Here is a 57,671-nt window from a genome sequence, read left to right as displayed (position 1 = left end):
CAATCCAGGTTGATGATACCTGCTCAGTTACAGGATCAACGCCAAACTGTTCTGTTACAAATTGCGGAAAAAACAATGTCACGATATTTGCACTAAAAATTGTATTACTGAAATCATAGAGTGCCCAGCTAAAAATAGGTAACGACAATAATAGTTTAAGATCTTTCTTCATTAGTTGCTCCTTATGATATGTAATACTCATAGTTTAGCGATTGTTTTATGCAAATACCATAAATTTTCTGTTTCATTATTGTAAAGAAAAAGAAGTGAAGCAATATATTAAACCCTTCATTTAACTTTAAAATCCTGTAAATCCATTAATGCATAATGAATTTGATGATACCTCTCTAGTGGCTTTAAATCAATAAGTGAATGGTTAGTACCTCGTTCAAAGTATTTCGCGCAATTTTCAAAAGCAAGTAAATATTGTCCCATCATTTCATTATCTATTACAAACTGAGCGTCATCTTTGATAACACGCTGTAAAGAAAAATTAATTTGTTCTAATAAGTGAATGGCTGGATAATAATGTAGCACCTGTTGTTTATTATTAGAAATTTCACCATATGCATTTGTATAAGTCATTCTGACATTCGCGACATTTAAATAAAGTTTAAACATATCTTGATAACGATCTCGTATTGCATAATGATTCTGTGAAAAAAGATAATGGAAAGTTGCTGCCTCTACGTGAATTAAATCTGCAATGAACTTCGGAAGCTTCTCACTTGCAGTTGTTCTACCAAGAGTTAGCACACCAAGAACTGCAATGATGACCCCTATAACAACATCTATTATCCTTAAATATGCAAAAGAATATGAAATATGCCCAGCTGCGATACCTGACATAAGCAACACTTGTGTTGTAATTGAAATCATTGCGAGTGCATAGTTTGATCCAACAAAAACTTCATTGATACCTCCAGCTATAGCAATAATAATCGCTACAATAAGTAAATCAGGATTTATACTGATAATTATAGCTGCCACTATGATCCCTAAGAGTGTGCCGATAAATCTGGCACCAGCGCGTTGCAGACTTGTGACAGTTGTATTACCGATTAGTATTGAATGTACAGTCAAAGCCACCCAGTACGGGCGATCGATATGAAATAATAATGCTATGAATATGGCTAAACCCATTATCACAGCATATTTTATTGTCATCATGAATACACTTGATTCTGGTGTGATATTTGATAATAATCTACGCATGAAATATGGGCGACTATTCTCACTTTTATAGTTAATCTGTTCGACCGGTGCAAAAAGAATTTCTTCTACTTTATACAAATTGTTTTCCAAATTTCTAAATTCTTCTGAAAGTTTAACTGCTTTATTCCAACTTGGTTTGGTCGTCTTATCGTCTGTTACCATATCAACGATATAATTCATCATTTCTATTAAAATACCTGGGATAGGACGAATATTCTTTAAATGTAAATCTAATATTTCTGAATAAATCCCCTCAGCCAAGTGATGTAATAATAAAGTACGTTCATATTCTCCACCATCTTTACTGAAAGCAGGACGCGCTGCATAAAGCGCATCGTTTGAAGCCATTAAGGAGCGCACTGCTGTCTTATGTGCTTCATTAAAAGCAACGTTATCATAGAATGCTTTTAATAACTTTTGCAGCATAAGATAATCACTAATTACAATTTCACGTTCATAATTTCTATCAAATAACTTACTATGTATTGAAATAACTACAATTGTAATTAGACCACCTATTACAACCAGCACCGCTCGATTTAAAAATAATTCTGGTGCATGTGGCATAATTGACGATAGTCCATATGCCACTAAAAAGAAAGTAGAACTAGGACCTTTAATTTCGAGCGCATTACATACGTAATACGGTATTACTGTAAATCCAAATAATAAAAAACCGAATAAAACCATATTACCAGCCGTAATCGTACCGAGAGCCATTGCAAAAGCTAATGTTAAAGTGGCAATCGTTACTGTTTTTAATTTAGATTGTAAAGTTCCGCCAAATACATAGATATTAGATAATGTTCCAAGTGATATCAACAATCCTAATGGTAAATTATCAATGAAATAACCATATATCATAGGTATTAACATCAATATAAATTGAATGACGCCTTTCGAAACATTAATCTTATCGATATCAACATATATTAATGATTTGTAATAATGATACACTTATGCTCACCTGACTTAGTTTTATTTTTATACGATAACATTTTAACATGGAATATTTTTTTATAATGTTTATAACAATCATTTGAGTTCATATAAAGGTATAAAGATATAGGTATAATATAAACAGATAATAAGATAAAAAAATAAAAGACAAATAAAAAAATAACCACTATAAAGTGATTATTTCTGTTCTTTATACCACTCACTATTTTTATACTTCAGATGATACTTGGCATTTCTCATCATCAGATAAGCTTTACGCTTTACAGAACGATCTTTTGCATAAAATAATGGATTATAATATTGATGTTTGTGAATAAGTTGTTTAATTTCTTTACGTAATGATTTTTGTTTTACGTATTTTAATATAATATCTTTAGGTACTACCGTAAATAAATGTGTTGTATCTAAATATTTCACTGGATGGGATTGATTTAAAATTAAATCTTCTACATAACATCTCGCAATTGAATACCCTGTTTCTTTGACGTAAGAACTTGAACGGCCGGCACGTAAATTAACCTCGAAAAACTTGTATTTACCATCTCGATGATCATATTTTAAATCAAAGTTAGCAAATCCGGTATAATGCATACCTTCCATCATCTTAATCACTTTATCCATCAAATCTTTATCATATCTTGAAATGAGTGCTGTATAATTACCGATAGCTGTCATTGCAGGTTCTTGTAACAATACTTGTGCTAATGTAATCACTTGCGCTTTTCCATTTGAATCACCGTAATAAACGATATCCCACAAGTCCTGATCGCTTCCTTCAATAAATTCCTGAATAATAATATCCTCACGATAGCCATTATTATGAAGTAATTCAATCGTCTCATTAATTCCATCGTAATCATCAAGGACATAAATTTTCTGTTTCCCTTTAAACTTTAAATTAAAGTAAGCTGTGCCATCATCAACTTTAATAATTGCTGGGAATCTAATAGGTTCATTAAATGTTTCGATGGTAGCTAAATTAAAGTGGTATGTCGTAGGAATATCAATACCGTATGAAGCAACCGTCTCATAGAAATGTTTCTTATAATATAATTGGTTAAATAAATCTTGTGTCGGAAAATTAAAGGTAAAATCTTCTCTCAATTTTGCTTCATGTTTAATTAGCATCTTAACATATTCATCTGTCGTTGCGACAAGCAATAGTTTACGATTTTTCTTACGATATTTCTTTGCAATGCGCTCAAATGTTTCGATGAAAACTTTGTCATCATAAATCATTTTATCGATATAGTAATCGCTAATAAGACTAGAGAATTTTGTGAACGATAAATAGTCAGCTGCCACGATAACTGACTTTTTCTTATAATCTTTATGAAAACTTGCTGCTGCAGCATACGCATGTATGTTTGCACCCAAAATTATTGGGATAAAGTTAAATTTAGCCATGTTCATTATCCTTTATATAGTAGTTTTGTTCCAGACTTTCCAAGTTGCTTAATTCATTATATTTTTGTATGGTAATGAATGCAAGTATACATTCACCAAGTATTGTTAAAATACAAATATTTTCTTTAACATATTATAACATTATATTTTTAAAGCACATGACATTATTATTTGTTATCGTTCTAATAACCCTTTTCCCTGATAAATTTTCTCAGCATACTTTTCTATACGATTCCTTTTCGTCTCACTGCGTTTCGCTTTATTAATTTCAATGACGTACGCACGTTGGCGACCAGGTGTTAATTTATAAAACGCTTCTCTTAAACGTTCGTTCTCTTTAAATGCTTCTTCTAATTCGATAGGAATTTCTAATGGTCCATGTTCTTTTTTAGGAGGTTTTATCCCTGTTTTCTCAACTCGAATTGCTTCTTTAATATAAAAACGTATCATATCTGCTTTTTCTTCAATCTCTTCTACTGACGAAAAGCGTAGTTGACGATCAACTTGAACATGTTCCGTTTGTTGAATTAAAAGATTGTATTTATCTTCAAGCATTACTCCTTTATGAAATAATATAGCAACATATGATTTAAAGCCATGTATCAGTAACACATTTTTATCTTTCATTGTATAACAAGGATGCATCCATTTATAATCTTCTTCAAGATCAAATTCTCTTATAATCGATCTTAACAATTGATAAGCAACGTGCCATTGTGAAGTTTTATTAAAAAGTTTTTCAAGTTTTTGTTCTGTTGATAATTCCGTCATACGTTCTCCTCCAATACTTCTTTATTATAAACAATATCTATTTATATAGGGGAATTAAATTTAATGAATTTTCATTATTTAATTGTTCTTTGTTTTAAAAAAGAAGCAGCATCGCTACTCCTTTTCATTAATATCAAAACCATATTTTTGATACACTTTTTTACTTTGATTATTCTGTAAATACTGATAAAGTTCCTCAGTTTCTTTCTTATGTTTAGTGTCTTTTATTTTAGCAATTGGATATGTTATCGGCTCATGTAAATCATCTTGAATTTTGAGTGTATGCTTTATTTTATTTGTTGATTTGAGGTCTGATGTGTATACGATACCTGCTTCAGTATTATTGGTTTCTACATAGGTCAATACTTGACGTACGTCCTTCGTTAATACTAATTTTGATTTGACTTTTTGATATAGTTTTTTGTTTTCTAAGGTTTGTTTACCATATTCGCCTGCAGGTACTAATTCCGGATTGCCAAGTGCAATTTTTTTTATCTTTTCTTGTTGTAAATCATCAAGAGATGTTAGTTTCTCTTCTGTTATAAGCACGAGATGATTTTTCAGTAAAGACTTTGTATCCTCTTTATCTACAGCTTTATTTTTTACTAAATCATCAACTTTATCCTGTGCAGCTGAAAAGAATATGTCAACCGGAGCACCGGACATTATCTGTTGCGCTAATGCACCAGACGCACCATAATTAAATTTAATATCAACATGCTTGTGTTCGGCTTCATAAGATTTTTCGATATCATTTAATGCATTTTTTAAACTTGCTGCCGCTGAGACAGTAAGTATTACTTTTTCCTGTGACCTTCCTTGTTCTTTCTCTTGATTTACACAGCCACTAAGTAATATACAGACAATAAATATTAAAAATGTTTTCTTCATTATTTGCCTCCTAGAATTATTATGTATATTTTACCATATAAAAAAGACATACTACGTCATAACGTAATATGTCTTTTAACTTAAATCCGTCATTTAATTAATTTCTGATTAAATAATCAAACGCACTTAATGCTGCTGTTGCACCAGAACCCATAGAAATAATGATTTGTTTATATGTCTGATCTGTACAGTCCCCTGCCGCAAAAATACCTGGTACATTTGTAGCACCATTTTTATCAACGATAATTTCACCGCGGTTATTTCTAGCAACTAAGTCTCCAACAAATTCAGTGCTCGGTACTAAACCGATTTGAACAAATACGCCTTCCAGATCAAGCGTATGTTCTTCATTTGTATTGCGATCAACGTACGTCAACGCTTTTAACGTAGCATCTCCAGTTAATTCTTTTGTTGCAGCTGATTTAATAATCTCAGCATTATTTAATGATGCTAAACGATCTTGTAGTACTTTATCTGCACGTAATTCTTCACCAAACTCTAGTAATGTAACATGTTTAACAATACCTGCTAAATCAATTGCTGCTTCAACACCTGAGTTACCGCCGCCTACAACTGCAACGCGCTTACCTTCAAATAATGGACCATCACAGTGCGGACAATATGCCACACCTTTTGTTTGATATTCAGCTTCTCCTGGCACGTTCATGTTACGCCATTTTGCACCTGTTCCGATAATTAATGTTTTAGATGTTAGTTTACCGCCATTCTCTAAAGTAACATGTACTAACTCATCAATTTTTTCTAACTTTTCAACACGAACAGCATTCATTACATCGATATCATAACTGTTAATATGTTCTTTTAAGTTTTGCGAGAATTCTGGTCCAGTCGTTTCTTTTACTGTAATAAAGTTTTCAATACCAGCAGTATCATTAACTTGACCACCGATACGTTCAGCCACAATACCTGTACGTAAACCTTTACGTGCTGCATAAATTGCTGCACTACCACTCGCGGGTCCGCCACCGATTACTAATACATCAAATGTTTCTTTTGCATCAAATTCAGAAGCATCTGCTCCACCACCAAGTTTACCGATAATCTCTTCAACAGTCGCTTTACCGCTACTAAATTCTTCACCATCTAAGAACATTGTAGGAACAGCCATAATATCTTTAGATTCTTCTCTAAATGCTGCACCATCAATCATTGTATGTGTAATATTTGGATTTAATACCGCCATCATATTTAAAGCTTGTACAACATCTGGACATTTCGTACAAGTTAAGCTAATGAATGTCTCAAAGTTAAAAGGTCCTTCTAACTTTTTAATTTGATCAATAACAGATTGATCTGCTTTAGGTGCACGACCACTTACTTGTAATAAAGCTAAGACTAGAGAAGTGAATTCGTGTCCAAGTGGTACACCGGCAAATGTAATACGTGCTTCTTCACCAGGACGTGCTAATGTGAAGCTGGGTGTACGTTTCAAAGGTGCTTCTTTTAAAGTGATACGTGAAGACATCTCTTTGATTTGAGTGAGTAAGTCCATCATATCTTTACTTGTTTTATCATCTCCAGCACTCGCTGTAATTACAACGTCGCCCTCCATTAACTCTAAATATTGAGCTAATTGTTGCTTTAATGTATCGTTTAACATTACATTTCCTCCTTTAAAGGATAAATTTCTATATTTTATTACAATAGATACCACAACGCAAAAATTTGCGTTGTGGCAGTCTTTTAATATTTATTTATTGTTGATTAAATTAGATTTTACCAACTAAGTCTAAACCAGGTGTTAAAGTTTCTCCGCTTTCTTTCCATTTTGCAGGACAAACTTCACCATCATGGCTAGCTACATATTGAGCAGCTTTAACTTTGTCTACTAATACTGAAGCATCACGACCAATTCCATCATTGTTGATTTCCATTGTTTGAACAACACCATCTGGATCGATTAAGAATGTCGCACGTTGTGCAAGGCCTGCTTCTTCATCTAACACATCAAAGTTGTTAGCAATAACGTGAGATGGATCACCAATCATTGTATATTGAATTTTGCTGATAGCTTCTGAATGATCATGCCATGCTTTATGTGTAAAGTGCGTATCACATGATACAGAATATACGTTAACTCCTAAACCTTGTAACGTTTCATATTGATCTTGTAAATCTTCTAATTCAGTTGGACAAACGAAAGTGAAATCTGCTGGGTAGAAGCATACGATATTCCAGCTACCTTTCATTGATTCATTTGATACTTCAACAAACGCATCTGATTTTGGATCATAAGCATTCGCAGTAAATGGTAAGATTTCTTTGTTAATTAATGACATGTGTAATTCCTCCTGAGAATTTAAATAAGTTATTTTAGACAGCCCCTAGATTAGAATAATTCTAATCTCTACAAAACTTATTATTACATGATGCTCGTTTTAAGTCAACCAACTCAAACTTTAAAATTGTGAAAAATATTTGACGTATTATTTAATATTTTTTTGAATAAAAATAGTTACTGTATTTAAATGGCATAAAGATTACTTTTTTCAATATCAATTACAGTAACTTATTCTCATTTACTTGAGCATTAAAGTAACAAACACAGCCAGTATAACTAGCGGAATAACATAGCGCAGCAAGAATGCCCAAAGTTTAAATAGCCCTCGATATTTTTCATCCATTAATTCCTGCTTTGCAATTACAGCATCTAGTTTGTAACCCGCAAATAACGCATAACATAATGCTCCAATCGGTAACATAATATTCGAAACTAAATAATCCATATTATCAAAGAATGTTCCCGCTAAAAACTTCACCTGGCTTAAAGTACCATTCGATAATGCAGAAGGTATACATAAAATAAACAATAGTAATGCGATTACATACACATATTTTTTTCGTTTCTTTTCTTCATTTTTAATTGCATTTGAAACATTAATTTCAATTAAAGAGATAGATGAAGTAATAGTTGCAAAAAAGAATAGCGATAAAAATATAAGATAAAAGATACTGCCGAACGGCAACTGATCGAATACATACGGTAAAACGATAAACAATAAACCCGGACCTTGCGTATTATCAATACCTAGTGAGGCAGTCGCTGGAAATATTGCAAGTCCTGCTAGTATCGTAACCAGTATATTTAAACCTACAACAGAAAAGGCAGATTGGACAATGTCCGTCTTCTTATCTAAATACGATGCATATGTTAACATGCCACCAAACCCTACTGAAAGCGAAAAGAATGATTGACCTAAAGCAAAAAGTACGCCTTCTGCATTCAGTGAATTAAAATCAGGTTTCAGAAAATATACAACACCATCCATTGCATTTGGAAGCGTTAAAGAACGAATGATAATCACAATAAATGCAATAAACAACATAGGCATCATGATTTTTGAAGCTTTTTCAATCCCATCTTGAATACCACGGGAAACAATTATCGCAGTAAGAAAAATAAATAATGCAGCGCCAAGTATTGCATATATCGGGTTACTAATCAATTGACCAAATAATCCCTCGTAATTCTTCGTGTGTTGATTTGTAACTATTACATAAACAGTCCTCATCATATAGAGTAAAATCCATCCACCAATTACACTATAAAAACTAAGTAAGAAGAAAACACCAACATTACCGATATGACCGATTAGGTTAAAATATTTATTACCAGTAATTTTTCCGAATACCTCTGTGCTATACGTCTTTCCATGTTTACCTATTACAAATTCTGCTAGTAATAACGGCATACCTATAAATAATGTGAATATCATGAACAATACTAAAAATGCTGCACCACCATTATCAGCCATGACATACGGGAATTTCCACATCGCACCAAGTCCTATCGCCGAACCTGCACTTGCTAATATAAATCCAATTTTCGATCCCCAAACAGTTCTTTTTTCCATGTGTAATCCCTCACTTCATATAATTTTTTAAACAAAAAAGAGGCCAATGCACATGCATTGACCTCAAAAAAGAGACCTTATGCATACGCAACCGGCCTCAAGTAACGCGAATGAAGCCGCCATAGACACTTATATCTATGACGGGCATAAATATAAGTTATGACAGCTGCCACCACATATTTAATTTTGCACTGTTCTGTACAAAAGTCTTCATTCTAAATTACCTCACTTGTTTAAGATTACTGATAATTCTATCAGTATATTGTTTATGCGTCAAACAAATCTATTTAACGTACATCTGTTATATGCGTTATCGGAAAATACATTGCCAATAAATAAGCACTTACAACCATTATCAAAAAGACAGCTATCAATAAAATATCCCGATAGCTAAATGGCACATGGTAATAGTAAGTTCTAGTACCATTATGGAATCCTTTTTTCTCCATTGCAACAGACAGACGATGTGCACGTCTAATATTTTGACTTAATAGCGGGATAATCAAATGCTTTATGCGATTCAATCCTCTGTATTGGCTCGAATCTATAACGTGATAACGCATTTTCAATGCATTGCGTAATTGGAAGAATGACTCAAACATCATCGGCACCATACGGATTGCTGCCATAAAGGCATAGGCATATTTAGGTTTCACCTTTAAATGTTGCATCAAACTATAGAATACTTTTACAATTTCACTTGTAAACGCAATACTTAAACCAAAGAAACTGACTGTAATTGTTCTAAGTGATAAATGTATTCCTCTATATAAACTTTCTTCTGTAATATGCACGATGCCCCATTGAAATAGCGTAGTACTGCCGTCACCATAGAAAATCATAAATAATGACGAAGTGAAACTAAATAATATCATTACACTTACAAAAGCCGTAATAAGTTTCAAACGCACACCACTCAATCCAATCATAAAGATAAACATAATAATCGCTAGATATAGCATCCAGTCAAAATGATGAATGAATATGACAAGTGCAAATAGTAAGACTCCTAATATCAACTTAGTAATCACATTTACATGATCCATAAATGTATGATAAATCTTAAACTGTTCGTACATTATCACCCCTCCTCATTTCAGAAAGTATGCCATCCTGAATGCGTAACACGGTAGAAGGGTATCGCTTTATGATTTCGTCATCATGCGTCACCATAATAATCGTCTGACCGGATTGCACACGTGCTTTAAATAACTCAATTAGTTCGAACGTATTATGACTATCGAGACCAAATGTCGGTTCATCTAGTAACACAATATCAGCTTTTGTACTTAATGCCGTCGCAACACTCAATCTTCTCTTTTGTCCCATAGAAAGTTCAAAAGGATGACGATCTTTTAGATGGTACAGATTTAATTGCTTTAATAAATTTGATGTACGTTCCCCAGCTCGGCTTTTATCTAAAAATTGAAAGTTAAAGAAGATTTCATCGTATACACTACCTTGAATAAATTGCAGTTCAGGATTTTGATAGACGAGGTACATATTACGTGCTGCATCTTTTACTTTCTTCAAAGTTTTATCATCGTATTGCATCAAACCTTTATACGGGATAAGCTGCATCAAAGATTCTAATAACGTTGTTTTTCCTGTTCCGTTCTTTCCAGTAATCGCAATCCATTCATGACTGCTAACGACAAGTTTATCAATATGATACAACGTCTTTTCTTTACGTTTTACTGCCACATCTTTTAACACGAGTTCAAATTCATTTGACATATGCTCATAATGCAATGGTTTTGGTGCACACTTATATGCATTAGGATGCCATACACCATACTGGTTCAATAAATCTTCATGTTGCTCAAGAATAATTTGTGGTGTGCCTTGTGTAACCAACTTACCATCAGCATCCATCAGAATAATACGATCAACATATCGCCAGATATGCTCAACTTTATGTTCTACGATAAGTACTGTCTTATCCTGCCATAAATCGATCATCAATTCCCATAAATGCTTTGTTGCATCGCTATCGAGCATCGCTGTAGGTTCATCTAAAAACCACGTATCAGCATTCTGCAGCAATGACCCTGCGATTGCGAGTTTCTGTTTCATACCACCACTAAGTTGATTGATTGGTTGCGAAGGTTCAACATCCAGTCCTACTTTAATCAAAACATCATTAATTAATTGATTCATTTGCGATTTATCAACATTTTGATTTTCCAGAATAAAAGCTAGTTCTTCATATACTTTCGGCATACAAAATTGACTGTCTGGATCCTGAAATATAACACTAGCATTCATGTCGCGTTCTAACACATCATATTTCATCGGTAAATCGATCAACTCAGGGACGATGCCACTTAGTACGTTCAACAATGTGCTCTTTCCAGAACCTGAAGGTCCGAGCAATAATACTTTTTCTTTCTCTGCTATCGTAATATCGATACCGTCAAATATCTTTTCTGTTTCACCGGGATATTTCAATCTTAAATTTCTAAAAGATAACATCATCTATAAACTATCGTAATCTGATTGAGTTGATGTTCTGAATAGCTTCGTTACACCAGTCTGATCCAATGTTTTAACAATTAAATATGACAACACCCCGGTTACTAATGCGCCACTAATCAAACGCATTATAATATAAAGCAGCACGTTCCATCCTGCTACTTCAGACATATATCCATAGAAATACTCAACTGGCAGACTTATAATTGCAGCTGCAACACCCGCTAATATACACACCATCATGCTACGTGATTGATATTTGAATAACATAAATACAAATTCACATGCCAAACCTTGTAAAAATGCAAAAACAAACGTCGGAATATCAAATTTCCCCATTACAATTGTCTCTCCTGCACCTGCTGCAAACTCAGCCAGTAATGCAATTCCTGCTTTTGGAACAATTAAATACGCCACAACTGCAGCCATAAACCAAACACCATATATTAACTGTTCAAAATGTAGCCCCAGTGGTTTCATTGCCTCATAAGGTAACCAGACAAAATTGTACGCTACTGCAAATAATACTGCTACTAATACTGTCACTAAAATTTCTGACAAATTCAAACCCTGACTATTTCTGTTCATTTTCATTCCTCCATAAAAAATACGCATCCTTCTATAGAGAAGACTGCGTACGGAAAAATAGCCACACTTATACTGTGACTATACACTTCCCTACGCTAGTATCATCTAGATCAGGTTCAAAGGGTCTAAGGCTACAGCCTTATCTCAGTTTTTTATAAAACACCCCTAGTGCGCTTATTTGATTTGTTATGTTTACAGTACTCGCGAAACTAAATTTTGTCAACTCGAAATTTTATTTCAACGTCTAATCATGAATAAATTGCAAAGTGCTATTTTATTCATTTCAGTTCATAATATGTATAAATATTCAAAAAGAATGTGAGTGATTTCTGTGCCAAAGATAACTATTTTACCAATATCAGAACAAGATTTACAACCACTAATCTCCATCAGTAAAAAAACATTTGATGAAACTTTTAGACCAGATAATAAAGATGAAATCATCGATCATTACCTGTCAACATCTTTCACCGAAGAAAAAATGAAAGCGCAATTGGACAATCCGAATTCAGAATTCTTTTTTGCTTACTCTGATAAATACGTTGCAGGTTATTTAAAAATAAATATAAGCGATGCACAGACCGAATCGATGGCTGAAGATACACTTGAAATAGAGCGCATCTATGTCGATAACCGTTACCAGAAACAAGGCATCGGTAAACAGCTATATGACAAAGCAATTGAACGTGCAAAGAATCATAATATAAAAAGAATTTGGTTAGGTGTATGGGAACATAATCATAATGCTCTTGCATTCTATGACAAGATGGGATTTAAACATACAGATTCTCACGTTTTCCGAATGGGGGATGAAGCTCAAACAGACTTTATCATGACGCTGGATTTATGATATTGTTCACTATTTCACAATTTTACTCTATACACCTTTCTGAGTAACGGATATAATAATATTGTATTTAATGCATTCATATATTTTGTATAACAGGAGGGGTCACAATGCCCATAGAAATTCCAGCTAAAACTATCGAAGATACTTATGCTTCGAAAGGCAACATTGAAAACGTATTAAACCAAGTAGCAATGAAAGAAGTGATGGCAGATAAGACACCTGGGCGCTATATGTTAAAAGCGATTATGTCAGGTTTTTTACTAGCTATTATGGCAGTGCTTCAACTTGCAGCTAAGACACAATTTGCTTCAACTGAAAATGCAGGGCTTATCAATTTAGTAGGGGCAATTGCATTCAGTATCGCACTCGTAATGATCGTTCTTACTAATTCTGAATTATTAACAAGTAACTTTATGTTCTTTACAGTGGGTTATTATTTCAAAACAATCACAATGGGTAAAATCATAAAAATATTCACGTTATGTTTCCTGGGAAATATTATTGGTGGATTTATCTTATTTGGAATGATGACAGGCACTAAAGTTATGACACCTGAAATGGTAGCAGCATTAACGAAAACAGTAGATGCAAAAACAATAGCATCAAGTTGGCATGCAATTCTAATTAAAGGGATATTCGCTAACTTCTTTATAAATATCGGTATTTATATTTCATTACAATGTAAGGAAGTATTAGCTAAAGTATTCTTTATCGGTGTCGGTGTTGTAATCTTTGTATTTATGGCTTATGAACACGTTGTTTACAATGCAGGATTATTTGCCGGTATGATATTCTACAACATCGATGCATTATCATGGATAGATGTACTCAAAAATATCTTCTACGCATATATCGGTAACTATATCGGTGGTGGTTTATTTATCGGATTAGTTTATGCATACTTAAACGGTAGAAGAGACGATGTCATCAGAAACTAAATAACTTTTTATTTGCGTGAAGTGTAAACTTCACGCATTTTTTATATTTTTTTGATCATGCAATAAGCTGGATATCTTTCGCCTTCTATTTGATTACCTTGTTCAAATCCAAGTTTTAAATACATGTCGTGTGCAACCGAATTAGGGACATCCACAAGTAACGTTATATATTTTATATGCGGAAAATGACTCATAATGAATTCCGGTAAAGCAATTAATGCTTGTTTTGCATAACCTTTTCTTAAATGTCTATGATCCGTCGAGAAAGATCTTATATATATACTGTTATCCACTTTAAATTGACTTTCAAACTCACTATGTTCATGTAACACAAAAAATACAACTGCTTTACCTTCATCATTTAACCCAAAAATCGGTGTACGATTACTATCTTTCTTCGCAACACTGACATTTACTTCTGGGCTTTTAACAAACCTTAATTGTTCATCAGTCAATTCAAATTGCTCTAATAAATCTTTATTGTGGTGAGTATATTGAATGAGTTTCATGAAAACGTCCCCTCTATAATCATGCTATTTCTTAAAGATTATTATTAAACGATAACAAACACAAGTAATTGCTGTTTATCGATATATTTTCCAGGGAAAAAAATGAAAAAAGATATGGAGGGTTTCTATGGACATTAACCAATATAAAGTAACACCCAATACTAAATTTGATTTCAATAATTATAAATCATCAGAAAACGAAAAACAAAATAACGATAAAATAAAAGTCGATATCATGCCTGATTTAACAGAAAAACTTGAAAAGCTCCATCTAAAATTACATGCTGCTGAAAAAAATGGTATTATCGTTGTGCTGCAGGCGCTAGATGCTGCCGGAAAAGATGAAGTGATTAGTTATATCTTCTCTAACCTGAGCGCACAAGGTTTAAAGACAACTTCATTTGGTAAACCAAATGAAACTGAACTTAAACATGACTATTTATGGCGTTATCATGAAGGTTTGCCTGAGCGTGGACAAATTGGAATCTTTAATCGTTCATACTATGAAGATGTGCTTGCCCCAAGAATTCATGATTCTGTTGAAGAACACGAAACACCTAATAATGAAGTGGATGACACTATCTGGAAAACACGATTCCGTCAAATCAATGATTATGAACGTTATTTAACTGAAAATGGATTTGAAGTCATCAAATTTTTCTTTAACATGTCTAAAAATGAGCAACGTGATCGCTTACTTGAGCGAATGACTAATAAAGATAAGAACTGGGAGTTTTCATTCAATGACGTAAAAGAGCGTGAGTATTGGGATGACTACCAAAAAATATTCTCTGAAATGTTAGAAGCAACATCTACTGAACATAGCCCGTGGTTCATTTTACCTGCAGATGATGAATGGCATACAAGACGTATTGTTACAGAAGTTATGATAGATACGATAGAGCGATTAAAGCCTAAGTTTCCTGAAATTTCACCGGATAACCAAGAAAAGCTAGAAGAATATATCTATAAATTAAAGAATGATTAATATTGAGAGCGACAAGTTAAATCAAAAAAAGTTCATAAAATGTTAAACAAAGTATTATTCTTTGTATAAATACATTCCTTTCGTTAGAATTACTAAATTATTTGCGTTACGATGAGAGTAATACTATACGTAAAGGAATGTTCGTTATGAAAAATGAAAAATGGCATCAACGCTCTATCGATGACACACTTCATGCGTTTAACACCTCAATAAATAGCGGTTTGTCCCATGAACAAGTGGAAGCAAACCAGTCAACTTATGGTCTAAATGCACTTCCAGCAAAGCGAGAGAAGCCTAAAATCATTAAGTTTTTCGGCCACTTTAACGATATTTTAATATATGTATTACTAATTGCTGCAGCGATTACAGGATTTTTAGGACACTTTCTTGATATGTCGGTTATCATTCTTGTTGCAGTTATTAATGCAATCATTGGTTATGTACAGGAATCGCGTGCTGAAAAAGCATTAGAAAGTATTCGTAAAATGATGACGAGTGAGGCCGTAGTAATTCGTGATGATCGCAGTCAAACTATTCCAGGCGAACAATTGACAATCGGAGATATCGTTATTTTATCATCCGGTGAGAAGATACCTGCAGACTTACGATTAATAGAAGCGAATAATTTAAAGATTGAAGAGTCTGCTTTAACTGGTGAATCTGTCCCAGTCCAAAAAAATACACGTCAAATCTCAGAAGATGCTGTACTCGGTGATAGAAAAAATATGGCTTATTCAAGCTCATCTATTACTTCAGGTTCTGGAATCGGTGTAGTTGTTGCAATCGGCAAAGACACTGAACTTGGTAAGATTAATCAGGCAATGACTGACACAGAACAGATGACAACCCCATTGATGCAACAAACCGGTCAGTTCGGTAAATCAGTGAGTATTGGTATTGTTGTAATTTCTATCGCAATTTATTTATTTGGTTTGTTTTATCACAATTATCCAGCAGGCGAACTACTCTTATCTGTTATCGCGCTTGCAGTTGGTGCCATACCTGAAGGATTACCTGCTGTTATTTCAATTATTTTAGCACTTGGTGTTCAGTCGATGGCAAAGAATAATGCCATCGTAAAGAACTTACCTTCAGTGGAAACTTTAGGTTCAGTTTCCGTGATTTGCACCGATAAAACTGGTACGCTTACAAAAAACGAAATGACTGTAACTTCAATTGATTTAATGCATAATCGTTATGAAGTTACGGGCACAGGTTATGAACCAATCGGAGAAATTATACCCAAGCATACTGAAACACCAGAAGCAGAACAAGAATTATACCAGTTCCTAACATGCGTTAAAACAGTCAATGAAGCACGTCTCTCACAAGATGAAAATGGTCATTTTCAAATTACCGGTGAGCCCACTGAAGGCTGCTTAATGACACTCGTACATAAAACTAATTTAGAAATTCCAAACTTACAGGCAATCGATAAAATCCCATTTGATTCACTTTATAAATATATGGCATATCTCGTCGAAGATCAGGGCAAGAAACGTATTTATATCAAAGGAGCACCTGACAGAATATTTGATCGTGTATTTACCAATTCTGATGATAGGCAGGTCTGGGAAAATAAACTAAGTGTAATCGCTAAAGAAGGTAAACGATTAATTGCAGCAGGATATAAAGATGTGCCTAGTGACACAACCACACTCTCACATGACGATTTACAAAGTGGCATCACCTTGCTTGGGTTAGTAGGGATTATAGATCCTCCACGTGAATCTTCAATAAAAGCAGTAAAAGAATGTCAAAAAGCCGGAATTGCAGTAAAAATGATTACAGGTGACCATAAAGAAACTGCAATGGCAATTGGGAAACAACTCGGAATCGGTGATGGTACTAAGGCCATTGAAGGTCGCGAACTCGATAATATGAATGAAGAAACATTATACGAAGCCGCGATTGAATACGATGTGTTTGCTAGAACAAGTCCGGAGAATAAATTACAACTCGTAAAAGCATTGCAAAAACATGACGAAATAACATCAATGACCGGTGATGGTGTTAACGATGCACCAGCATTAAAACGTGCTGATATCGGTGTTGCAATGGGCATTAAAGGAACTGAAGTATCTAAAGATGCCGCGCGTATGATACTGGTTGACGATAACTTTGAAACAATTGTAGATGCGGTACGTGAAGGACGTCGTGTCTATGATAACCTGAAGAAAACAATACTATTCATTTTACCGACAAACGGTTCTCAAGGACTACTCATTTTAGCAGCGATTCTATTCGGCATATCCATACCACTTACTCCTATCCAGGTACTTTGGGTGAACATGGTAACAGCGATTACCATATCTTTTGCACTTGCATTTGAACCTCTCGAACCAGGTGCAATGAATAGAAAGCCAAGACATAAATCTACACCGTTACTAAGTCATTATTTCTTATTTAGAATACTACTCGTATCAGTCATTGTAGCTGGTGGAATACTTCTTGCAAATATGTATTTAAGTCATCTTGATTTACATAAAACTGTACTGAATACAATCACATTGCAATCACTAGTATTTTCTTTAATCTTCCATCTATTTAATTGCCGACACTTAAATCAATTTGCAATTAATCAAGATTTCTTTAAGAATAAAGTCGCATTTATCGTCTCTGGTTTACTCATCACACTACAATTACTCATTACGTATGTGCCATTTTTTAATACGATATTAAAAACTGCCCCACTAACATTTTCACAATGGATGATTCCAATAGGTATCGGAACTGCCGTTTTTATCCTGATTGAAATCGAGAAATGGATCACAAGAAACATATTTAAATATGAGGCATAATTAGAATAAGCGATGTACAAGTTTAATGTGCATCGCTTATTTATCAATGTAATTCTATCGTTATTTTTGTACCTTTATCTTTTTCACTGTTAATATCGATAGTAAAGTCATGTACATCTAATATCACTTTAACGATTGCCATGCCTAGACCATTTGAAGTGACATTATCTTCGTTCACATTTGACTTATAGAAACGCTCAAAAATCATTTTTCTCGTCACATCAGTCATCCCATAACCATGATCTTCAATAATGAATTGTTTATTATTCTGTTCTTCTTTCAGTTCAATATGAATTTCACTGTCATTCGGACTATATTTAATCGCATTCGATAATAAATTAGTAATCATTTGATAGCATAAATCTCTATTTCCCAGGACATATACATCTTCTAACGTGGTACTCAAAAATATATCTTTCTGATTAATAGTGTACATATTATCTCGGATAACTTCTTGAATAAGCATTTTAAAATTAAAGTTTTGTTTCGTTAATGATATTTTATTCTGCTCAATTGAGGCTAAAAGTAATAACTGCTTCGTCAGACCACTTAAACGTAATGATTGATGTTCAATCTGATTAAGTAAACTCAAATCTTGTGTTTCTTTCAATTTTTTTATTTGTCCGATTAAATTTGTAATTGGAGATTGTATTTCATGACTTACATTTGCCACAAAGCGCTGATTGATTTCCTCATGTTGCTTTATCTTCTTACTCATCTCATTCATTTCTTCAGCAAGGACACCTAATTCATCTTTACGATTAACCGATGTTTGATAACCACTCTGCTCACCAATACGTTGTGCAGCTTTTTTTAGTTCGATTACTGGATGCACAATAAACTTAGAAGAAATAAAGACGAGCAATATTGATATGACAATCGTTAAAAGCAGTAATGCCGCTAAAAATGTTCGGAATTCATGCATACTTTCACCAACATCCGGTCTTATAAATACTGTATATTGCTGATGATTGATCTGCATTTTCGTGCCTACTGTATTTCTTGATTCATTATCAAAAAATCCAGTGATAAATAGATTGAATGGGCGATTTTTAATACCGTGATAAACGCCATCTCGTTCCATTTTAATCGTATCTAATTTGAGGTTATCTAATCTAAATTTTGTTCCATAATTTTCTTTTAAATCATGGTTATTGATTGCCAGTACTTGAAAATTCAAATCCCCAAGTTGCGCAAAAAACGCTTGTGGTTTTATTTCAGGGTGTTTTTCAATATATTTTTTTTGAGATAATAATACTTGCGTCACCCTTGCATCATTTTGTTCTTTCAATATGACGTGATAATACATATTAGAAATTACAAAAGCAATTACTGCACTAATGAGCATGACATGAAGCGTTGTAACAATAAACCTTGTAGATAAATGTTTAAACATGATGCACCTTATACCCTACACCACGTACTGTTACGATTTCCATTTGCGTATCATAATTTTCTAATCGCTTCCGTATACGTTTAATATGAACATCCACGGTACGTTCATCTCCCTCAAAATCAAGCCCCCAAATTGCTTCAATTAATTGCTCACGCGTAGCGATATTAGGTTGATGTTTAACTAAATAATACAGTAGTTCAAATTCTTTACGTGGCAAATAAAGTGTGTCCTGATGTATATGGAGTTCATATGAATCCTGGTCTAGTTCCACATTTCCTATTTTAAATGATGTGATATCTAAGTTATAACGTTTCAAGATTGCATTCGCTCTAAAAAGTAATTCGTCAAATTCAAAAGGCTTTGTAACATAGTCATCACTACCCGCTTCAAATGCGATGCGTTTATCACCCAACGCATCACGTGCTGTAAGCATAATAACCGGCAGTTGATGACTCTCTTTTATCGTTTCACATAATTCAAATCCGTTCATTCCGGGCATCATAATATCAACTACACACAAATCTATCTTCTCATTTTCCAGAACTTTAAGGGCAGCCTCTCCACTACCTGCGCTATATACTTCATAATGATGTTTTATAAATCCTTCCACTACTTGATTTCTTATACTTTGTTCATCATCTACAATTAAAATTTTATTTTTCATCCAATATACTCCTTTGTTCATATTCTGTTCATATTGATTGTTTATGATAACACTATCAACAAAACGAGAAAGGTGATCATTATGAATTTAGCACTTAAAGAAGTTAAGTATTACAAAATGAAATATGTATTGATTGCAGCAATCATATTTCTATTAGCATTTCTGGTATTATTTGTTTCAAGTTTAGCACAAGGTTTAGGAAAAGATAATATTTCATTTATAGAACATATGGATGGTAAGTATTTTGTCGTTTCAGAAGATGCAGATAACAATTTGCTCAACGCACCACTTGATAAAGAAGATGTAAAAGTTTTAAAAGATTTTAATATTCCTTTAGTTCAGATGCAACCGATTAAAATTCAAAACAACGATAAGTTTTTACTGACTACCATTTCTAAATTACATGCATTGCCAAAAGATGGCGATGTCGCTCTAGATGTTCATCTTAACAAGTCGTATGACTTAAAAGATAAACTAAATATTGTAGATAGCAATGAAAGTTTACGTATTTCAGACTTTGAAAAATTTCAAATGTATTCGCACATGCCTGTAGGTCTTGTTAATCAAGCAACTTATAACAAAGTTGTACCACATGAAGCTATCAACACAGCAATCATTAATCAACATGTATTAGACAATGTTTCAATTAAAGAGTTAAAACAAGACTTAAAACATTCTAAAATCATAACACCTGAAGATGCGATGAAAGCTATCCCAAGTTATGAAGCTGAGCAAATGCCTTTAAACTTAATGGTATTTTTCTTATTTTTAATCTCGGCTATCGTCATCACGGTATTCTTCTATATCATTACGATTCAGAAGACAACTGAATACGGCATTTTAAAAGCGATTGGAACAAGTCATAAAAAACTTATATTTAAACTGATTCAGGAAGTATTTATTATAGTAATTTTTAGTGTGTCATTAGCTATCTTTATTATTACCGCTATCAATAACTTTATGCCGCCAGGCATGCCATTTTATCTAAATAATAATCTTATTATGATTCTAGCTGGACTGTTCTTATTTGTATCGTTTATTGGTGTAATGTTATCTATCATCAAGGTGCTTAAGATTGATCCAATAGAAGCAATAGGAGGAGAATAATATGATTCACGTGAAACATCTTACAAAATCATTTAAACAAGGTGATACTGAAGTAACAGTATTAAAAGATATCAATTTTGAAGTCGCACCAGGTGAAATCGTATGTCTATATGGTCCATCTGGTTCCGGGAAAAGTACACTACTCACGATTATTGGTGCATTACTTAAACCAACGCGTGGTGATGTACTGATTGAGAATAAATCAATAACTACATTGAAACAGCATGAACTTACACAACTTCGTTTAAGTGAAATAGGCTTTATCTTTCAAGCCTCACATCTTGTTCCATTCTTAAAAGTGAAAGAACAATTGATGCACGTAGCGCTTGAAAATAAAATGGATAAAAAAACAGCAAGTAAACGTGCTGATGAATTACTCAACACTTTCGGTCTTGGACATCGTACAAAACAATATCCTAAAAATTTATCGGGTGGAGAAAAACAACGTGTTGCCATTGCACGAGCCTTCATGAATGAACCTTCATTAATACTTGCTGACGAACCTACAGCAAGTCTTGACTTTGAACGTGCAACACAAGTCATTGAAGCGATTCGTGAACGTGTAAAAGCACAACAAAGTGCATGTATCATCATCACTCACGATGATCGTATTTTTAAATATGCCGATCATCTTTATCGTTTAGAAGGCGGAAAGATGGTAAAAGAAAGATAAATATAAACATAATAAACCAAAGACATATTAACGTCTTTGGTTTATTATTATGGGAGAATTTCTTATTTTTCTTTAATGTGTAACTTCTGAAGTTGCGATACCCGTCACTGACTTGACCTGAACTTCCTTAAATTTCTCTTCTGTATCTGCCTTACCTAAAAATGTACCTAGGAATGCTGCAATAAAACCTGCTGGAACAGAAATAATCGCAGGATTAGCAAGCGGGAAAATAGGATCCATATTTATAAAACCTGTTCCTGCCGGGTTCATAACATTCGGACTTAAAATCACTAATATAATAGATGTCAAAAGTCCTACAACGATTCCTGCTATAGCACCTTGCGTATTAAATCTCTTCCAGAATATCGTATAAACAATTACCGGTAAGTTTGCACTCGCTGCTACACAGAATGCCAATGATACTAAGAAAGCAACGTTCATATTTTGTGCAAATAACGCTAATACAATTGAAAGAATAGAAACTGCTAATGAGGCAATCTTTGCTGCACTCATTTGTTCTTTCTCACTAATGTTACCCTTCTTAATAATCTCACCATAAATATCATGTGCAAATGCAGAAGCTCCTGATAACACAAGACCTGCAACAACTGCTAAAATCGTTGCAAATGCTACAGCACAGACAAATGACATGAGCAAATCTCCACCAAGTTTATCTGCAAGTAACGGTGCAGCCATATTTCCAGCAGGATTCGCTTTTATAATTTCCTCACGAGATAAAAGACTAGCAGCACCAAAACCTAAAAATATCGTTAAAATATAAAAAATACCGATAATCCAAGTTGCCCACATTACAGAGCTTCTTGCTGTTTTAGCATCACTCACCGTAAAGAAACGCATTAATATATGTGGTAACCCTGCCGTTCCAAATAACAGGGCAATAATCAGCGAAATATTATCAAGAGGTGATTTACCTTGGGAACCTGGATTAATATATTCTCCTTTAAAGTCAGCTGATTTAATATTTTTCATCTGACCAAACATTTCAGCAATGCTGAAATTAAAGTATTTTAATACTAGAAAAGAAATGATGAGCGTTCCAACCATTAGAAGAATCGCTTTAACCATTTGAACCCAGCTTGTTGCTGTCATCCCCCCAAACAATACATAAACCGTCATCATAATGCCAACAATAATAACCGCCCAAGTATATGGAATATTAAATAACAGTTGAATTAATGCACCTGCTCCAACAAGCTGTGCTAACATATAGAATATTACTATCGTGATTGATGAAACTGCAGCCATCGCACGCACTTTTTTTAATTCAAAACGTGCTGCGATCATATCTGCTAAAGTATATTTCCCTAAATTTCTTAATGGTTCAGCAACGATGTATAATACAATTAAATATGCCGTTAAATAGCCAATACTATAGAAGAAGCCATCGAATCCCCAAAGTGCGATAGCTCCCGCAATACCTAGAAATGATGCTGCCGATAAATAATCTCCTGCAATCGCTAAACCATTTTGCCAGCCTGTTAAACCTCCACCCGCTGTATAAAAATCTTCAGCAGAATTCGTTCTTTTTGAAGCAAAATATGTAATAAGTAGCGTTAAACTTACAAAAAATAAAAACATAATAATGACCGTCATATTCATGAGCGAGACCCCCTTTTATACTCATTAATGATTCGCTCACTTGCGGCATCGAACTGCTTCGCTTTACGCATATAAATTGTGACTAATGTCCAGACCATCACAAATAATAAGAATGCATAAATCCAGGCCCATGAAATATTCCAGAAAGCAATATTATTCAAAATTGTCGTATAACCAGTCAGAATCGGAAAGAGCAATGTCGCAACGATAAAGAACAACGTAATCGGAAAAATAAACTTTTTTCTCGCTGCAACTAAATCATTGAAATCTTTCGATGCTGCAATTTTGTTATAATCCTGTTGATTCATGAAATCATCTCCCCTTTATGTCGTGTAAAAATTCCTCCCAAGTTTCATTTTATTAATTTGTCAGAATATTGTCAATTTTTAAAATAAAATAACCGTTGATATATTAATCAACGGCTTTATAAGAATATTTAATGGATAACAAAGCTAAAACAATAAATATACTCCCTACAATCATTAAAGCATTGTAAGGTAAATGCCAGGCAATGATAAGACCACCTATTGCTGCTCCGAGTGCCATTCCAAATTGTGTAGATGACGTACTAAATGTTTGATTAAAACCTGCATTTGTATCTGAAATTTGAATTAAGCGCATTTGTGTCGGTGCATTCATCGACCATCCAGTTAGGCCTAACAACATGACATTGATACTTAATGTCCATACATTATACTGTGTCACAATAAAAGCAAGTAAAACAAAGATATAAACTGTCATTAACATCGTTAATGTCTTTTTAACACCTAGTTTCTCTATAAATATACTTCCTAAACCACTTCCGACTATACCACTTACACCGTACAGTAAATACAGCAGACTTACCATAGATGCTTGTAAGCCTAACTGATTAAAGTAAGGGGTTAAATACATATACAAAATGCTTTGACCCACAAAAAATAAGAACGATTGCATATGTGTAAATAGTATTCGATGATCTTTCAAAGCGCCCCACTGACTAAAAAATGACGTCGCTTCTTTTCCTGGAATACTCGGAAAAAATAAAATTACTAAAATTAAAATAATTAAAGATAGAGTGGCCGCAAACAAAAAGATCATCTGCCAATTGAATCGTTCTGTAATTAATATACCGAGTGGAATTCCTAACACGAGTGAACCACTTATACTCATCATTATCATACTAATCGCTTTCGTTTGAAAACTTTGAGAAACTACATTGACCGATAATGATAACCCGAGGCCAATTAACATTGAAACACATATCGCAAGAATAACCCTGGATATTAGTAGCATCGTAAAACTTATGCTTAACGCACTCAATACATTCCCAAAAATAAATAATATGATGAAACCAATCAGTAGCTTTTTTCTATTGAACGCTGCTGTTGACGACATCAATATCGGTCCTGCAAGCGCAAAAAATAACGCAAAAATTGTTATCAAATTACCTGCCATCGGAATTGATACATGATAATCTTTCGCAATATAAGGCAATATACCTGAGACCACTAGCTCGGTAAGACCTGCAAGAAATGTAAGCATTGCCAGTATTAATAGATTCTTATTCATATTTATCCTCCAAAAAAATAGCACCTTCCAAATGGAAGGCGCTGCAAGTTGCCAACAAAATTAATTGTCACCTATTTAGTTCATTATATCAATTTATTATATTCTGTAAATACTAACAGCGTACATATTTACGTTTGAAACCAATCCTATTTTTCTCAATCGCTTTCTCAATCGTCTCTAATGGTTTCACTTCGCCAGTTGGTTTGTGCTCTCGATTAAATGGTACGGCACCAACTGACTTTGCAACTGTTGTTGCTTTATCATGTAAATCTACATATGAAATTGCTACACATTGAATAAAGTTACCTATCCCTACTTTCGTTCTATCAGGAGCAGTATGAATTTCTTTCTCAGCGCGATCTAGCATCTTACTTAACTTTTCGGTATCAAATGTATCATCTTTCTTATGTCCAAGTAACCAGCTATAGCAGTTCCAGCCGGCACTCATCTTTAAATCCTCTCCAGAATCAATCCATTTATCCGCAATTTGCTGCGCAATATCTGCTTCTGAGAGCGTTACTGCTACAACATAATCAGATAACATATAAAAGTATGCGCCCTCAATCCATCGCTCATAATCTTCTTCTGTCATAGCATTGGGATCTGCAATTACACCTGCGAAATACATTGCATCATAGTTACCAGTCGCATATAGCTTATCTGCAAGCTCCTGATCTTTCTTGATTATTTTACGCATTGGCTTCATTGCACCCGTTGCTACACCGAATAAAGGTTCTTTTGCGCCATTGCCCATATATATTTTCTTCATACGTTCTTTGCCAAGAGATTCAAGTTCTGCCATTACTTCTTCAAACGTCATTTTTCCATCTCCCTGTTACTCGTAGTATAATGAATATTACATTTATTATACTGATTACTATGGAGGTACTCCAATGATAAAAGTAAAAAATCCAGATCCCATATTTTTAGAAGGAAATGAGCACGCGATACTTCTTCTTCATACATTTACCGGAACAGTTAGAGACGTTAAACAACTGGGCTACCATCTACACGAGCAAGGATACACGGTGCTTATCCCATCCTATCCAGGGCACGGATTGCCTATCCAGGATTTTGTGAAATATGATATCGATAACTGGTGGCAAACAGTTGAAGATAGCTTTTTAAAATTAAAGGAACAATATAATAATATCTCTATAATTGGTGTCTCTTTAGGCGGTCTATTTTCACTTAAGCTCGCAGAAAAATACGATGTTAATCAAATTATCGTGATGAGTGTTCCGATGAAAAAAGATCCTGAAGGTATAAAATACCGTTTGAAACAATTTGCACCGAGAATGCACAAAGTCATTTCTTCTGAGCCTTTTCCTGAATCAAATTATCAGCTTATCGATAATTACACAGGTGCCAGTAAGTTTGTTGATTATATTAAAGATATAATGAACAACTTAAATAAAATCAATAGTTCGACAATCATACTGTATGGTGATCGGGATGATACGAGCTATCATGACAGCGCTCAATTTATTTACAACAGTATTCAGTCCAAAAAATTTATTGATCATTATGCTAATGCCGGCCATTTAATGACAGTAAGTAAGGATAAAGAAAAACTTTATACAGATATATTGCATTTTTTAAGGCAGGATATTTAATATCCTGCTTTTTACATAGATTTATATTCTGTTTCAAGTGCATCGGCCAACATTTGGATTGCTATTAAAATCAACACGACAAATGTACAAGGTACCATAAATGTCCACCATGAAGAATACAACTCTGGCATATGAAACCCTAATAATGTCGTAAGCTCTGGCATAATAAGTGTAAAATCATTGCCTAAACATGCTTCAAAACCATCGCATGTCTTCGTTCCTCCAAAGAAAATACGAAAAAATGAAATATGGCTGAGTACCATTAATGCTTGATATAACATGCGGACAAAGATAATCAATAATCTATTCTTAATATTGGGATAAACATGACGTATTAATTTTTGTGTCTTGCTGGCACCAATTACGGTTGCAGCATCCATGTATTCTGTATTCAATATTTGTTTCACCTGATCTCTAACGACTACCATTGTCGTTGGTACCATCACAAGTGCAATCACGACTAACATATACCCTATTCTAAACGGCATATCATAGCTAAACTTACCTTTTATTGCTGTCAGTACCGGAAATAACAACATATATGTAACGATTGCCTGCGGTATAAAATAATATGCATTCAAAAATCCATCTGTAACAATATCTGCTGTTCCTTTACGAAAAGCGAGATAACTTCCCAGAATAACAGCAATGATAAATGAAATAAGAACAATACCAATGACAAAGATAAACGTGATGCGGTATCCATGCCAGCTCTCCATAAATATTGACGCGCCGAAGCGATCAGTACCGAACCAATTGACAACGCCAGGTGGCACTGGATTTTTTATTTCACTTGTCATCACGTTAAATTTATATACTTTTACTTTGTTCTGAAGCATATCAAAGTAAAAGACACTTGTTATAAAAGGTAAGATGAGGATAATCAATGCCAGCCATATCTTAAATAACTTCCTCATAACTTCACCCCCGTTCTAAATTCAACGAGTTTCTGAATGATAAATAACGCGATATATATCGGAACAAACATTAGTACCAATATCGTCATCAACATTATGGGGGCGTGATAATAATATAAGAATTGTGTAGCGCCAAAATAACCTAATATGACTTCCATAATTAATAGACTGGATAGCGTCATCCAGACGACCTGCTTAAAATTGATGTAAAATGTTATCCATACATTTGACAAGACATGCTTGTGCAGAATTTCAAATTCATTGAGTCCTTTTGCGCATGCGAGTACTACATAATCTTTATCCAGTTCCTCAGTAATCACCTGATCCAAAATTTTATATAACTGGACAAATGGAATTACAGACAGCATGATTGCTGGAAATACAATCGCTTCCTGTTCCCCGTAACTTGCTACTTCCATTATTAATATACCTGTTTGCTGATAAAAAAAGATAATAAAGATAATGACACAAGGAATATAAAAGATATCCGGTAAATAACCTAAAATTTTTACGAATCGCTTCATTATGTAATCAATTAACTTAAATCTTTTAGCTATAACAACACATAATATACTTAAAATAGTACCGAGCATTATACTTAAAAATAAAATAAGCATTGAATTTCGCCATGGTCTAAAGATAAAAGATAAAAACGGATGTTCTATGTAACTACCTGGTGTCTTAAAAGTGACTGTATCGATATGCATTAACTGTTTAATAAATTGGGGGAAAGCCTCAAAAAAATGAGATAAATCAAATTTAAAATTCTGATTAAAAAGTAAAATAAAGGCACTCAATAGAAAAAAATTAAATAATACTAATATTACTTTTACTCCATTCACAAATATTTTATTCAATAGCGTGGCACTCCTCTCTGAATATTAAACACAAAAAAGACAGCAATGGCTGTCTTTAATGCTTAATGTACTTTTTCATCAAAGTGTTCTTTTCTTAAACGTTCCGGATAATCTACTGTCCAGAATGTCGCATTCGGTAGTTCGTTTGGATCTGGTTGATATATCGCATATTTCCCTGACCCTTTCTCTTTCTTCTGTCTCTCAAAATCCTTAAGCGCACGTAATGCAGGTTTGTGCAGAATCCATATTGCGATAATATTACACCACGCCATTAATCCTACACCAAGATCACCCATTGCCCACGCAACGTCTGCTGTTTTTATTGCACCGTAGAATGTTGCACCAACAATAATTAAACGTGTGACGTTAATTAAAAACTTATTTAAAGATACACTACCATTTTTCGTCAAATAAGATACATTGGTTTCTGCGATATATGCATATGCTAATATGGTAGTAAATGCAAAGAAGAACAGTGCAATGGCAACGAAATATGAACCAATACCCGAATATGCCGGGTCAAATTGATAACCACTTCCATGGAATGCTTTATCAATACCCGCTTGAACATACATTGCTGTTCCAGAGTAGTCCTTCTCTCCATCAGCATTTAGTGCATATACACCGCCATCGTTAATTAAGTTCGGCATATCACCCTTCATCGCGCCGTCCGTTGTATTGAATGTACCTGATAATAAAATAATTAATGCTGTTGCAGTACATACAAACAACGTATCAACATATACCGAGAAAGCTTGAACTAAACCTTGTTTAGCAGGGTGTGATACTTCTGCTGCTGCTGCCGGATGAGGCCCTGTACCTTGACCAGCTTCATTAGAATAAAGTCCACGTTTAACACCGATTTCAATCATTGCACCAAGTATCCCACCAAACGCTGATTCCATATTGAATGCTGACTTGAATATTAATGCAAATAAACCAGGGACTTTATCAATATTAAGAACAATAATAACAACCGCTAATAAAATATATAAGATTGCCATAAAAGGGACTACTGCAGTCGCTACAGATGCAATCCAGCGAACGCCTCCAAAAATAATCAATGCTAAAATCACTACAAGCGCTATACCGATAATCCATCCTTCGAATCCAAAAGCATTCTTCATAGAACTTGCAATGGCGTTAGATTGAATACCAGGTAATAATAATGCTGTTGATACTATTGCCAGTATTGCGAATAATATCGCATAACCTTTCGCAAATCTGCCTTTCATTCCTGCTTCAATATAATATGCGGGACCCCCACGATACTCACCGTTAATCTCTCTCTTATAAATTTGAGCTAGTGTAGATTCGATGAATGCTGAACTCGCACCCAAAAACGCAGTCATCCACATCCAGAATACAGCTCCCGGGCCACCGATATAAATTGCTGTTGAAACACCGACTATATTACCCGTCCCTACACGCCCAGCAAGCGATAAAGCAATTGCCTGGAAACTAGAAATTCCTGTAGGTGACTTCTCCCCTTGAAACATCAGTCGGATCATCTCTTTTAAATGCCTGACTTGAAAGAACTTCATCATTAATGAAAATGAAATCCCTGTAATTAACAACCCATACACTAACGGTTTACTCCACACAATATCATTTAGAAAACTCACAATACCTTCCATAACTACACCCCTTTAATGTATTAACGAGAAATACTTACTTCTATATTATATAGTCACATATTACATGTTGCAATAGTATTTATTGATTATTCTGAATATTTAATTAAATATTCATTCTAAAACATTGCGATTTAGGGGTTCAATGATTAATAAATAATCATTTCCAATGAATAAATAAGCGATAATCGATATAATAGTATAAAATACCAATACTGATGGAGGTTGCATATGAACATTTTAATTACAGGCGGTACAGGACTAGTAGGTTCAGCTCTTATAAACACTATTCAGCAAAAATATAAACATGCGCATATTTATATTACAACGAGAAGCGATAAACAAAGCTCGAATGGCATCAGCTATATCAGCTGGAAAAAAGATGATTGGTATAAGGCAGTACCACAATTAGATTTAGTAGTTAATCTGGCTGGGGCATCTTTAAATAACAGATGGACGAAAGAACATAAAGAAGCGATCATCAAAAGTCGTATTGAAAGTACTGAAAAGCTTATTCCGTTATTTGAATCTCTCATCAAGAAACCTTTCTTTATATCAGCAAGTGCGGTAGGTTATTATCCCGCTTCTAAATCTTTAACTTATAACGAAACCAATGCATTCTCACCGTTTGATTTCTTATCAAAGACTATTTATCTATGGGAACAAGCAGCTCGAAAAATTGAAGCTTTAGGTGTAGAAACAGCAATCTGCAGATTTGGAGTAGTTTTTTCTAACCAAGGTGGGGCATTACCTTTGATGATAAAGCCTTATCAATACTTTGCAGGTGGTAATATTGGTGATGGACAGCAGCCATACAGCTGGATTCATATCGATGATCTTGCAGAAAGTATACTTTATATTTATGACAAACAATTAACAGGTATATTTAATATGACTGCTCCTCAACCTGTGACACAACAACAGCTCGGAACAACCATTGCGCGTGTTATACACCGACCACACTGGACGAAAGTACCCAACAAAGTAATGGACATTGTACTAGGAGAGCAATCCGTAATGGTTACAAAAGGACAAAGCGTATTACCTGATCATCTATTGCAGGCCGGATATACATTTAAATATCCTACAGTTCAGTTAGCTCTGGAGCAGTTGTACGGTGAATAAAGAAGGAAAGAAAGCAGTTGAAAAGCTGTGGCGAAAAGAAAAGTATAAAGTGATGTACTATAACCAGAATCAATATAACTTTATTCGTCAACTGATGCGTGAACAACTGGATGATATACACATATTAGAACAAATTATTGATGAAACATGTCGCATGACACCAACGCGAGGCTCGAAGTTAAATAGCTATCAGCATATGTGGGGATATTTCAAAAAAATTGCTACTGAAGATGAAAAATCACAATATCGAACATTTATTCAAAACTTTGATAATAAAGAATCAGAACTTCATACATTACTTAAGCAGCTTGCTGAAAAATATGATGTACAATATTTAAAAAACAGCAGCATCTTATTTTAAAGATGCCGCTGTTTTATTTTATATTAAATTGCTGTTTTAATAAATTTACATCCTTTGTCCAGAAGTAGCGAATATGATTTGCCTGGTACGCGACCTGAATTAAACCATTCGTCATCCAGGTAGATAGTAAATCAAAAGGCACACCCATTGCATGAATCTCTTCATCTGTCACAAAATCTTTGTGCATAATATCCCTCTTTATTTGTATGAATTAATTCATATTTTTAACTACAATGCAGTTAAAGTCAATATTATAAAGATAATTTATTTTACTGTTTAACAGCGCTATATCCACCTTTAATATTAATAATATCGTTATATCCTAATCGATGTAACACACTCACTGCTATCGCACTTCTGACACCTGATTGACAATGAACATAAATTCTTTCCTCTTTTTTAAATGGTATTTCCTCTTTTTCTAATTTACCAAAATGGACATGTTTTGCATTATCAAAATGTGATTCTTGCCATTCCTGATTGTTGCGTACATCCAAAATATTAATTTGTGTTTGATCGATTGATTTGAAATGTTGTGGTTCAATTTGTTGCATTGATCCACCAGTCACATTTTTAACGTAACCAGTCACATTATCAAATCCTATTAATTTTAAATCATTTGCTGCGTTCTGCACGTCTTCGAACGAACCGATTAACTGAATCGGTGTTTCGTAGTCCAGATACCATCCTACAAATCCTAAAAATTTGCTGTTATACGGCACGTTAATACCTTCACTTAAATTATCTAAGAAAATTTCTTTCGCCCTTAAATCAATGCTCTTTATACCGTCAAATAAATTTTGTAGTGGTGGTACTATGGCATTATCAATTAATGCTACACCATCACGATTCATATGTTTCATTTCTTTGAAATAATATGGTGGTTCTGGTTGTTCACTTGTTAATGTTTTAATGAAAGTTGCTTCATCTTTAATTTGAAATGCCCAGCTCTTTTCACGTTCATATCCTAAAGTTGTTACTGGAACTGCACCAAGTGACTTACCACAGGCACTGCCTGCACCATGTCCTGGCCATATTTGAATATAATCTGGTAATGCATCCATCTTTTTAAGCGATTCAAACATTGCTTTTGCGCCGATATCAGTAGTATCTTTTATGCCGGCTGCTTCTTCTAATAAATCCGGACGACCGACATCTCCTACGAAGATAAAGTCTCCAGTAAAGAGTCCCATCGGTACTTCTGTTGCATTATCAAACAACAGAAAACTAATACTTTCAGGCGTATGTCCTGGTGTATGGATTACTTTAAGTTTTACATTGCCGACATTAATAATATCGTCTTCTTTTAGTAATTGATAATCTCCATTAATATGCTGATATGACCAGTCATCTCCACCTAATCCAGAGACAAATGCTTTAGCATTTAACGTTTCATTCGCTTCTCTTAACCCGGAAGCAAAGTCTGCATGAATATGCGTTTCAGTTACTTTATTAATCGTCAGCCCTTCTTGCTCTGCAGCTTCAATATAAGGAGTAAGATCTCTCAGTGGATCGATGATGATTGCTTCTCCTGTCTTTTGACAACCTACTAAATAAGACATTTGTGCTAATTGCTGATTAAAAAATGATTTAAAATACATTGTTTTACCTCCATTATCAATCAAATAAATAAGTTTAAGTTTGCTTTTTCAGTATCACCTAAGTATGTCGCTACACCGCCATATTCAACGCCTTCAATTAACTCTTCACGTGAAACAGCCATAATATCCATACTCATTGTGCAGGCTACCATCTTGATGCCCATACTTTGCGCTTTCTCAATCATCACTTCTAACGAATCTACTTTCTTCTTATTCATAACATGTTTAATCATTCTAGACCCCATACCACCCATGTTCATTTTAGAAATAGGTAATTTTCCAGCATGTTTTGGCATCATCTGACTAAACATTTTATCTAAACCTTGTTTATCTACTTTTATTCCTGGTCGTTTAATCACATTTAGACCCCAGAAAGTAAAGAACATCGTCACTTCTTTACCCATAGAAGCTGCCCCAGTCGCTATAATAAATGATGCTAAGGCTTTATCTAAATCTCCGCTAAACACAACCATCGTAGCACCGGTCTTAGTTTCAACTAATTGGTGCCCATTACTATCATTCATCACATTTACAGGTAAACTTTGACCTTTTTGAATAACTGCAATGACTTTATTTCTTTCAATTTCATTCTTAACAACCGTATTACCTGTCACTTTAGCCCATGATTCGATATCCTGACAGAAACCGAAATCTGTAACGTGGATTTCTAATTGTTCGCCGTCTTGCATTTGATCTAAGTTTTCTTTTACCTTAAGGATTGGACCTGGACATTGTAAGCCACTTGCTTCTACAATCCTTCTATCTTCACGTAATGACACTTGCTTCACCTCTTCATTTTGTGCTGTTATTTTTTCTTCCGGACTTTTACTTACTTTATTATCATGCTCGGGCTTTAAAGGTTGAGATGGACTTTGAGGTATCGTTAAATAATTTTGTTTATATAATTTAAACCCTCCGTCTAAGTTAATTACATCATAGCCTTCATTTTTTAAGATACGCGCTGCATTGTAACCACGTTGACCAACCTGACAATAGATAACAACTGGTGCTTCTTTATCAATCTCAGTTAAACGTGTTCTTAACTCACCTAAAGGTATATTTTTTGAACCTTCAATATGTCCCATCTCATGTTCAATTGGCTCTCTAACATCAATAACCTGATGCTTTGTATCGTCAACTTCATTCACTTGCATCATCTTCATTTCATCTTCTAACACATTCTGTGCGATATAACCTGCCATATTTACCGGATCTTTAGCAGATGAGAAAGGTGGTGCGTATGCGATTTCAATACGCTGTAAATCTGTAACTTTCTGACCAAATGTAATCGCACTGGCAATGAGATCAATACGCTTATCAACGCCGTTACGTCCAACAATCTGTGCTCCGTAAATCTCACCTTCAGGAGAGAAAATAACTTTAATTGTCATCGGCGTTGCACCAGGATAATAACTTGCATTGGATTGACCAGACACATGGATAACGTGATATTTTTTTCCTAAAGTGCTTAAAGTCTTCTCATTTAAACCTGTACTGGCAACATTTAAATCAAACACTTTCGCAATTGCCGTGCCAATTGGTTTGAACTTCTCAATCGCTTTACCATTTAAGTGATCCGCAAGCAGTCTACCTTGTCGATTTGCAATCCAGGCAAGTGGAATATGCACATCCTGATTACTGATTGCATGCGTCACTTCAGCGACGTCACCAATTGCATAAATCGATGCATCTGACGTTTGGAATACATCGTTTGTTTTAATCGCTTTTTTTATACCTAATGCTAACCCGGCTTCTTCTGCTAATGTCGATTCCGGTAATACCCCAATGGCCATAATTACCATATCTGCATTCACAACGTCACCGTTACTCGATTCAACTGTATGGTCATTTATCTTCTTAATCGATTGCTTTAATCGTAAGTCCACACCTTTACTGATCATATGATTATGAAGTTCCACCGCCATATCCATATCAATACCAGGCATGACCTGATCACCTAACTCGAACAAAGCAACATCTAAATCTATCGCTTTCAAGTTTTCGGCCATTTCTAAACCGATAAATCCACCACCAACGACTGCCGCTGACTTCACATTATTAGCTTTAATATAAGCAATGATTTTATCCATATCAGGAATATTCCTTAATGAAAATACATGTCCAAGATTTGCGCCATCAATAGGCACTTCAATTGGTTTAGCACCCGTTGATAGTACTAAGATGTCGTATGCAATTACTTTTTCTTCGCTACTCTCTACAACACTAATCGTCTTATCTTTCCTATTGATAGAGACAACATTTGCATCTGTCATTACATTAATATTCATTCTACTTTCCATAAGTTCTGGTGTTTGAATTAACAACTTACTTCTATCTTTTATTTCATCACCAATGTGGTACGGTAATCCACAGTTCGCAAAAGATACATAGCTACCGCGCTCAATTAAAGTTATTTCATCTTGTTCATTTAATCTTCTTAAACGTGCCGCTGTAGAAGCGCCACCTGCTACTCCACCAACGATTACTATCTTTCTACTCATTAATTTTTCCTCCTCGAATTAAATACCTATAGGGGTATAATAAACCATATATCTAACAATGTCAAATACCCCACCCCCTATTTTTTATGATTGACAAAAATACCCCGTTAGGTATATAGTAATAGACATTACAAAATAGAAAGAGGTTATATGATGGAATACGATAAAGGTGCAATGAACAGACTTAAACGTATACAAGGCCAATTAAATGGTGTCATTAAAATGATGGAAGAAGGAAAAGATTGTAGAGAGGTTGTTACACAGCTCAGCGCATCTCGTAGCGGCATCGAACGCTTAATCGGTGTTATAGTAAGTGAGAACTTAACTGAATGTGTTAAAGAAAGCGTTAAAAATAATGAAGATACAGATGAACTTGTAAAACAAGCTGTTGATCTTCTAATAAAAAGTAGGTAATTAAAATGACAAACTATCAAACAATTAATGTCGAAACATTAAAATCATTATTAGATCAGAAGAAAATTAATCTCATCGATGTGAGAGAAGTTTATGAATATGAAGAGCATCATATTCAAGAAGCAGTTAATATCCCTCTATCCGTATTATCAGAACATACCGATCAGCTCAATAAAGATGGCCATTACTACATCATCTGTAGATCAGGTAACCGAAGTGGGCAAGCTTGTCAGTATTTAAGTGATTTAGGGATAAAAACGACTAATGTAGATGGTGGCATGTTAGATTGGGAAGCTTTATAATGGCATTTCTATTATTTGCTGTTATTGGAGCACTCGGTGCATTCCTTTCTGGACTTATTGGTATTGGTGGTGCAATTATTATGTATCCGATGCTACTATTTATTCCACCATTATTTAATATTGATATGTCACCAACGACAGCAGCCGGTCTCACTGCAGCCCAGGTATTCTTTAGTACATTCAGTGGAAGTATTAGCCAAAGAAAGAATGAAAATCTCAACTCATCTATTATTATACCGATGAGTATCGGTATTCTTTCAGGAAGTATTACAGGCGCATATGTCGCATCAGTATTTGATGAAAGTATCATCAATATCGTGTATACATTTCTCGCTATTGTGGCAGTTATTCTTATGTTTATTAAAGTGAACCCAAATGACACGAACGCAAAGTATAATAAAATAGCATTATTTATTGTAGCTGCAGTAATAGGAATTTTATCAGGAATTGTAGGTGCTGGAGGATCATTCTTAATCGTTCCGATCCTACTTACATTCTTTAAAGTACCCTTTAGAGTTGTTGTTGCTAACAGTATCATCGTTGCTTTCGTATCATCAATTGGTACATTCTTTACGAAATTCATAACAGGCAGTGTTGATATGGAGCATGCACTACCATTAATTATCGCCAGTTTAATATTTGCACCACTTGGCACGAAAGTATCTAAACAAACAAATCAAACAGTATTAAGATATATACTGACTGCTTTAATAATCATCGCAGCGATTAAGATGATTATGGATATAATATAAAAGAGAGCCGAGTGGCTCTCTTTTTTAATCGATTGAGTTTTTTCGGTAAAGCATATATGTACAAACGAAAGTTACTATTAACCATATAGCAATAATAATAATATGGATGATATCTCCTGATTGTTCTAACTTGGAATATTGCATCATCGGCATGTATTCATTTAATTTAATAAGGATATTATCTTTCTTAATGCCAATATTAGCGATTGTTGTATTCATTCCAAAAATGAACAATACAGGGACGAAATATAGGCTTGTTTCAGATACTGATTTTACGTGCAAACCAATTAGTGACCCGAGCAATAAATAGAATATATATAATATTATAAATCCAACAACCATCCATATATTCGTAAAAATATTAATTTTAAATATAAACAACACTGCTGAAATTGTCACTAATAATATAATTGTTACTACTATACTTTTGCCAAAGAATACTTCCATCATTGATGCGGGAGAGTTTATTAAACCTCTCAATGTTTGTTTCTCTTTTTCTTCAGCAATCATCGTCATTAAAGACCCTGTTAAAACTGCAACAAAACTCATTGCAAGGACTGAAAGTACCATATCCATTTTTTCACTTTTAGGTATTGGAGTAGCTGTAAATAGTAATGCCATCGCAATTGGCAATATCGGCATCGTTAGTAACATCATATTTCTCATAAATTCTTTGAAATCTTTCTCTGCAATTGCCATTACTCTGTTCATCTTCATATTAAACAAGCTCCTTTCCAGTCACTTTAATAAATACTTCGCCTAATGTCGGTTCGTTGGTATAAATACGTTTCACTTGTTTCGTATTGAGTAAATCTGTAATTTGCATTACATCTTCTTTATGCACTCTTTTCTTCTCTAAATTATTCATTTCCACAGTAATTGTCTGATCTGAATGTTGATATCTCAAATTATCTGGTGTATCCAGTGCAATAAGTTTTCCGTTATTAATTAACGCAATGCGATCACATAAACTTTCCGCTTCATCCATATCATGTGTTGTTAAGAATATAGTTGTTCCACTTTCTTTTAATTTTAATAAACCTTTATGAATATGTCTTGTCGTATTCGGGTCTAGGGCTGAAGTTGGTTCATCCAGGAATAATAGTTTAGGTTGATGTATTAGAGCTTTTGCAAGCAATATTCTTTGACGCATCCCTTTCGATAACTTTTTAACCACTGTTTTCTTCTCATTTTCTAATTGTACAAATGAAAGTACCTCATCGATTCTATTTACAGGTTGCTTATAAAGTCCTGCAAACATTTTTAAATTATCAAATACTGTTAACCTTTCATATAGTGCACTGTTATCAGAGAGAATACCTATTTGTTCTCTAAACTCTGCTGTTTGAAGTGCTTTATCTTTATATTGAAATACTTGAATGCTACCTTCTGTGATAGATGTTTCTCCTGTTAGCATCTTAATCGTCGTTGTCTTCCCTGAGCCACTCGGTCCAAGTAATCCAAATATCTCACCTTGATTAATATTTAAAGATAAATGATCAACTGCTTTTTTACTGTCGTACATCTTTACTACATCATTCATTTGTATAAGTGTCATAAAAATAGCCTCCAATCAATTTGTTACCCAAATTGTATTAGAGACTAGGGGTTCTCACTATAAAATACACGTTAAATGTACTTAATTTTCCGTGAACTGTACCGTATGACTATTAAAATATCCTTGAATTTCTTTCACTTTGTTACGTGATAATGGTACGAATGTATTTTCTAAACCATCTATTTTAATCGAATATGAATTCTTCGACCATGTAATCATCTCTGTTACTTTCTGCAGATTGATAATATAAGAACGATGGCATCTATAGAAGCCATACACCTTTAATTTTTCTTCAAGTTCATTCAATGTATAATCTGCTTTAAATGATTCATTATTAAAATGAATATTTACCTTTCCTTCTGCTCCCTCAATATAGTCGATATCTTCAGGATTAATAAATAATGTCTTATCTTCTGTTTTAACAGTTATTCTAAATACGTTACTACGGGAAAAATTCGAATTTATTTCTTGGGAAATATTTTGTGTGTCATTAATATTTCCTCTGACTTTATCATTTTCTTTATTATTTATTTTCTTTTCATCATATGTATCATTACTACTTTCTTGATTGTTCTTATTTATCACACTATCCAGCATATCGCGATTATTAAATATCTGAGCAGATTGTCCTTTTTCAATTGAATCAGCTAATTCTACTGCTTCTTCTCTGTCCTCATAAACTTCTAAACGTTTAAATTGAAATTTTTTTACCTGATATATTTCATTTGATAATAATAATCCATGGTCTAAATATGAGAGTATATGTAGAATTTTACGATCCGCATTAAATTGCGTGAGTACATTTAAGATTGTATCAACTGTTTCCACTTTTAAGTTATGTAATATATCTTTAAAAATGATAAGTTTATTATCCTGTACATATGCCAAAGCTACTTTCAATAACACAAATTCATCATATTCTAATTTCTTTACTTTCACATTGCTATATTCTATTAACATAAACTGTCGTAAAACATCATCTATATTATATGTTGCACTAAACCATCTCATATAAAATTTTAATTGTTCTTTAACTGTTAAACGTTCATGAAAAGGTGTATTAAAAGTTTCTATCCATACATCTCTTCCCTCAAAATGAGTGATAATTTCTTTTTGTTGATTCATATTAGAAACAATACATGCATGATCTTTGAAATCTAATGTTTGTAAATGATTAATTAATTCAGTCATACATCCTCCCAATAATAGTATGTCATAGGAAATATAGAGATACTATAAATCTATTATACATGAACCGTAATGTACATATTGGATTATCGAATATCAAAAAAAGCCTGTGAATTCACAGACTTTAAAAGTAACTTAATTAATCATTTTATTTTTTCATTCATTTTCAAATATTTATTATAGTTTTCTATCCCAATGTCTTTGTACAACAAGCGCATCTAAATATTTATTTGTATCATCACTCATTTCAACAATGCCTGGTTGTGTTACATCAACAGCAGTTTCTTCTAATGCTTTAGCAACAGATGCATCATAACCGATTGTTTTAAAGTGACGGTTAGCTGCTTCAATGAAATCTTTCACAGGTGGTAATAATGGTGTTCTAACATCTAGTACAATCAGACCGTCGAATAACGTAGAATGTACTGTATCAAATGTTTCAGACACTTTCAATTCACCTAATTTAAATGCTTTCTCGCTCACTAATTTATAATTTACTTTATTATCAGCAAGTGTAGTTATTAATTTTTTGATCTTAGCTTCATCTGATTGTTCAGTTACTAATATAGCAACAGATAAAGTATCTAATTTTTTAACTGTATTTTCCATGCTTAATGCTGGAGATTTTTTATCTGACTTAACTTCTACATCTGCAGTAGGTGCATCAACACCAATTTTTTCAGCAATTTGAGTCGCTAAATCTTTATCTACTTTATTAATATTTGCGACTGCATTCTCTTTAACAAAGTCATGTTTACATTTACCTAATTCGAAAGCAAACGCATCACGTAAATGTTCTTTTTCTGGTTGACTTAAACTGTTATAGAACATTTTCGCTTGTAAATAATGTTCTTTAAAACTTTCACTTCTAGCACGGACTTTATGCGCATCGATTTTTTCATGATAATGTTCAAATCCACCTTCTTCAGCTGGTGTTGTGTGTGGATTGTTATTATTGATCGCATTGTTATGGTAAGCAGCTTGTCCTTTATGTACAAACATTTGATGCATACCATCACGTTGGTTGTTAGCAAACGGACATACTGGTCTGTTAATCGGTAACTGATGGAAATTCGGTCCACCTAAACGTGATAATTGCGTGTCAGTATATGAGAATAAACGTCCTTGTAATAACGGATCATTACTGAAGTCAATACCAGGTACAAGATGTCCAGGATGGAATGCAACTTGCTCTGTTTCTGCAAAGACATTATCTACATTGCGATTTAAAGTCATTTTACCAACGCGTTTTACTGGCACTTCTTCTTCTGGCCATAATTTCGTTGGATCTAGTATATCAAAATCAAATTTAAATTCATCTTCTTCAGGAAGAATTTGAAGACCTAATTCCCACTCAGGGTAATCACCTTTATCGATTGCTTCGTATAAGTCTTCACGGTTATAATCTGAATTTTTACCAGCGATAATTTGAGCTTCATCCCAAACTAATGAATGTGTTCCAAGCAATGGTTTCCAGTGGAATTTAACGAAGTGTGATTTCCCTTCCGCATTTACTAAACGGAAAGTATGTACTCCAAAACCTTCCATCGTACGGAAACTTTTCGGGATACCACGGTCACTCATTGTCCACATTGTCATATGTGTTGACTCTGGGTTTTGTGCAAAGAAATCCCAGAATGTATCATGAGCTGTTCCACCTTGAGGAATTTCATTATGTGGTTCTGGTTTAACTGCGTGTACTAAATCAGGGAATTTAATGGCATCCTGAATAAAGAATACTGGAATATTGTTTCCTACTAAATCATAGTTACCTTCTTCAGTATAAAATTTTGTTGCAAATCCACGCGCATCACGTACAGTATCGTTAGATCCTTTTGAACCTTGTACAGTAGAGAAACGAACAAATACAGGCGTCTTCTTACTCGTATCTGTTAAAAATTTTGCTTTAGTATATTCACTTAAATCTTCATATAATTCAAATTCACCATGTGCCCCATAACCACGCGCATGAACAATTCTTTCAGGAATACGTTCATGGTCGAAATGTGTCATCTTTTCTCTGAAATGAAAATCTTCTAATAATGTCGGACCACGTTCCCCTGCTTTTAATGAAAATTCATCTTCTGCCATTTTTAAACCTTGGTTTGTCGTTAACGGTGTATCTTCAGAATGGTCTCTACGAAATGCTTCTAATTGCTTATCTTTTTCATTAGTCATTGTAGTGCCCCCTATATTATATTTACATACAAATTACTTATTCCCATTTCAAATAAATAGAAACGTTGTACACTTTTTGTATGGAATTTTATAAAATAAAAAATTGCATTCTAATTGTAGAATGCAATTTTAGTAATTTTGACTTTACATCTAAACTTATCATTATAGTTATTTACTTTGATGTAAGCGTTTTATATAATAGGTTAAAGCTTGGAAAGTGGTGAGTTGATGTGAAATACTATCTAATACGTGTTCTAATTTCAATTGTTTGTTTTATTATCATTTCAGTTATCGATATGACTTTATTAACGAAAGGATCTACCGCTGATCTCTTCGCAAAATCTTTTCTTGTCACACTAATTTTTACAATCCTTTATTACTATATCCAGTTACATCGTCATTCCAAATATCATGATTAATTAAAAAATCTGGATTAATTAAACACAGGATTTTTGGCACCAAATATTCTTGCCTTCATTTCTTCACCTGCTGGAGTTCCAGCAAGTCCTCCTAAGCCTGTTTCTCGTAATTCTGCAGGAAGACTACGGCCAACTTTGTTCATTGCTTCGATTACTTCATCTGCAGGAATTTTACACTCAATACCAGCCAAAGCTAAATCAGCAGCAATCAGTGCATTACCTGCTCCAATTGTGTTTCTCATAACACATGGTATTTCTACTAAACCTGCGACTGGATCACATACAAGACCAAGTAGATTTCCTAAAGCATGTGCTAATGCATGTGAAGATTGTTCAGGTTTTCCACCTTTTATCGCTACTGCTGCAGCTGCTGCTATTGCTGAAGCACTACCTACTTCTGCCTGACATCCACCCATTGCACCGGCAACACATGCATTATTGGCAATTACAATACCGAATAATGATGTTGTCAGTAAGAAATCTATTTCCTGTTCTTCAGTTAAATTTAATTTGTCTTCAACAGAAAATAATACACCAGGTATTGTTCCAGATGACCCTGCAGTAGGCGTTGCACATATTAAACCCATTGCAGCATTCACTTCATTTGTAGCAATAGCATACTGCAATGCTTTTGCAACATCGCTACCGGATAAAGGTTCATTTTGTTCACGATATTTTTTCATTCTAATTGCATCTTGTCCAGTTAGACCTGTTACAGATTTCACACCCTCTCCCGAGGAGCCACGTAGAACAGCAGCTTTCATTACTTTTAGGTTCTCTTTCATTTTATTTCTTACTTCTTCATACGTCATATCAGACGTTTCCATCTCCATCTCTGTCATCAATTCAGCAAATGATTTACCTGTTTGGTTTGCTGTATCTATAATTTCTTTAATTGAGTTATACATTTTTATTCCTCCTTGTTTACTATAAATAATAGTTCGTGTTAGCTTTATACTAAATTTGAAAATTCTATATGTGGATATTTCTCTTTAATATTTTCTAGTAATGTTGGTTTTATCGGTTTGTGTAAATGTAATGCAACAATATATTTGTTATCTTTTTGCGATTTTATCTCTTCGTTGATCAATAAGCCACTTTCTGCAAGATCATTAATACATCTATTGAATTCCCCTACCGGTTGCTCTCCATATAAAACAAGAATCGGTAAAGTGTGATTAAGGACTGCACATGCACCATTGACATGAATGCTTCTCAATTTAATAGTACCGCCACCTATAGAGTTTCCACATACTTCAATATGTTTATGTTCGCTATCTAATCTAACAAGCGCTGTGTTAGGATGTTCACCTTTACTCGGTCCTTTTTCTTCAATAAATTCAATTTGAATACCTTTATCTTTAGCGATATCTATAGAATCTTTTACGCGTGGATCTTCAGTTGGAAAATTTAAAATCCCAGCGATTAAAGCTAAATCTGTTCCATGTCCTAGATGTGTTTCTGCAAAAGATTCATAATATGAAATACTTACTTTTACAGGTTCCTCACCTAAAATATGTCGTGATGCCAATCCTATTCTAACCGCTCCTGCCGTGTGTGAACTTGAAGGGCCAATCATAATTGGTCCTATAATATCGAATGCGCTTTTATAATCTGATGTTCTAGCCATTACTATTTCCTCCTATTGTTTTAACTATATATTTTTCCCAATCTGTTTATAGGTTTGTTTACTATGCATTTTGATTTCTTGCTCTTTTCAAAGTAGGCATCTTTACTGATACTGAAATGTCATGTTTCTTAAAGAAAGTTGCAAAGAGCCAAGCTAATAACATACTTGAAATTGCTACTGCTACGCCGCAAAGCAGAACAGGAACAGTATCGTTAAATCCGAACGCTACGATAAATCCTGCAATCGGAGTAGCCATTCCTGTAACATTGATAACTAAGCCAAACGCTGTGATAATACAAGCATTTACCATACCGATAATCGCATTTGAGCCATAAAGCTGAACTGGTTTTTCTGCAATAATATCAATTTGTGTTAATGGTTCAATCGCTACAGCAAATGGTGTTGCTTTAGTTCCGTATCCTAATTTTTTAAACAATACAAAGTTTGCAAATGAATTACCTGTACAGCATAAGGCCCCTATAGCCATCGGTGTACCAACTAGTCCCAACAGACTTGTTAATACCATAGAACTTAACGGTGTCATCCCAACTACAGGAATAATAGCTCCAAGTACAATCGCCAATACATAAGGATTTGCATCTCCGACAGCAGTAATTGCTGATCCAATTTGTGTTAACACGGCAATTACAGATGGTTGAATTGCTAATGCTATCAGCGTTGTTAAAGCTGGTGCCACTAAAATTACAACGATTAAGTCTAGACCTTCAGGGATACGTTTTTCTATTTGTTTAATCAAGAAGCTGATAGCATACGCGGCTATAAATGCTGGTAACAATTTAACTTTTAGTAGTGATAAGCCTACGATCAATGCATATACAGGGGTAATACCTAATTTGATACATGTTAATATTCCGACTGCCAAACCACCAAGACCTCCAAGTGTATCGCCAACTTGTACAAAGAAAGGAATATCAAACACTCCTCCAATTGCATAGCTGAGAAATGCTTGTGGTAAAAATGTTGAGCAAGCAGCTCCGGAGAGTGCTTGAAGACCCTCTTTTCCGTATGGTGCAAAATTTAAAAATAACGACATACAAATAAGTACAACAAGTAAAGTTCCTACTCCAATAATGATATCCATTGAATAATTCTCCTTTAATAATATTTTGATTTTCTAATACTTAATTTAATTTTCTTTTAGCGGCCACTAAAAATATTTGTTATGTTTTTCACAAATTCATCATAGCATTTTTGCAAACGGATACAATGAACAAATTATGAATAGATTTCGTATATTTATTTTATAATACGAATTATTATACTTATTTTTTTATTTCGGATTTAGAACAATCTGTTTACTACTGTACTTCACCGCTTTAAAGCTTTTATTTATTTAATTTCTGTTATACACATATAATTATTTAAATGTGATTTTTATCACTTATATTATCGAAACCTTTAAAATCAATTTATTTTAAAGGTTTTAAATTATCTGAATATCTTTAATTAAATAAAGTGTTATATTGAAAAAACAATTGAACATGTGCTATATATAAAATATTATTTAAATTCATAAAATATATCATATATTACTTAAATAATATCTTTAAATACTGTTATATATTTTAATAATCATTCGATATGTATGTAATATCACTTCGCCAATAAAAAAAACCGTTCATTTTAGCATGAGCTAAAACGAACGGTTTAAAATTTATTAATTTGTTGTTCTTAATTATTTATCTAAGAAGTTACGACCTTCATCTAATTTTTGGAATCCTCTTAAGAAGTATACACCTGCCATAGCTGATAAGAAGATTATACCAATAATAACTGATACACGTGTTTCATCATTAATTAACATTCCGATTAATACCATTACTAAGAAAGCAATTGTAATGTAGTTCGAGAATGGCGCGAATGGCATTTTAAATGGATGATTTTCAGCTAAATCAGGTCTTTGTTTTCTGTATTGTAAATGGCTGAATAAAATCATAAACCACGGAATCATACCTGGTAAGATAGATGCACTATAAACATATACGAAAATATTTGCTGCGCCATCAATATACATTGGTAATACTACATTTAAAATTACTCCGATAAAGATACCAATTGAAATTGTAAGTACAGCATAAACTGGTACACCATTTTTCATAACTTTTGCAAATGCACGTGGCATTTTACCTTCGTTTGCTAGTGTGTATATCATACGACTTGAACTGAAGATACCTGAGTTACAACCAGACATTGCTGCTGTAATAACTACAAAGTTAATAATAGCTGCTGCAGCTGTAATACCAACTTTAGCAAATGTCGCTACGAACGGGCTACCTACGTTACCTAATTCATCCCATGGATAAACAGTTACGATAACAAAGATTGCACCAATGTAGAAGATTAAAATACGCCAAATAATACCATTGACTGCTTTTACTACGTTTTTCTGTGGATCTTTTGTTTCACCTGCAGTAATACCGATTAATTCTACCCCTTGGTAAGAACCTACTACCATTGAAAGTGCAAAGAAGAATCCTACGATACCTTTAGGGAAGAATCCACCATGTTCCGTTAAGTTACCAAATCCAATAGGATTACCATTGTTACCAAATCCAAATAATATAATACCTAAACCTGCTATGATCATTAAAACAATTGTTACAATCTTAATCATTGCAAACCAGAATTCGAATTCTCCGAATGCTTTAACTGAAGCCATATTCGCTAATGCTAAAGTCACAATTACGATAATACCTGGAATCCAAGTAGGTAAATCCGGCCACCAATATTGCATATATTGTCCAACAGCGATTACTTCACTCATACCAACTACAACCCACTGGAATATGTTTGCCCATGCTGTAACATAACCAAACACCGGGTGTAAGTATGTTGAAGCATAATCAGCAAATGATCCAGTTGTAGGGAATAAATAAACTAATTCCCCCATCGCACGCATTACTAAAAATAAAAATAATCCAGCAACTAAATAAGCTAAAATTGCTGATGGTCCAGTCCATTTAATCGTACTTGATGCACCCATGAATAAACCTACCCCAATGGTACCACCTAATGCGATCATTTGGACTTGTCTTGAACTAAGACCTCTCTTTAAATGATTGTCTTCCATTTTTTCTATCCCCTTTTGTTTTTTAAATATTAAAACATTCTTTACTATTCTGAAATTATACTATAATTTCAGAAAATTAGAAGTACTATTTATAAACTTTAGGAGAATATGAAAAGGGTGCAAGAGAAAACCCTTACACCCACGTGCTTTAACGCTTTAAACTTTTTTGAAAAAATTATTTTCAAATAGATTATTTCCTTTTATTTTTTATAATCGTAAGCAACCTCTTGTAATTTTTCATCATATTCAATATATAAATCGTAATCTTTGAAAAACCACTCATCCATTTCGTTAACATAGAAAATAATACCATCTGCTTCAACTTTTGCAATCGCTTTATCATAATCCGGATCCACATTAAATGCTAAAGAGTGACTCTCCTGAATCTTGCTTGAACCATAAATTTTAGCATAGAATTTAACTGCCTGTCCTGCTTCTAAACCAACTTCGTCTTTGAACCATTGCAGTGCTTTATCTGAAATATAAATATTCATATCGTACCTCCCATAATAAGTCTTGCTGAAGAAATTATATCATCAGACTAATATTAAAGTCTTAAATTATGTCTTCATTGAAATAACTAATATGTTAAGGCTGTTTCTTCACCTTTCAACACACGCATGACACCTTCGTATAAAGCTAGTAATTCTTCTTCGCCAGGCATTACTTTTACTTCAGAAATCCACTCAACATGTGATTTTATGTTATCAACAACATATTGGGAATGACTCACACCACCTGTTAAAATGATATAATCTACATCACCTTTCAATACCGCTGCCATTTCAGCAATACCTTTAGCAATCTGATAACACATGCCATCAAAATAAAGCTTTGCTTCCTTATCTCCGTTTAAAGCTTTTTGTTCAATCGTTTGAATATCAATTTCACCTAAATAAGACTTCATACCACCTTCTCCAGCTAGTATTGATTTCACTTGTGAAATATTTAACTTTTCTTCAATAATGAGCTTCGCAAAATTTATTAATGGTAGTTGCCCAGTTCGCTCGGGAGAATAAGGTCCTTCGCCATCAAATGCATTTACACAATCAATAACTCGCCCTGACTGATGTGCACCAATTGAAATACCGCCACCGATATGGGTAACAATCACATTAGCATCAAAATAATCCATGCCTTCTTCGGCTAACACTTTACGTGCCACAGCTTTTTGATTTAATGCATGAAATACACTTCGACGTTCGATACCTTTAAATCCTGAAATGCGTGCGATATCTTCAAATTCATCAACTACAACAGGGTCTACCGTATATGCTTTCACACCGTAATCACGAGCAATATCATTAGCGATGATTGCACCTAAATTTGAAGCATGCATACCATATGTACCAGAACGAAGATCATTTACCATCTCTTCATTCACCAAGTACGTGCCTCCAATAATCGACTTCATCAGTCCACCGCGGGCAACAACTGCTGCTAAATCTCCCGGATAAATATTATGAGACTCTAAGAAAGTACGTAAACGCTCTTCTCGCATCTCAATTTGATCCATTACTGTATCATACTTTCCAATCTCTTCAACCGTATATCTAAAAATACTTTCGTCCACACAATTATCACTACAATATAGAGCAACCTTACTAGAAGTTGAACCTGGATTAATGACTAATATATATTTTCCGTCCATTATATGTCCCTCACTTGTCGTACTGCAAAGTCTAATGCGTACAATTTACTTTCTGTAGAATCACTGCGCGAAGTAAGTACTATCGGTACTTTTGCACCAACGATCGTACCTCCAATTATCGCGTTTCCTATTACTGAGAAAGCTTTATACAATACATTACCAACATCAATTGTAGGTACTACTAAGATATCTGCATCTCCTTTAATATTACCGTCATAACCTTTATGTTCTGCAGCCTCTTTAGAAATAGCTAAATCAAAAGAAATAGGGCCCGCAATAAGCATATCTTCTCTATCTTCAAATAATGAAACGACCTCACTTGCTAATACTGAAGATGGCATCTTCGGATTAAATGTCTCTGCAGAACTAATCATTGCCACTTTAGGTTGCGAAATACCTATGCGATGCGCCACATCAATTGCATTATCAGTAATTTGCTTTAACTGTTCAGAAGTTGGCGTTATATTCATTGCCGCATCCGTTAATAATAATTGTCTATTATTTCCCGGTAAATCAACAAGCGCTATATGTGATAACACAGATTGACTACGCAAATTATGTTCTTTTTGAAGCACCTCTTTTAATACCGTACGCGTTTGTACCATACCTTTCATCAGCACTTGAGCATCTCCAGCAGCAGCCATTTCAACCGCACGTTTAACACATGCTTCCTCACTTTCACATCGCTCATATATCCACACTTCATCAGAATCAATATTCTCTTCAGTATCAAATATGAAAAAAGATACAACATCTATATATAATTGTTTCGCTTTTGTTATAACTTCTAATATCTCTGGCCTTGAACCACCAGGAATAGCTACCTTAATCATCTACATTCCTTCTTTCTAATTATAACCTAGTACTAAGACTAGATAATATTTTTGTTCGATAGTATTTTCTCATATTCAAAAATAGATGTAAAGGAAACAGATAGTAGATATTATTTGCTTTAGTTAATACATTTAATAATATATTATTTTTAGATTTCCTTACCTAAAAATTTAATATAAATAATAAATACATATCATTTTACAGATAATTGAAATATATTGGCACTTAATATAATATTGAAACATAAAAAGAATTAAGGTGATAATTTGAGATGGACAAAAAGAAAACAACTTATTGAAGACTTTATTTATGCTCCATTAAAAAATCGTATTTCAATCAATCGTATTGTTTATAGGAAATCTCACGATCAGGAAGCGCGAATGACTATAACATTCGATAAAAAAGAAATATTTACAGCTGATAATATCCAATTTGGTTTAAAATCATTTGAGTTAGAAAAACAAGGTGTCGGAAAGGAATATCAACCATTCAATTATGATGATAAGAAAATAGATTTATTTGAAAAAACAATTAGAGATGCAACAGAAGCTGAAGGAAAATATGCAGTTTATTATTTAGATGATTTCTTTGATTATTTTTCACTTTCAATAGATGAAGCATTGCACCATCCTCATGAACTCATCCGAGCTTTCTCGATGATAGATAAAAGATTAGGCAAAAGAAGATTTAGTACACTTGATGTAAGTAATGAACATAAATTAGTTCAGGGATTTTACGAAATAAGAAAGCTAAGTTGGGAGAAAGTTTAATGAAACTTTATCTTGTAAGACATGGGCAGGACACACTTAATAAAAGAGGTGGTTGGTCACAGGAACCATTAACTCAAGAAGGTATAAAAGAAGTAGAATTACTATCACAAAAAATAAAAGACATTAAATTCGATTATATCATTGCAAGTGATCTTCAAAGAACTGTTCAAACAGCAAATATCATTCGAAGTCGACTCCTATTTCCAAAAGATATAATTCTAGATGGTTGTTTACGTGAAGTAAATAACGGACTCTTAGCTGGAATGGATAATGAATTAGCATTAGAGAAATTTCCAAACCTCTTTTGGAATACATTAGATTGGGAAGAATCTTATCCTCAAGGGGAAAGTCCCACTCAATTCTTCGAAAGAATTTCTAATTGGTATCAAAATTTTCTTTCAGAATATCGTACATCGAATAACGTACTTATTGTGACTCATCAAGGTGTAATAGACATCTTGCTTTGTATAATAAACAACAAATCATTCTCAAATAAAAAAGTTCATTATAAAATTAAATGCGGTCAAATGATAACGATAGTTATTGAATGACTATCTTAAATATATTGATACACAAAATTTTCATATTTCTGACCAATTATTTTCACAATCTTGTGATTTTATTATATGTATTTTGTGCTAATATTTATTTTAACTTGTGAAAATATGGAGGAAAGTTTGTGAAAAAGTATTTTAATAATGTGTTCTGGAGATGGCATTTCTATGCAGCGATTTTCATTACACCGCTACTCATTACTTTAAGTATTTCAGGCATCATGTATTTATTCTATCCAGAAGTAGAAAACAAATTAAATCACAACCTATTGTTTGAACAAACAAATAAACCAGCACAATCGCTCAATGATGGTATCGATGACATACTGAGTAGTCATCCTGGATATCATGTGATGAAGATTAGTTTCCTAAAAGATGATTACAACACACGAGTATCCATAATGGGACCAGATGATGCTTCTAAAGTTGTTTATCTAGATCACCATAATCAAATGAAAGGTGAAATAGAGCCTTCTAATTTGTTTTCAAATTTCTCACGTGAGATGCACTCAAATCTATTAACAGGCAATACTTTTATTAATTATTTAGTAGAGCTTGCAAGTTGCTGGGCAATATTCTTAATCGTTACAGGATTGTTCATGACTTTTTTCCGTAAATACATTACAAACAGTGCTTCAAAAATCAAACGTAAAAATCAAGCGAAGTTCCATGCAATGCTCGGTTCAATTTTAAGTATTCCGTTATTACTGATTGTGTTAACTGGATTACCCTGGTCAGGATTTATGGGTGCCAAAATTTATGACTTTGCAGTAAATCATTCGCTTGTCGGTTACCCTGAATCTGTAAAGACGCCACCTGTATCTAACAATGAAATTGCTTGGGCAACTCGTGGTGAGCATACTGACTCTAAATCTCACGAGGGCAATAGATTACCGATTACGCATATTAATGCGATTGCGCAAGAGGAAGGATTTAAGAAGCCTTATAGTATCACTGTACCGATGGATGACAAGGGGACCTATGTATTATCTAAAGCTGCTGGAACTGGTGTGACTGGTCTAGATGCAAATCCACTAGAAGAACGCACTATTCATCTTGATCAATATTCAGGAATGAAACTTGCAATTTACGACTTTAATGACTATGGTATACTTGCAAAATTTATTGCAGTCGGTATCCCACTTCATGAAGGGAATTTATTTGGGCTAGCAAATAAAGTAATCAACTTATTATTTATTGTTGGTTTACTCACATTAACTTTCTTTGGTATTAAGATTTATTTTATGCGTAAACAAAAAGGTAAACTATCAACACCTAAGTCACAGCCTTATATGAAATATACTTGGTTTTTCGCAATATTACTTATTCTAATGGGAATGCTAATGCCTCTATTTGGCATCTCACTCATAATCATTGCATTTATCGAGCTCATTTTACTGATGAGCAAGAAGAAATACGCGATATAATATAGAACTAATAGAGTAGCTGGATAATTCCAGTTACTTTTTTTAATTTTCAAACAATTGTGATTGTGTGACATCATTTATTCATGTAAGATAAGTCATATTATATTGTACGGAGCTGATTGTATGATTCAAAACAGACATAAACTCGCATTAAAGGTTGCATTTCCACCCACTATTCCAATCTTAACTGGGTTTATCTTTCTCGGAATGACTTTTGGTATATATATGCTTTCTTTAGGACATTCGATATGGATGGCTGTTCTTATGAGTGCTTGTATTTTTGCTGGTTCTATGGAATTTGTAGCAGCAACGATGCTGCTTGGTATCTTTAATCCGTTTTGTGCTTTTATACTTGCACTTATGATTAACGCACGGCATTTATTTTATGGGATTTCGATGCTCGATCGATTTAAAGGGACGGGCAGAAAGAAATAGTATTTAATATTTGGTAAGTCTTACTTTGTTCTCCCAACCATGCTTATAATGCTTGCAATATTCATTGTCTTTAAACGTCCTTTGACGAGAGTTGGTGAGCACATATGTCGATAGCAGAACAGCTAATTATTATCTTTTCGGTTACTATCGCTACAATGTTAACCCGCTTCTTACCTTTCATCGTATTTAAAGGAGATAAACCATTACCTGAGCTTATTGAATATTTAGGTCGTGTATTACCTCCCGCTGTATTTGGATTACTTGTTGTATATGCATTAAAGGATATTAAATGGAGTTTACCTTCTGCCAATATTCCTGCAATACTTGCAATTACTTTGATTATCGTATTACATTCATGGAAACGTAATATGCTTTTATCTATCGCTGTAGGAACGCTATACTATATGTTACTTATTCGATTAGTCTAAACAGAAAAAGCTACAATTCTTATCGAATTGTAGCTTTTTCTATATTATGATTAAGCATCTATTTGATGATTTCTTTAGTTTTAGCATCAATTTCAAATTCTTTTGATTTTCCATCTTTAGCGAGTTCAACGTCATATTTTACTACGCCATCATCTTCATCTAAACTCCATTCTTTCACATCTCCGTTATATTCTTTCTTAGCAACTTCAATGATGTCTTCAACTGGCGTTACATCTTTATAATTGATTGTCGTTTCTTTGTCATTTTCTTTTTCTGATTCTTTTTTAAGTACTTTATTACTTACAGCATCAACTGTCACTTCATGAGATTCATTTCCATCTCTTAAATTAACATCATATGCCCACTTTTTCTCTTTATCATCATAGTCAAAAGAGATACTTTCAAGATCACCTTTAACTTCTTTTTGTGCGGTTTCAATCGCCTGAGTCGCATCCGTCTTTACTTCGCTATAATCAACTGATTTATCATCTTCATTGCCACAGGCCCCTAATAGTAATGATGCACCTAGAACAAGTGCTGAAGATTGTTTTATATATTTGTTCATCATATTCAGCTCCTTTTTTGAGTTATTAAATTTATACCCAAAATTTAATATATACAAACAAATATTATCAATATGTATAGCAATCACCATATAATCTAAATATTAAGCGAGAATGAGTTTTATAAAACTTTTATCAATTTCATCAATACGAATTGCAATGGTAATCTCCCATATAAAGCGCTCTTCGGTAGTCGTTTATCACCTAATGGAATTCCTTTTCTTGCCATATAAATATTCGCCGGAAATACTCCTAATAAAAATGTATTGATTAACTTCTTAGCACTTTCACTTGGTTTTTTAATAATCAAGTAAACACCCATTATCATCTCAATTACCCCGGAAATATAGACAATTTCCTTTTTAAAGGGTATATAACCTGGAACAATCTTCGTAAAATTCGGCTCTCTTAGGAAATGAAGTACTCCTGCCGTAAAAAATCCTAATCCTAGTATCGTTTTCAGTAATAATTTTATTAATTTCATTTTATTGCTCCTCTATTGTTTTTAGTGCGTATTTCTCAATGACATCTTCCAAATGCGGATACACTTGCTTTAATTCATCTTTCGTAAATAATTCAAATCCCTCAAATGTAAATCCAGGTGATACCATACATCCAACGAAACTCCATGCATTATCCTCTTCAACGCTTGATGCAAAGATGGTATGTTTCGGTACTAAAAATTGTGGTACTTCTCCATTCATTACGTCTAATCCTAATTTAACTGCTTCATACTTACCATCGGGATAAATCATATGAACGGTAAGTGAATCCCCTCCCTGGTAATACCATAATTCATCTGAATTTATCCGATGAAAATGTGAGATATTTCCTGTTTCTAAAAGAAAATAGATGCTTGTATATAGTGCTCTACCATCAGCAGTTACTTCATTTGAGCGATATGTTTCATAATAATAGCCACCTTCAGGATGTGGCTGCATACGTAATTTTTTAATCAATTGATCTTTATTCATTTTCTTTCTCCATAATTTTATTAATTTTAAAACTACACCTTGGTGCTATTTTATCATTTAACCACTTTTCATATAGTAAATTCTGATAAGCTATATAAGCATTCTCTCCATAAATCTTATCTGGACCATATACATATAATGGTGGTAGGGCTGCTGTATTAAATAAATGCTTATGTTCGGAAATAATAGTAGCTAGATTGTCGATGTCTTTCTTAAATGTTTCCGAACGTTTACCGCCTCTTCGTGTATGTTCATCATCCATCACTTTTAGCATAGCAAAGCAATCTAAAATATATGGATGACCTTCATTATACACATGTTTAACAATGGGATGGTGTAAGTATCTAATGTTCCCATCAATAATATTTAATGCCGATAAACACACACGAATAATCTGATAAAGTTCTAACACTTGTTTAGACAATCTTCTATTATCTAAATAACGTGCAGATATTTCATGATTCTCGCTAACTCTAAAAATTTGCACGGTGATCTTCGTCCTTCATAAATTGATATACGATATATAAATAGATAACATGACCTACCATCCAAACTAAAAACATCGGTAAAGAAGATGAATATTGTTGATATACTGCAATATTTATTAATAATAAATACAGCAAAATAAAAACAAGTATAGTTATTAGTAGCGCTATTTTGAATAATGTTCCTTTTCGATATAATTGTTCTAGCGAACTGAAAAGGATGATGCTAACGATAAAGTGTGGTAATAACTCTTTCCATAAAACCATTTCTTTTTGATGTGTCAAAAAATCAATATTTAATAATAGTCGGACAGTGTTTGTACCAAAACAATAATCGCCTATTAACAACAATATATATAATGAAAGTCCGGATAACATTCCCAGTATAATTTTTCTAACCACGTGTCATTTTCTCCTCTATGCTTATTATTTAGTAAAAGAAGCAATCAACATCTTAAGTGATTATCTCTTTCATTATTATATTGTATCAAAAGAATCTTCTCATAATTGTTTTTAATGGTGGCATCTTTTCAAATTTATTTTCTTCTAGAATTGAGCGTAACTCAAATTTAGCGTATCCTAACGCTTCATACCATACAATTTGCCCAGGAAAATCTAAAGGCACCCGCGAGCTCTTCTGGTTTCGTTACAGTATTACCCACACCACCACAACTTTCCGCAAATTTAGCAAAATCGATATCACCAAAATCAATGGCATACTCTAATTCATCCGCTGCTTGTTGTTCATATTTAATGAATGATAACTGTTTATTATTTAAAACGACGATAATCATTGGTAAATTATGATATACAGCTGTAGCAAAGTCCTGCATTATCCGTTGAGGACAATATTAATCAAAATATACATCTTATAGGTATACATTCCTATTTCCATTATGTGCAAATGACATATCATTTTTGTTAAGATATACATATACGAATCATATAAAATGAGGAGGAAATACAATGAAAGTTTTAGTAGCCGGCGAAATACCTGAAAAGGGTCTAAAGTTCTTAAAAGAAAACTTCGATGATGTTGATGTATTCGAAGGAGATAAATTAATCGCTAAGGATGAATTAATCACACGTATTGCGGATAGAGATGCATTGATTAGTTTACTATCTACTAATGTAGATAAAGATGTCATTGATGCTGCACCAAATTTAAAGATCATCGCAAACTATGGCGCTGGATTTAACAATATTGATAGTGAATATGCACGCTCAAAAGACATCGATGTTACCAATACGCCGAAAGCTTCAACAAATGCAACAGCAGATTTGACATTTGCGATACTACTAGCTGCAGCAAGACGTGTTGTCGAAGGAGATAAAGTATGTCGTACGACCGGCTTTAACGGATGGGCACCATTATTTTTCCGTGGCCGTGAAGTTTCAGGTAAGACAATTGGTATTATCGGTTTAGGAGAAATCGGACAAGCGGTAGCACGCCGTGCAAAAGGATTCGATATGGATATTCTATATACAGGACCAAACCGTCATGAAGATCGTGAAGCATCAACTGGCGCTAAATATGTTTCGCTTGAAGAGTTACTACAACAATCGGACTTTATTACAATTAATTCTGCTTATAATCCATCAATGAAACATATGATCGATAAAGCACAAATCGAAATGATGAAGCCAACGGCATATTTAATCAATGCATCACGTGGGCCTGTCGTTCATGAAGCAGCACTTGCTGATGCATTGGAAGCGAAAGTTATTGAAGGTGCCGCTTTAGATGTATTTGAATTCGAACCTGAAATCAATGAAAAGCTAATAAAATTAGACAATGTAGTCATCACGCCACATATCGGAAACGCAACATTTGAGGCACGTGATATGATGGCCGATATCGTTACACAAAATGTATTCAAGAAACTGAATAACGAACAACCAGATTATATTGTGAATTAAGAAATTGTTTTATAGATAGATAAATATATAGGCGTTAAAGAGGAAACCAACTTCGATTGATTTCCTCTTTTCCTTTTCTCTAGTAGACCCTTATAATGTTGCCGATGTTGCAGCTACAGTGTTACTTTCCTGCATATCTGTGTGAATTGCCATAACGATTGCAATTACATGTGCTACATTTACACTTTTATCAATAATATCAATTCC

General features: G+C 33.8%; 58 protein-coding genes, 2 pseudogenes and 1 riboswitch (2 of these 61 cut by a window edge). Of the genes and pseudogenes, 18 read left to right on the top strand and 42 right to left on the bottom strand.

Annotated features, from left to right (window positions below):
* The 11 genes from JJJ02_RS11070 to JJJ02_RS11020 form a co-directional block, all read right to left on the bottom strand.
* A protein-coding gene (locus JJJ02_RS11070) for an MFS transporter (RefSeq protein ID WP_240839013.1) crosses the window boundary here: on the bottom strand, positions 1-172 show its 5' end (the start). It extends 1,139 nt beyond the left edge of the window; only the first 172 of its 1,311 coding nucleotides appear in the window; it begins with the start codon at positions 170-172; the stop codon falls past the left edge of the window.
* 116 nt (positions 173-288) lie between these two features.
* Positions 289-2,172 carry an FUSC family protein gene (locus JJJ02_RS13460; protein WP_240839004.1) on the bottom strand — a complete coding sequence of 628 codons (1,884 nt, stop codon included), beginning with the start codon at positions 2,170-2,172 and terminating at the stop codon, positions 289-291.
* Between the two features lie 180 nt (positions 2,173-2,352).
* Positions 2,353-3,582: a carboxylate--amine ligase gene (locus tag JJJ02_RS11060; protein WP_240839002.1), complete on the bottom strand. Its 1,230-nt coding sequence runs from the start codon at positions 3,580-3,582 to the stop codon at positions 2,353-2,355.
* Between the two features lie 174 nt (positions 3,583-3,756).
* Complete coding sequence (locus tag JJJ02_RS11055) at positions 3,757-4,353, bottom strand: YdeI/OmpD-associated family protein (RefSeq protein WP_240839000.1); 597 nt, start codon at positions 4,351-4,353, stop codon at positions 3,757-3,759.
* A gap of 114 nt (positions 4,354-4,467) precedes the next feature.
* Positions 4,468-5,244 (bottom strand): molybdate ABC transporter substrate-binding protein, encoded by a 777-nt coding sequence (modA, locus tag JJJ02_RS11050; RefSeq protein WP_240838998.1) that lies wholly within the window; start codon positions 5,242-5,244, stop codon positions 4,468-4,470.
* 97 nt (positions 5,245-5,341) lie between these two features.
* Positions 5,342-6,865, bottom strand: coding sequence for an alkyl hydroperoxide reductase subunit F (gene ahpF / locus JJJ02_RS11045; protein ID WP_240838996.1), 1,524 nt, complete (start codon positions 6,863-6,865; stop codon positions 5,342-5,344).
* 109 nt (positions 6,866-6,974) lie between these two features.
* Positions 6,975-7,544 carry an alkyl hydroperoxide reductase subunit C gene (gene ahpC, locus JJJ02_RS11040; protein WP_239242122.1) on the bottom strand — a complete coding sequence of 190 codons (570 nt, stop codon included), beginning with the start codon at positions 7,542-7,544 and terminating at the stop codon, positions 6,975-6,977.
* Positions 7,545-7,784: 240 nt separating this feature from the next.
* Entirely contained in the window at positions 7,785-9,119 is a 1,335-nt protein-coding gene (locus JJJ02_RS11035; protein WP_240838994.1) for a sodium-dependent transporter, read from the bottom strand.
* Between the two features lie 287 nt (positions 9,120-9,406).
* A complete protein-coding gene (locus JJJ02_RS11030) occupies positions 9,407-10,198 on the bottom strand; it encodes an energy-coupling factor transporter transmembrane component T family protein (RefSeq protein WP_239242124.1) in 792 nt (263 codons plus the stop codon).
* Positions 10,182-11,594 (bottom strand): ABC transporter ATP-binding protein, encoded by a 1,413-nt coding sequence (locus tag JJJ02_RS11025; protein ID WP_240838992.1) that lies wholly within the window; start codon positions 11,592-11,594, stop codon positions 10,182-10,184. Before JJJ02_RS11025 ends, JJJ02_RS11030 begins: the two co-directional genes overlap by 17 nt.
* A gap of 3 nt (positions 11,595-11,597) precedes the next feature.
* Positions 11,598-12,182 carry an ECF transporter S component gene (locus JJJ02_RS11020; protein ID WP_240838990.1) on the bottom strand — a complete coding sequence of 195 codons (585 nt, stop codon included), beginning with the start codon at positions 12,180-12,182 and terminating at the stop codon, positions 11,598-11,600.
* Between the two features lie 70 nt (positions 12,183-12,252).
* Positions 12,253-12,359: riboswitch (TPP riboswitch) on the bottom strand.
* Between the two features lie 154 nt (positions 12,360-12,513).
* Between JJJ02_RS11020 and JJJ02_RS11015 the strand changes: the two genes are divergently transcribed.
* Together JJJ02_RS11015 and JJJ02_RS11010 are read left to right on the top strand one after the other, a co-directional pair.
* Positions 12,514-13,032 carry a GNAT family N-acetyltransferase gene (locus tag JJJ02_RS11015; RefSeq protein WP_396614745.1) on the top strand — a complete coding sequence of 173 codons (519 nt, stop codon included), beginning with the start codon at positions 12,514-12,516 and terminating at the stop codon, positions 13,030-13,032.
* Between the two features lie 107 nt (positions 13,033-13,139).
* The gene (locus JJJ02_RS11010) at positions 13,140-13,970 is read left to right on the top strand and encodes a formate/nitrite transporter family protein (RefSeq protein WP_240838988.1); all 831 of its coding nucleotides are present in this window, start codon (positions 13,140-13,142) and stop codon (positions 13,968-13,970) included.
* 41 nt (positions 13,971-14,011) lie between these two features.
* On the opposite strand, the gene JJJ02_RS11005 is transcribed toward JJJ02_RS11010, so the two are convergent.
* Entirely contained in the window at positions 14,012-14,479 is a 468-nt protein-coding gene (locus tag JJJ02_RS11005) for a GNAT family N-acetyltransferase (protein WP_240838986.1), read from the bottom strand.
* Between the two features lie 127 nt (positions 14,480-14,606).
* Between JJJ02_RS11005 and JJJ02_RS11000 the strand changes: the two genes are divergently transcribed.
* Together JJJ02_RS11000 and JJJ02_RS10995 are read left to right on the top strand one after the other, a co-directional pair.
* Positions 14,607-15,467 (top strand): PPK2 family polyphosphate kinase, encoded by an 861-nt coding sequence (locus JJJ02_RS11000; protein WP_240838984.1) that lies wholly within the window; start codon positions 14,607-14,609, stop codon positions 15,465-15,467.
* Between the two features lie 146 nt (positions 15,468-15,613).
* Complete coding sequence (locus JJJ02_RS10995; protein WP_240838982.1) at positions 15,614-18,268, top strand: HAD-IC family P-type ATPase; 2,655 nt, start codon at positions 15,614-15,616, stop codon at positions 18,266-18,268.
* Between the two features lie 43 nt (positions 18,269-18,311).
* Here the strand turns inward: JJJ02_RS10995 and JJJ02_RS10990 are convergent, their stop codons facing one another.
* Both JJJ02_RS10990 and JJJ02_RS10985 read right to left on the bottom strand, forming a co-directional pair.
* Positions 18,312-19,664, bottom strand: a complete 1,353-nt coding sequence (locus JJJ02_RS10990; protein ID WP_240838980.1) for an ATP-binding protein — start codon at positions 19,662-19,664, stop codon at positions 18,312-18,314.
* On the bottom strand, positions 19,657-20,328 hold the full coding sequence (locus JJJ02_RS10985) for a response regulator transcription factor (RefSeq protein ID WP_239242134.1): 672 nt from the start codon (positions 20,326-20,328) through the stop codon (positions 19,657-19,659). The genes JJJ02_RS10990 and JJJ02_RS10985 overlap by 8 nt, the downstream gene beginning before the upstream one ends.
* An 81-nt stretch (positions 20,329-20,409) precedes the next feature.
* On the opposite strand from JJJ02_RS10985, the gene JJJ02_RS10980 reads away from it, so the two are divergent.
* Together JJJ02_RS10980 and JJJ02_RS10975 are read left to right on the top strand one after the other, a co-directional pair.
* Positions 20,410-21,435: an ABC transporter permease gene (locus JJJ02_RS10980; RefSeq protein ID WP_239242135.1), complete on the top strand. Its 1,026-nt coding sequence runs from the start codon at positions 20,410-20,412 to the stop codon at positions 21,433-21,435.
* A gap of 1 nt (position 21,436) precedes the next feature.
* Positions 21,437-22,108 (top strand): ABC transporter ATP-binding protein, encoded by a 672-nt coding sequence (locus JJJ02_RS10975; protein WP_239242136.1) that lies wholly within the window; start codon positions 21,437-21,439, stop codon positions 22,106-22,108.
* 72 nt (positions 22,109-22,180) lie between these two features.
* On the opposite strand, the gene JJJ02_RS10970 is transcribed toward JJJ02_RS10975, so the two are convergent.
* From JJJ02_RS10970 to JJJ02_RS10955, 4 genes are all read right to left on the bottom strand, one after another.
* Complete coding sequence (locus JJJ02_RS10970; protein WP_111716076.1) at positions 22,181-23,728, bottom strand: solute symporter family protein; 1,548 nt, start codon at positions 23,726-23,728, stop codon at positions 22,181-22,183.
* Positions 23,725-24,036: a DUF485 domain-containing protein gene (locus tag JJJ02_RS10965; RefSeq protein ID WP_111716075.1), complete on the bottom strand. Its 312-nt coding sequence runs from the start codon at positions 24,034-24,036 to the stop codon at positions 23,725-23,727. The genes JJJ02_RS10970 and JJJ02_RS10965 overlap by 4 nt, the downstream gene beginning before the upstream one ends.
* Positions 24,037-24,139: 103 nt before the next feature.
* Positions 24,140-25,279, bottom strand: coding sequence for an MFS transporter (locus JJJ02_RS10960; protein WP_239242138.1), 1,140 nt, complete (start codon positions 25,277-25,279; stop codon positions 24,140-24,142).
* A 112-nt stretch (positions 25,280-25,391) separates the two neighbouring features.
* Positions 25,392-26,099: a DNA alkylation repair protein gene (locus tag JJJ02_RS10955; RefSeq protein ID WP_239242139.1), complete on the bottom strand. Its 708-nt coding sequence runs from the start codon at positions 26,097-26,099 to the stop codon at positions 25,392-25,394.
* Positions 26,100-26,172: 73 nt separating this feature from the next.
* Here JJJ02_RS10955 and JJJ02_RS10950 point away from each other — a divergent pair, with 73 nt between their 5' ends.
* The gene (locus tag JJJ02_RS10950) at positions 26,173-26,895 is read left to right on the top strand and encodes an alpha/beta hydrolase (RefSeq protein WP_239242140.1); all 723 of its coding nucleotides are present in this window, start codon (positions 26,173-26,175) and stop codon (positions 26,893-26,895) included.
* 11 nt (positions 26,896-26,906) lie between these two features.
* On the opposite strand, the gene JJJ02_RS10945 is transcribed toward JJJ02_RS10950, so the two are convergent.
* The 3 genes from JJJ02_RS10945 to JJJ02_RS10935 form a co-directional block, all read right to left on the bottom strand.
* On the bottom strand, positions 26,907-27,812 hold the full coding sequence (locus JJJ02_RS10945) for an ABC transporter permease subunit (protein WP_111716067.1): 906 nt from the start codon (positions 27,810-27,812) through the stop codon (positions 26,907-26,909).
* Positions 27,809-28,519 carry an ABC transporter permease subunit gene (locus JJJ02_RS10940; protein ID WP_240838978.1) on the bottom strand — a complete coding sequence of 237 codons (711 nt, stop codon included), beginning with the start codon at positions 28,517-28,519 and terminating at the stop codon, positions 27,809-27,811. The genes JJJ02_RS10945 and JJJ02_RS10940 overlap by 4 nt, the downstream gene beginning before the upstream one ends.
* 212 nt (positions 28,520-28,731) lie before the next feature.
* Positions 28,732-30,306: an alanine/glycine:cation symporter family protein gene (locus tag JJJ02_RS10935; protein ID WP_240838976.1), complete on the bottom strand. Its 1,575-nt coding sequence runs from the start codon at positions 30,304-30,306 to the stop codon at positions 28,732-28,734.
* A gap of 228 nt (positions 30,307-30,534) precedes the next feature.
* Here JJJ02_RS10935 and JJJ02_RS10930 point away from each other — a divergent pair, with 228 nt between their 5' ends.
* Both JJJ02_RS10930 and JJJ02_RS10925 read left to right on the top strand, forming a co-directional pair.
* Positions 30,535-31,428, top strand: a complete 894-nt coding sequence (locus JJJ02_RS10930; RefSeq protein WP_240838974.1) for a TIGR01777 family oxidoreductase — start codon at positions 30,535-30,537, stop codon at positions 31,426-31,428.
* On the top strand, positions 31,421-31,789 hold the full coding sequence (locus JJJ02_RS10925; protein ID WP_240838972.1) for a DUF1722 domain-containing protein: 369 nt from the start codon (positions 31,421-31,423) through the stop codon (positions 31,787-31,789). The genes JJJ02_RS10930 and JJJ02_RS10925 overlap by 8 nt, the downstream gene beginning before the upstream one ends.
* A gap of 13 nt (positions 31,790-31,802) precedes the next feature.
* Here JJJ02_RS10925 and JJJ02_RS10920 read toward each other — a convergent pair whose 3' ends face one another.
* From JJJ02_RS10920 to JJJ02_RS10910, 3 genes are all read right to left on the bottom strand, one after another.
* On the bottom strand, positions 31,803-31,976 hold the full coding sequence (locus JJJ02_RS10920; protein WP_170122511.1) for a hypothetical protein: 174 nt from the start codon (positions 31,974-31,976) through the stop codon (positions 31,803-31,805).
* 82 nt (positions 31,977-32,058) lie between these two features.
* The gene (locus tag JJJ02_RS10915) at positions 32,059-33,390 is read right to left on the bottom strand and encodes an MBL fold metallo-hydrolase (RefSeq protein WP_240838970.1); all 1,332 of its coding nucleotides are present in this window, start codon (positions 33,388-33,390) and stop codon (positions 32,059-32,061) included.
* Between the two features lie 20 nt (positions 33,391-33,410).
* Positions 33,411-35,891 (bottom strand): DsrE/DsrF/DrsH-like family protein, encoded by a 2,481-nt coding sequence (locus JJJ02_RS10910; RefSeq protein WP_240838968.1) that lies wholly within the window; start codon positions 35,889-35,891, stop codon positions 33,411-33,413.
* A 153-nt stretch (positions 35,892-36,044) separates the two neighbouring features.
* Between JJJ02_RS10910 and JJJ02_RS10905 the strand changes: the two genes are divergently transcribed.
* The 3 genes from JJJ02_RS10905 to JJJ02_RS10895 are packed head-to-tail and all read left to right on the top strand — an operon-like array spanning position 36,045 to position 37,359.
* Complete coding sequence (locus JJJ02_RS10905) at positions 36,045-36,305, top strand: metal-sensitive transcriptional regulator (protein ID WP_240838966.1); 261 nt, start codon at positions 36,045-36,047, stop codon at positions 36,303-36,305.
* 5 nt (positions 36,306-36,310) lie between these two features.
* Complete coding sequence (locus JJJ02_RS10900; RefSeq protein WP_240838964.1) at positions 36,311-36,607, top strand: rhodanese-like domain-containing protein; 297 nt, start codon at positions 36,311-36,313, stop codon at positions 36,605-36,607.
* Positions 36,607-37,359: a sulfite exporter TauE/SafE family protein gene (locus tag JJJ02_RS10895; protein WP_240838962.1), complete on the top strand. Its 753-nt coding sequence runs from the start codon at positions 36,607-36,609 to the stop codon at positions 37,357-37,359. Before JJJ02_RS10900 ends, JJJ02_RS10895 begins: the two co-directional genes overlap by 1 nt.
* A 24-nt stretch (positions 37,360-37,383) precedes the next feature.
* Here the strand turns inward: JJJ02_RS10895 and JJJ02_RS10890 are convergent, their stop codons facing one another.
* The 11 genes from JJJ02_RS10890 to JJJ02_RS10840 form a co-directional block, all read right to left on the bottom strand.
* Positions 37,384-38,076, bottom strand: a complete 693-nt coding sequence (locus JJJ02_RS10890) for an ABC transporter permease (RefSeq protein ID WP_239242147.1) — start codon at positions 38,074-38,076, stop codon at positions 37,384-37,386.
* Between the two features lies 1 nt (position 38,077).
* Positions 38,078-38,917: an ABC transporter ATP-binding protein gene (locus JJJ02_RS10885; protein ID WP_240838959.1), complete on the bottom strand. Its 840-nt coding sequence runs from the start codon at positions 38,915-38,917 to the stop codon at positions 38,078-38,080.
* Positions 38,918-38,998: 81 nt separating this feature from the next.
* Positions 38,999-40,108: a LytR/AlgR family response regulator transcription factor gene (locus tag JJJ02_RS10880; RefSeq protein ID WP_240838957.1), complete on the bottom strand. Its 1,110-nt coding sequence runs from the start codon at positions 40,106-40,108 to the stop codon at positions 38,999-39,001.
* A 174-nt stretch (positions 40,109-40,282) separates the two neighbouring features.
* Positions 40,283-42,283, bottom strand: a complete 2,001-nt coding sequence (locus JJJ02_RS10875) for a catalase (protein ID WP_240838955.1) — start codon at positions 42,281-42,283, stop codon at positions 40,283-40,285.
* Between the two features lie 433 nt (positions 42,284-42,716).
* Entirely contained in the window at positions 42,717-43,610 is an 894-nt protein-coding gene (gene sdaAA / locus JJJ02_RS10870) for an L-serine ammonia-lyase, iron-sulfur-dependent, subunit alpha (RefSeq protein ID WP_240838953.1), read from the bottom strand.
* Positions 43,611-43,654: 44 nt separating this feature from the next.
* Positions 43,655-44,332 (bottom strand): L-serine ammonia-lyase, iron-sulfur-dependent subunit beta, encoded by a 678-nt coding sequence (gene sdaAB / locus JJJ02_RS10865; protein WP_240838951.1) that lies wholly within the window; start codon positions 44,330-44,332, stop codon positions 43,655-43,657.
* 61 nt (positions 44,333-44,393) lie between these two features.
* Positions 44,394-45,434, bottom strand: a complete 1,041-nt coding sequence (locus JJJ02_RS10860; protein WP_240838949.1) for a PTS sugar transporter subunit IIC — start codon at positions 45,432-45,434, stop codon at positions 44,394-44,396.
* A 594-nt stretch (positions 45,435-46,028) separates the two neighbouring features.
* On the bottom strand, positions 46,029-47,423 hold the full coding sequence (locus JJJ02_RS10855) for an amino acid permease (protein ID WP_240838947.1): 1,395 nt from the start codon (positions 47,421-47,423) through the stop codon (positions 46,029-46,031).
* 200 nt (positions 47,424-47,623) lie between these two features.
* The gene (locus JJJ02_RS10850; RefSeq protein ID WP_111716040.1) at positions 47,624-47,917 is read right to left on the bottom strand and encodes a HesB/YadR/YfhF family protein; all 294 of its coding nucleotides are present in this window, start codon (positions 47,915-47,917) and stop codon (positions 47,624-47,626) included.
* Between the two features lie 86 nt (positions 47,918-48,003).
* Positions 48,004-49,074: a butyrate kinase gene (buk, locus tag JJJ02_RS10845; RefSeq protein WP_240838945.1), complete on the bottom strand. Its 1,071-nt coding sequence runs from the start codon at positions 49,072-49,074 to the stop codon at positions 48,004-48,006.
* Positions 49,074-49,907, bottom strand: a complete 834-nt coding sequence (locus JJJ02_RS10840; protein ID WP_240838943.1) for a phosphate acyltransferase — start codon at positions 49,905-49,907, stop codon at positions 49,074-49,076. The genes buk and JJJ02_RS10840 overlap by 1 nt, the downstream gene beginning before the upstream one ends.
* 267 nt (positions 49,908-50,174) lie before the next feature.
* Between JJJ02_RS10840 and JJJ02_RS10835 the strand changes: the two genes are divergently transcribed.
* The 5 genes and pseudogenes from JJJ02_RS10835 (at position 50,175) to JJJ02_RS10815 (ending at position 53,522) form a co-directional block, all read left to right on the top strand.
* Positions 50,175-50,678, top strand: a complete 504-nt coding sequence (locus JJJ02_RS10835; protein ID WP_240838941.1) for an SF0329 family protein — start codon at positions 50,175-50,177, stop codon at positions 50,676-50,678.
* Positions 50,678-51,229 (top strand): histidine phosphatase family protein, encoded by a 552-nt coding sequence (locus JJJ02_RS10830; protein WP_240838939.1) that lies wholly within the window; start codon positions 50,678-50,680, stop codon positions 51,227-51,229. The genes JJJ02_RS10835 and JJJ02_RS10830 overlap by 1 nt, the downstream gene beginning before the upstream one ends.
* A 128-nt stretch (positions 51,230-51,357) precedes the next feature.
* A complete protein-coding gene (locus tag JJJ02_RS10825) occupies positions 51,358-52,659 on the top strand; it encodes a PepSY-associated TM helix domain-containing protein (RefSeq protein ID WP_240838937.1) in 1,302 nt (433 codons plus the stop codon).
* Between the two features lie 123 nt (positions 52,660-52,782).
* Positions 52,783-53,091: pseudogene (locus tag JJJ02_RS10820) on the top strand (AzlC family ABC transporter permease); the annotation flags it as partial.
* 107 nt (positions 53,092-53,198) lie between these two features.
* Positions 53,199-53,522 carry a branched-chain amino acid transporter permease gene (locus tag JJJ02_RS10815; protein WP_239242157.1) on the top strand — a complete coding sequence of 108 codons (324 nt, stop codon included), beginning with the start codon at positions 53,199-53,201 and terminating at the stop codon, positions 53,520-53,522.
* 58 nt (positions 53,523-53,580) lie between these two features.
* Here JJJ02_RS10815 and JJJ02_RS10810 read toward each other — a convergent pair whose 3' ends face one another.
* From JJJ02_RS10810 to JJJ02_RS10785, 6 genes and pseudogenes are all read right to left on the bottom strand, one after another.
* On the bottom strand, positions 53,581-54,087 hold the full coding sequence (locus JJJ02_RS10810; RefSeq protein WP_239242158.1) for a PepSY domain-containing protein: 507 nt from the start codon (positions 54,085-54,087) through the stop codon (positions 53,581-53,583).
* 119 nt (positions 54,088-54,206) lie between these two features.
* Positions 54,207-54,569, bottom strand: a complete 363-nt coding sequence (locus tag JJJ02_RS10805) for a DoxX family protein (RefSeq protein WP_239242159.1) — start codon at positions 54,567-54,569, stop codon at positions 54,207-54,209.
* Position 54,570: 1 nt separating this feature from the next.
* On the bottom strand, positions 54,571-55,059 hold the full coding sequence (locus JJJ02_RS10800; RefSeq protein WP_240838935.1) for a cupin domain-containing protein: 489 nt from the start codon (positions 55,057-55,059) through the stop codon (positions 54,571-54,573).
* On the bottom strand, positions 55,052-55,546 hold the full coding sequence (locus JJJ02_RS10795; RefSeq protein ID WP_239242161.1) for a pyrimidine dimer DNA glycosylase/endonuclease V: 495 nt from the start codon (positions 55,544-55,546) through the stop codon (positions 55,052-55,054). The genes JJJ02_RS10800 and JJJ02_RS10795 overlap by 8 nt, the downstream gene beginning before the upstream one ends.
* Entirely contained in the window at positions 55,533-55,946 is a 414-nt protein-coding gene (locus JJJ02_RS10790; protein WP_240838933.1) for a hypothetical protein, read from the bottom strand. Before JJJ02_RS10790 ends, JJJ02_RS10795 begins: the two co-directional genes overlap by 14 nt.
* 85 nt (positions 55,947-56,031) lie before the next feature.
* Positions 56,032-56,380: pseudogene (locus tag JJJ02_RS10785) on the bottom strand (thiamine pyrophosphate-dependent enzyme); the annotation flags it as partial.
* Between the two features lie 130 nt (positions 56,381-56,510).
* Between JJJ02_RS10785 and JJJ02_RS10780 the strand changes: the two are divergent.
* Entirely contained in the window at positions 56,511-57,464 is a 954-nt protein-coding gene (locus JJJ02_RS10780) for an NAD(P)-dependent oxidoreductase (protein ID WP_240838931.1), read from the top strand.
* Positions 57,465-57,554: 90 nt separating this feature from the next.
* Here the strand turns inward: JJJ02_RS10780 and JJJ02_RS10775 are convergent, their stop codons facing one another.
* Positions 57,555-57,671: the 3' portion of an LURP-one-related/scramblase family protein gene (locus tag JJJ02_RS10775; RefSeq protein WP_240838929.1), read on the bottom strand. It continues 390 nt past the right edge of the window; the window shows 117 of its 507 coding nt (coding positions 391-507); the start codon falls outside the window, past its right edge; its stop codon occupies positions 57,555-57,557.

It is taken from the genome of Macrococcus sp. PK (assembly GCF_022501545.1).
GTDB lineage: Bacteria > Bacillota > Bacilli > Staphylococcales > Staphylococcaceae > Macrococcoides > Macrococcoides epidermidis.
This window is presented reverse-complemented; position numbering and strand designations above follow the sequence as displayed.

Bases quoted from the DNA above. Each gene is read 5' to 3' on its own strand.
- JJJ02_RS10830 (WP_240838939.1), top strand. From the start codon at position 50,678: ATGAAACTTTATCTTGTAAGACATGGGCAGGACACACTTAATAAAAGA.
- JJJ02_RS10780 (WP_240838931.1), top strand. From the start codon at position 56,511: ATGAAAGTTTTAGTAGCCGGCGAAATACCTGAAAAGGGTCTAAAGTTC.
- JJJ02_RS10915 (WP_240838970.1), bottom strand. From the start codon at position 33,390: ATGTATTTTAAATCATTTTTTAATCAGCAATTAGCACAAATGTCTTAT.
- JJJ02_RS10990 (WP_240838980.1), bottom strand. From the start codon at position 19,664: ATGTTTAAACATTTATCTACAAGGTTTATTGTTACAACGCTTCATGTC.
- JJJ02_RS11010 (WP_240838988.1), top strand. From the start codon at position 13,140: ATGCCCATAGAAATTCCAGCTAAAACTATCGAAGATACTTATGCTTCG.
- JJJ02_RS10810 (WP_239242158.1), bottom strand. From the start codon at position 54,087: ATGAACAAATATATAAAACAATCTTCAGCACTTGTTCTAGGTGCATCA.
- JJJ02_RS11060 (WP_240839002.1), bottom strand. From the start codon at position 3,582: ATGGCTAAATTTAACTTTATCCCAATAATTTTGGGTGCAAACATACAT.
- JJJ02_RS10970 (WP_111716076.1), bottom strand. From the start codon at position 23,728: ATGAATATGACGGTCATTATTATGTTTTTATTTTTTGTAAGTTTAACG.
- JJJ02_RS10965 (WP_111716075.1), bottom strand. From the start codon at position 24,036: ATGAATCAACAGGATTATAACAAAATTGCAGCATCGAAAGATTTCAAT.
- sdaAB (WP_240838951.1), bottom strand. From the start codon at position 44,332: ATGGCTAGAACATCAGATTATAAAAGCGCATTCGATATTATAGGACCA.
- JJJ02_RS10815 (WP_239242157.1), top strand. From the start codon at position 53,199: ATGTCGATAGCAGAACAGCTAATTATTATCTTTTCGGTTACTATCGCT.
- JJJ02_RS10885 (WP_240838959.1), bottom strand. From the start codon at position 38,917: ATGACACTTATACAAATGAATGATGTAGTAAAGATGTACGACAGTAAA.
- JJJ02_RS11030 (WP_239242124.1), bottom strand. From the start codon at position 10,198: ATGTACGAACAGTTTAAGATTTATCATACATTTATGGATCATGTAAAT.
- JJJ02_RS10900 (WP_240838964.1), top strand. From the start codon at position 36,311: ATGACAAACTATCAAACAATTAATGTCGAAACATTAAAATCATTATTA.
- JJJ02_RS10985 (WP_239242134.1), bottom strand. From the start codon at position 20,328: ATGAAAAATAAAATTTTAATTGTAGATGATGAACAAAGTATAAGAAAT.
- JJJ02_RS10920 (WP_170122511.1), bottom strand. From the start codon at position 31,976: ATGCACAAAGATTTTGTGACAGATGAAGAGATTCATGCAATGGGTGTG.
- modA (WP_240838998.1), bottom strand. From the start codon at position 5,244: ATGAAGAAAACATTTTTAATATTTATTGTCTGTATATTACTTAGTGGC.
- sdaAA (WP_240838953.1), bottom strand. From the start codon at position 43,610: ATGTATAACTCAATTAAAGAAATTATAGATACAGCAAACCAAACAGGT.
- JJJ02_RS11035 (WP_240838994.1), bottom strand. From the start codon at position 9,119: ATGGAAAAAAGAACTGTTTGGGGATCGAAAATTGGATTTATATTAGCA.
- buk (WP_240838945.1), bottom strand. From the start codon at position 49,074: ATGGACGGAAAATATATATTAGTCATTAATCCAGGTTCAACTTCTAGT.
- JJJ02_RS10880 (WP_240838957.1), bottom strand. From the start codon at position 40,108: ATGACTGAATTAATTAATCATTTACAAACATTAGATTTCAAAGATCAT.
- JJJ02_RS10890 (WP_239242147.1), bottom strand. From the start codon at position 38,076: ATGAAGATGAACAGAGTAATGGCAATTGCAGAGAAAGATTTCAAAGAA.
- JJJ02_RS11000 (WP_240838984.1), top strand. From the start codon at position 14,607: ATGGACATTAACCAATATAAAGTAACACCCAATACTAAATTTGATTTC.
- JJJ02_RS10840 (WP_240838943.1), bottom strand. From the start codon at position 49,907: ATGATTAAGGTAGCTATTCCTGGTGGTTCAAGGCCAGAGATATTAGAA.
- JJJ02_RS10955 (WP_239242139.1), bottom strand. From the start codon at position 26,099: ATGACGTTTGAAGAAGTAATGGCAGAACTTGAATCTCTTGGCAAAGAA.
- ahpC (WP_239242122.1), bottom strand. From the start codon at position 7,544: ATGTCATTAATTAACAAAGAAATCTTACCATTTACTGCGAATGCTTAT.
- JJJ02_RS11005 (WP_240838986.1), bottom strand. From the start codon at position 14,479: ATGAAACTCATTCAATATACTCACCACAATAAAGATTTATTAGAGCAA.
- JJJ02_RS10850 (WP_111716040.1), bottom strand. From the start codon at position 47,917: ATGAATATTTATATTTCAGATAAAGCACTGCAATGGTTCAAAGACGAA.
- JJJ02_RS10805 (WP_239242159.1), bottom strand. From the start codon at position 54,569: ATGAAATTAATAAAATTATTACTGAAAACGATACTAGGATTAGGATTT.
- JJJ02_RS10855 (WP_240838947.1), bottom strand. From the start codon at position 47,423: ATGGAAGACAATCATTTAAAGAGAGGTCTTAGTTCAAGACAAGTCCAA.
- JJJ02_RS10930 (WP_240838974.1), top strand. From the start codon at position 30,535: ATGAACATTTTAATTACAGGCGGTACAGGACTAGTAGGTTCAGCTCTT.
- JJJ02_RS11025 (WP_240838992.1), bottom strand. From the start codon at position 11,594: ATGTTATCTTTTAGAAATTTAAGATTGAAATATCCCGGTGAAACAGAA.
- JJJ02_RS10950 (WP_239242140.1), top strand. From the start codon at position 26,173: ATGATAAAAGTAAAAAATCCAGATCCCATATTTTTAGAAGGAAATGAG.
- JJJ02_RS10940 (WP_240838978.1), bottom strand. From the start codon at position 28,519: ATGCATATCGATACAGTCACTTTTAAGACACCAGGTAGTTACATAGAA.
- JJJ02_RS10860 (WP_240838949.1), bottom strand. From the start codon at position 45,434: ATGGATATCATTATTGGAGTAGGAACTTTACTTGTTGTACTTATTTGT.
- JJJ02_RS10875 (WP_240838955.1), bottom strand. From the start codon at position 42,283: ATGACTAATGAAAAAGATAAGCAATTAGAAGCATTTCGTAGAGACCAT.
- JJJ02_RS10800 (WP_240838935.1), bottom strand. From the start codon at position 55,059: ATGAATAAAGATCAATTGATTAAAAAATTACGTATGCAGCCACATCCT.
- JJJ02_RS10980 (WP_239242135.1), top strand. From the start codon at position 20,410: ATGAATTTAGCACTTAAAGAAGTTAAGTATTACAAAATGAAATATGTA.
- JJJ02_RS10945 (WP_111716067.1), bottom strand. From the start codon at position 27,812: ATGAGGAAGTTATTTAAGATATGGCTGGCATTGATTATCCTCATCTTA.
- JJJ02_RS10995 (WP_240838982.1), top strand. From the start codon at position 15,614: ATGAAAAATGAAAAATGGCATCAACGCTCTATCGATGACACACTTCAT.
- JJJ02_RS11055 (WP_240839000.1), bottom strand. From the start codon at position 4,353: ATGACGGAATTATCAACAGAACAAAAACTTGAAAAACTTTTTAATAAA.
- JJJ02_RS11020 (WP_240838990.1), bottom strand. From the start codon at position 12,182: ATGAACAGAAATAGTCAGGGTTTGAATTTGTCAGAAATTTTAGTGACA.
- JJJ02_RS10935 (WP_240838976.1), bottom strand. From the start codon at position 30,306: ATGGAAGGTATTGTGAGTTTTCTAAATGATATTGTGTGGAGTAAACCG.
- JJJ02_RS10895 (WP_240838962.1), top strand. From the start codon at position 36,607: ATGGCATTTCTATTATTTGCTGTTATTGGAGCACTCGGTGCATTCCTT.
- JJJ02_RS10910 (WP_240838968.1), bottom strand. From the start codon at position 35,891: ATGAGTAGAAAGATAGTAATCGTTGGTGGAGTAGCAGGTGGCGCTTCT.
- JJJ02_RS10975 (WP_239242136.1), top strand. From the start codon at position 21,437: ATGATTCACGTGAAACATCTTACAAAATCATTTAAACAAGGTGATACT.
- ahpF (WP_240838996.1), bottom strand. From the start codon at position 6,865: ATGTTAAACGATACATTAAAGCAACAATTAGCTCAATATTTAGAGTTA.
- JJJ02_RS10960 (WP_239242138.1), bottom strand. From the start codon at position 25,279: ATGAATAAGAATCTATTAATACTGGCAATGCTTACATTTCTTGCAGGT.
- JJJ02_RS10905 (WP_240838966.1), top strand. From the start codon at position 36,045: ATGGAATACGATAAAGGTGCAATGAACAGACTTAAACGTATACAAGGC.